The following is a 56057-nucleotide window of genomic DNA, read 5'->3' on the forward strand; positions in this document are numbered from 1 at the left end:
CGGGCGTGACGCCGACGATCTCGGGCACGACGATGACGGGGATCGCCGGAAACTGCGCGGCGATGGCGTCGGCTTCTTTCTGCGCGTCGGACTCGACGCCGTCGTCGGCGGCCGCTGCGGGAGTCGCCGCGGCCGGAGTCGGCGCGCCCGCGGGCGCGGGCTGCGCGCTGTCGCGGCCGCATCCGGCGAGCGCCGCGGCGGCGAGCAAAACCAAGGGGAAAACGCGGATACGCATGGGGCTCTCCTTGTCCGAGAATCGATGTCCGTGAGTTCGGCGCGGCGCCGCGATCCGAAGATCGCCGCGCCCCCCCTGCGCGCCCGCTGGCGACTCTTTTACCCGATGCCGGCGACAGGGAAAAGACCTTGCCGCGTCTGCTCTCAGTCGCCGCGTGCGGCGTTCGCGCACTGATTTCAGTCGAACGGCCGATGGTTTCAGGCCGCCAAACGTTCGTCGGCCGGCCCGAAAAATTCGTAATGCACGCGCTCGTCGGCCACGCCCGCGCGCGCCAGCGCCGGCACCAGCGAACGCAGGAACGGGCGCGGCCCGCACAGATAGATGTCCGCGTCCAGCAACGGGACGTTCGCGCGCAGCCAGTCGGCATCGATGAAGCCGGTGCGATGCTCGGCGTCGCCGGCCGCGGGCTCCGCATAGAAGGTGCTGACGCGGATACGGCCGTGAGCTTCGGCGAGCGCACGCACGTGCGAGGCCATCGCATGGCTGGCGCCGTTGGCGGTGCCGTGGACGTAATGCGTCTCCAGGTGCGGATGCCGCGCGGCGATGGTTTCGAGCATGCTCACCATTGGCGTCAGCCCGACCCCGCCCGACAGCAGCACTACCGGGCGCGGCGGAGCGGCAGGCAGGAAGAAATCGCCCGACGGCGGCGTCAGTTCGATCCGGTCGCCGACGCGCACCGCGTCGTGCAGATGGCGCGAACCGCCGTGGCCGCGCGCTTCGCGCTTGACCGTGATGCGATAGCCCTCGCGGTTCGGGCCGCAGGAAATCGAATAATTGCGCTTCGCCATCCCCTGCCCCGGCACGGGATAACGCAAGGTCAAATACTGTCCGGGCCAATGCGCGATCACCGCGCCGCCGTCGGCCGGGCGCAGCTCGAACGACGCGATGGGCGCGTCCGCCGCGCGGTTCTCCGTGCGCTTGGCGGCGACGACGAACTCGCGCCAGCCGCTCCAGCCGCCGACCGCCTGCGCCAATTCGCCGCGCAGTTCGGCCTCGCGCTGCTTGAGCAGATCGGCGAGGAACCAATACGCATCGCCCCACGCCGCCAGCACTTGCGGCGTGGCCGCCGCGCCGAGCACCTCCTCGATCGCGCCGAGCAAGGCGCGGGCGACGAAGGGATAGTGCTCGGGCAGGATGTGATAGCTCACGTGCTTCTGCGCGATGCGCTCGACCGCGCCGGCCAGTGCGGGCAAATCGTCGATGTGTTGGGCGTAGGCCAGGATCGCGCCGGCCAACGCATGCGCCTGCGGGTTGTCGCCGCCCTGGTTGGCGCGATTGAACAGCGCGGCGATGTGTTCGTCGCGGAACAGACGGCGGTACATCGCCGTGGTGATGGCGTGTCCGTGCGCGGCCAATGCGGGCACGGTGGCGCGGACGACGGCCACGGTGGCCTCGTTCAGTACGGTGGTCATGAGGGTTCCTCGGTTTCGGGTGATCGGTTCAGATCTGCGCGAGCACGCGCTGCAGGTGTTCGGCGATGCGGCCGGCGCGCGCCTGCACGGCGGCGGCCTGCGCGGGCGGCAGCGATTCGTCGCTGCAACGGCGCCACAGCGCCAGCCAGCGTTGGAACAGTTCGGGGCGGATGCGTTCGGCGTGGCGCGAATGCAGTTGCGCCGGATTGCCGCGGTAACGGCCGCTGCCGAGCATCAGCGAGGTCCAGAAATCGATCAGCCGGCGCTCGTGTTCGTCCCAATCGTGCACCGCCGCGGCGAATACCGGGCCGAGTTCGGCGTCGGCGCGCGCCTCGCTGTAGAAGCGTCGGACCAAGGCGGCCAACGCGGTTTCGTCCAATCCCTCGAAGTCGCGCATCGCGCGCTCCTTTCGCCGTCCGGCGTTTAAACATTCATCACGAATGCATGATATTGGCCGCGACTAAAACATGCAAACAAAATGACTGTTATCATGCTGCGACCCGATGCCGCACCCCGCCGCGACGCCGCCGATGAAGCTCAGCCTCTACACCGACTATTCCCTGCGCGTGCTGATCCATTTGGGCACGCACGAGGGCGAACTGGCCTCGATCGCGCGGATCGCCGAGGCCTACGGCATTTCCCACAGCCATCTGACCAAGGTCGTGCAGGACTTGGGCGCGGCCGGCTATATCGAAACCGTGCGCGGCCGCAACGGCGGCATCCGCCTGGGGCGGCCGGCGGCGAAGATCGGATTGGGCGAGGTCGTGCGCCACACCGAAGCGCATTTCGATCTGGTCGATTGCGGCGGCTGCCTGATCGCGCCGGCGTGCGGGCTGCCGCCGATCCTGGCCGAGGCGACGCGGGCGTTTTTCGCGGTGTTGGATGCGTACACGGTGGCGGATTTGCTCGGCAAGCAGCGGGCGTTGCAGCGGTTGTTCGCTGTCGGCGCGTAGGCGGGCCTTCCCTTGGATGCGGCGCGAGCCGCGACCGCGAAACCATGCTTGCGACGTAAGCTCGCTAACGCGGTCGCAGCTTACGCAGCTCCTACCGTCGGAAATGCCGCAACGCAGCGCCTGTAGGAGCGGCGTGAGCCGCGACCGCGAATCCACGCTTACGACGCAAGCCGACTAACGCGGTCGCAGCTTGCGCAGCTCCTACAGTCGGAAATGCTGCAACGCAGCGCCTGTAGGAGCGGCGTGAGCCGCGACCGCGAATCCACGCTTACGACGCAAGCCGACTAACGCGGTCGCAGCTTGCGCAGCTCCTACAGTCGGAAATGCTGCAACGCAGCCCCCTGTAGGAGCGGCGCGAGCCGCGACCGCGAATCCATGCTTACAACGCGGTCGCAGCTTGCGCAGCTCCTACCGTCGGTCAGGCCGCAACGCGGCGTCCGGTCACTTGCGATCCGCGGCCAAGCGCTTGCGGATCGGCTCGAACTCGGGCGTGGCTTTGCGCGCCACCGGGTCGGGCTGGCCTTGCTCCATCGCCTCCCAGTAGCGCCAGTCGACTTTCTTCTTGCCCAGTTCGTAGTCCATCGCATCCCACGCGTCCTCGCGGAACGCATAGAACGCCCAGTGCGCGCCGGCCTGGTCCACCGCGGTCAGTACGTCGTCGAGATAGCGCGCGCAATCGTCGAGCTGGCGCACGCAGCCGAATTCGCCGGCGACCATGCGCGTGGCCGGCACGCCGCGCGCCTTGGCCCAGTCGAAGGCCTGGGCCAGATGCGCGGCGACGCGCTCGCGGTTCCAGGTGTCCTCGCCCCCGCCGTAGGGCGCGGGGCCGGGGTAGACGTACGGTTTGGCGCGCTTGAGGTTCGGCGCGCTGGTGACTTGGTACGGCTCGTACATGTGCACGCTGTAGAGCGTCTTGGCGTCGGCCAGCGCTGCCGGCCAGTAGGCGAAGCCGCCGGCGGAGGCGTACCAGCCGGCGTCGAGCATGATCGGCGTGTCGGGATCGACCTCGCGGATCGCGCGCACGATGCGCTGGTAGAACGCCGGCAGGTCGCGCGCGCCGCCGCGTTGTTTCGCGTACCAATCGCGGCGCTGCTGCGCGTCGGCGTACTCGCTCAGTCCCGCTTGCTTCTCCGGCGCCGGTTCGTTGATGAGGTTGTACGCGGCGACGCCGGGCTGGTCCTTGAGTTCGCGCGCCAGATCGCGCCAGAAGCGCGCGGCGGCCTCCCAATGTTCGCGGTCCTGCCACAGCCGGTCGTCGAAGCGGCCGCCGTTGTTCTGCGCCCAGCGCGAGTACGGCAGCGACAGCGGCGCGACCACGGTCTTCAGCCCGGCCGCGTCGGCGCGCGCCAGCGCGGCCTTCAGCGTCTTCAGGTCGGTCGCGGACAGGCCCCGATAGTCGTCGGCGTCGCCGATCAGGAAATCGCGGCGCTCGGGCTTCCATTTGTCGTAGGACAGCCGCACCCAGCTCGCGCCGTAGCCGTGCAGCGCGGCGAAGTAAACCGCGTCCGGCGGCAGGCGGTTGAAGCTGTTGCCGCCGTGGCGCGGCGCGTCCCAGAAGCCGATCAGGTCGGCGGCCGCTGCCGGGCGCGGGACGGTCAGGGCACAGGCCAGGGCCAGCAACGAAAGAGCGCGCATGAGGATTCTTGATGCCTGGCGTTGCAGACTAAGAAGCCGTGGATGAACTCGAAGTGAGACCCTAGGCCATCACGAACCCAGCTAAAAAGCTCCGGCACAAAACCTAAAGCGCGTCGCGGAACCGCCAAAGGGCACGCTTTTTGTCATTAAACCGTTCGATACGGCTGGAATTTTATTCGGCTTCAGCACCGACCGGACGCCGCCCCATGAAATTCGCCGCCTGCCTCGCCGCCCTGGGCCTCGCCCTGGCCGCGCCCGCCGCCCTCGCCGGCGCCTGCACCAGCGCCAACAACGAGCAATACCCCAGCGGCCGCAAGCCGGTGCTGAGCATCGCCGATATGAACCAGAAGACCGTGTCGATCTGCTACCAGGACTACAACCTGTACGCGTCCAAGGTCACCGGCACCAATCTGTGGTCGGCGCAGCATCTGACCCGGGCCAAGGTGATCGGCGCCGAATCCATCACCCGCATCGATTCGACCTTCTTCAGCGAGTCGGGCTTCCCGACCACGCACAAGAGCTACACCAACAGCGGTTACGACCGCGGCCACATGATGCCGGCCGGCGACGCCTCGACCACGCCGGCGCAGAAGGAGACCTTCTCGGTCGCCAACATCGTGCCGCAGACGCCCAAGCTCAACCGCGGCACCTGGGCGCAGATCGAGAGCATCGTGCGCACCGTGGCCAAGGAATGGGACGAGGCCTACATCGTCACCGGCCCGGACTTCGACAACATGGACACGACCATCGCCAGCGGCGCGGTGGTGGTGCCGACCCAAACCTGGAAGGCGGTGTACGTGCCCTCCGCGCAAATCGCCGGCGCGTACTGGTGCGTCAACAGCGCCGCGCCGACCTGCTCGATCATTTCGCTGAACGAGCTCAAGCGCCGCGCCTTCGTCGATCCGTTCCCGAGCCTGGGCACGGCGCTGCGCGCGCAGACCGCGTCGGATTGGACCGACGTGCTGGTCCTGCCGTAAGCCATCGCTCGCCGTCGCGGCGATAACGCCGGACGGCCGCCCGACCGAACGCCGCGACGACGGCGCGACCACGGCGCCGGCCGCTTCGCCGCGTCGACCGCGCGACGCCGCCCGGCTTCATCCGCCGCCCACCGCGGCGGCGCCATGCTCGGGCCTCCACGCACGCCGGAGGCCCGCGCATGAACGCCCCACTGCTCGTCCATTTCGCCCGCCACTGGTGGGTGCTGCTGGTCTACGGCCTGATCGGGCTCGGCTTCGGCGTCGCCTGTTTCGTCGCGCCCGGCGCCAGCGTGGTCGCGCTGGTGTGGTCGTTCGGCTTGATGGCCCTGTTCGAGGGCGCGCTCAGCGCGGTCGCGCTGCTCTCCGGGCCGTCGGCGCTGGGCAAGGGCTGGCTGGCGCTGTACGCGCTGGCCTCGCTGACCTTCGGCGCGCTGGCGCTGCTGCGGCCGCTGGCGATCGCCGACGCGCTGATCTTTCTGCTCGCGGCGTGGCTGGTGATCGGCGGCGCGCTGCGCATCGTCTGGGCGATCGCGCTGCGCAAGGCGATCGACAACGAATGGTTCCTGGCCCTGAGCGGGTTGCTGATCCTCGGTCTGGGCGTATTGATGCTGCTGTATCCGCGCGCCGGTCTGGTCACCGTGGTGTGGTGGATCGGCCTGGGCGCGCTGATTTTCGGGCTGTTGCAGGTCGTCGTCGCGCTGCGCGTGCGCAAGCTCTCGCGCCGGTTGATGTGAGCGCGGGGCTCAGGCCTCGCGCCAGCGGCGCAGGCCGCGTTCGCCTTCGGCGCTGATCGACAGCGCGCGCGATTGCCGTTGCCGGCGCACCCAGGCGTTGGCGAGCAAGGCGTCGAGCAACGAAGCGCCGAGCTGGCCGCCGATGTGCGGCCGGCGTTCGCTCCAATCCAGGCACGGCCGCAGCGGCGGACGCCGCGCGGCCGGGTCCGGCGCGGCGATGCCGAAGCGCTGCAGTCGCTTCATGCCGGCCTCGCTCAGATGCCATTGGCCGCCGTCCTCGCGGATCCAGCCCGCGGCGAGCCAGGCTTCGGCCAGTTCCACCGCGACCTCCCCGGCCAGATGGTCGTAACAGGTGCGCGCATGCCGCAGCGCGGCGTCGCGCGGACCGAGCCGCTGCAGGCGCGCGGGCGCGGGCGGCGCGATCGCCATCAAGGCCTCCAGCGCGTGCGAGACCTGAGTCGAGGCCAAGCGGTGATAACGATGGCGGCCTTGCTGCTCGACCGCCAGCAACCCCGCATCGACCAAGCGCAGCAGATGGCCGCTCGCGGTCTGCGGCATGACGTTGGCGGCGCGCGCCAACTCGCCGGCGGTGCGGCTGCGGCCGTCCATCAGCGCGGCCAGCATCAGCGCGCGGGCGGGATCGCCGATGGCGGCGGCGATGCGGGACAGCGGCGGGCCGGATTCGTCCATGCGGCGATGATGACCCAAACCCCGCGCGCATGCTTCGGCCCAGGCCGAACCGTCGCGGCCGCGGCCTGCGCACACTGCGCGCTCCCTTCCGACGAGATGCGCTCATGTACCGACGCGATTTCCTCGGCGCCGCCGCGCTCGGCGCGGCGTGGCTGAGCGCCACCGCCACCGTCGCCGCGCGCGAGGCGCCCGAAACGCACGAGGTGCCGTGGACCGGCGACGGCGGCGAGCGCCTGCGTCTGGCCGCGATCCGGCGGCGCGCCGACGGCCCGGCCGCGCTGTACGTGCACGGTGCGACCTTCCCCGCCGCGCTGTCGGTGGACTGGCGCATGCACGGCCAGTCGTGGCTCGATCAATGGCAAGCGAACGGCGTCGATGCCTGGGCCTTCGATTTCGCCGGCTACGGCCGCTCGCAGCGCCCGGCGGCGTTCGCCGGCGCGGCCGACGCGGCGGCGCCGTTCGGACGCTTGGACGCCGCGGCCGCGCAGATCGTCGCGGTGGTCGAACGCATCCGCGCCGAACGCGGCGACGCGGCGCCGGTCCATCTGATCGCGCATTCCTGGGGCACCCTGCCCGCGCAGCGCGCCGCGATCCTGCGGCCGGAGCTGATCGCGCGCCTGGTCTTGTTCGGCCCGGTGGTGCCGGCCGCGACCGCGAGCGGCGCCGAGCGCAGTCCGGCGCCCGCCTGGCATCTGATGAGCGCCGCGGACCAGCGCCCGCGGCAACGCACCGGCATGCCCGCGCGCTTGCCCACGCCCGTGAGCGAGGCCGAACTGGAGCGCTGGGTCGCGGCTTATCTGGACAGCGATCCGGACTCGGCGCAACGCACGCCGCGCGCGGTCAAAGTGCCGGGCGGCCCCATCGCCGACATCGCGGCCTGCGACCGCGGCGAGGCCTTGGTCGACAGCGGACGCATTCGCCAGCCCACCTTGATCGTGCGCGGCGAATGGGACCACGTGACCGGCGACGCCGACGCCGCGCGCTTGTTCGCGGCCTTGACCCATGCGGCCGACAAGCGCGACGTCAAGATCGCCGGCGGCAACCACTGGCTGCACCTGCAGCCACAGCGCCGCGCGCTGTGGGCGGAAACGCTGTCGTTCCTGCGCGAAGGCTGAAGGCTCAGCCCTTCGCGGTCTGAGCCGCGCGGTACGCGACCAAGGCGTTGGCATGGCCGTGGCCGAGGCCGTGCGCGCTCTTGAGTTCGGCCACCCGTTCCATGTGCTTGCGCGGGCCGAGCGCGTCGATCACCGCGAACCAGTGCGCGACCGGCTTGCCGTAGGTCTTTTCGATCGACGGGAAGTAGGACGCGGGGCCTTTGACGGGTTCGGCGGCGGACGCGGCGGGTTTCGCGGGCGCCTTGGCGGTGGCGGGTTTCTTCGCGGTGGCGGCCTTGGCGGCGGTCTTCGTCGCAGTTTTGGCGGCGCTCTTGGGCGCGGCCTTCGCCGCGGCGGGAGCGGCCGGCTTCGCGGTCCGCTTCACGGCTTTCTTCGCCGCGGTTTTGGCGGCGGCCTTGGCCGGCGCGGCTTGCTGGCCGGCGGTGTTGGCGGCGGGCGTCTTGGCTTTGCGGGCGGTGGCCATGCGGGTTCCTCCTTGGGGAGCGCCGATAGTGCGGCAATCTCGGCGCGCGCGGAGGTGACGAATGTTAGAAACGCTCGCCGCTAACGCGACGCGCCCGCGGCGATCTCGAAACTCAGGCTGGTGAAGGTGGTCTCGAAATCGACTTCCGAGTCCGCCGGCAGCGGCCGGGTCCAGATCGCGTTCAACAGCCACGTGCCCACGCCCGGCGCGGCGAAACCGGCGCGGCCGGCGGCGTCGGTGCGTTGCGCGTCCAGCGGCTGCGCGTCGTTTTCCAGGCGGGTCAGTTTGACCAGCGCGCCGGGCAGCGGTCGGCCTTGCCACAGCACCCGCACCGACAGCGGCTTGGCCTGCGATTGCGGATCGGCGTCGAGCAGGATCTCCAATGGCAGTCCCAACGGCGTCGCCAACAGCGCGGCGGCGTCGGCCGGCGCCGAGCCCGCGCGCACCAGCGCCTTGCTGCGGCGGCTGTAGCGCTCGGAACCGTCGGCGGCTTCGCGCCCTTGGCTGCGCCGCTGTTCGAGTGCGGGCGTGAGCCCTTCGGCGCGCAGGTAGTCGTTGAAACGCGGCGCGGGCAAGCGGCTTTGCGCGCCGGCGTCGGTTTCCAGCACCAGCATCCAGGCGCCGGCAGGGACGGCGAAGCGCGCGTCGGCCGGCGCCTGCGGATCGGGATGCAGTTGCGGACGCAGATCGAGCCGGCGGCCGTCGGCGGCGATCGCCTCGAAGCGCTGGATCCGCCGCGACGGGATCGCCGAACGCTGGCGGTCGCGGCCGTGGCCGACTTGCAAGGTCAGCCCCGTCGCGGCCTGCGCCTGCGCGCGGTAGCGCTCGGGCTGGATCCAAAAATCGTGGGCGGCGGCGGGCGCGCTGCACAGCAACGCGGCGAGAACGCTGAGCGGACGCATCATCGCGGGTCTCCTATTCCAAATGATCGGGGCGGTCGCCGGGCACGACCGGCACGTAGGACAAAACCAGCGCCAACAGCGCCACCGCCGCCAGCCAACTGCCGGCGACCTGGATCGCGATGCCGCCGCCGCGCGCGGCGAGCCAGCGCGAAGGCAGCGCCAGCGCTAAACACAACGGCGCCCCTGCCGGCGGCGCGGCCGAGGTCGCGGCGAACGAGGCCGATGCGACGCTCAGGCCGGCGGCGAACGCCAATCCCAGCGCCACGCGCTCGCGGCCCGCGCCGCGCCAGTACAACGCCGCCACCGTCGCCGCGACGCCGATCCAGCACGCGGCGGTCGCGTGCGACGCCCATGTCGGCGGCGTTATCGTCCCGAGTCCCGCGACGACGCACCACGTCGCGGCGAACGCCAACGCGCCGCCCCGCCCCACGCGCGGCGGCAGCAACCCGAGCAACAGGCCCAGCGCCGCGCACCACAGCCCCGGCGCCCATGCCGCGCCGCTCATGCGCTTAGCGCCGAATACAGGAACGCCGCGCCCGCGGCCGCCACCGCCGCGCCGAACCCGCGCAGCGCGGCTCCGCTCAGGCGCTGGCCGAGTTCGCCGATGCCGATCCCCAGCACATGCAGCGAGCCGGTGGCGAGCACGAAGCCGAGGCTGTAGCCGGCCGGATCGGCCGCGGCCGGCAACTCGCGGCCGTGCGCGTAGCCGTGCAGCAGCGCGAACGCCGCGACCAAGGCGCAGGCCGCCCACACCGGCGCGCGCCAGCGGCAGGCGATGCAGGCGCCCAACGCCAGCACCGATAAGGCGATGCCGCTTTCCAGCGACGCCATCGGCAGGCCCAACAGAGCCAAGGCCGCGCCGACCACCATCATCAAGGGAAACGTCACCGGCAACGCCAGCCGCAGCGGCGCGCCCAACTGCGCGCCCCACGCGCCGACGCAGACCATCGCCAGCAAATGATCGCCGCCGCCGAAGGGATGGGCGAAGCCGGCGCCGAAACCGCCGCTGAGCCCGGTGCCCGAATGCGCGGCGGCCGCGCCGGCATACAGCGTCAAGGCCGCGAGCGCGCTCCAGCGGACGCGGCCCGACGCGGCGCGGTTCACGGCTGGTACTCCTGCTCCGCCGGCGCGAGGAACGGGAATTGCGCGATCGACGGCGTTTTCTCGTCGCGCTCCAACCCGTCGCTGACGCTGTCGGTGCGGCCGTCGACCAGCAGCGAGCGATACGCGTTGATCGCGGTCTGCAACGGCGTGCGCCCGCCGCAATCGCGGCGATACGCGCGGCGTCCGGCGGCTTGCGCCAGTTCCACCGCGAACGGCTGTTCGCAGCGCGTGCGCCGGCTGTCGATCCACAAACGGTCGTCGGCGAGCAACTGCGCCAAGGCGCGGTAACGCCGCTCCAGCGCCGGCGCGGCCAGCAGCGAGTTGCCGCAACGGCCGTCGAAGCCGTCGTACAGGGCGAGGCCTTTTTCGATCTCCGGCACGAACTCGGCGGCGTCCTTCGGCGCGATGGCGTTGTAGCGCTCTTTCAGTTTGTCGCTGACCTCTTCGCCGTCGAGCGTGCCGAGCAGCGCGTTGCCGGTCAGCACGCGACCGGCGCGGTCGATGCGGCGTTCGGAGGATTCGGTCGCCGCCCACACCGCCAGCAACGGCCCGCCGCGGTTGGCGGCCTTGAGATCGACCTGCACCACCAGCGCCGCCGGCGTCCAGCCGGCGAGGAAGTTGCGCGCCGGGCCGCCGTCGGTGTGGCGCCATTGCTCGGCGATGGCCCGCACCGTGGCCGGCGCGAGGCTGGCGCAGTGCGCGGCGTCCACCGGCGCGCCCGCGCGCAAGGCCGCGTCGGCGACGTTGTAGGCGGCGCGGGTGCCGCGCACGTTGTTGAAGAACGGGTCGTCGCGCAGGCCGGCGAACACGCGCAGGCGGTGGTTCTCGCCCCACAGGCCGTCTTCGCCGCGGGCGTCGCCGCGCGCGGCATCGACGCCGTCGGCGACGCATTCGGCGCGCTCGGCCGAGGGAAAGCGGCAGACGATCTCCAGGGTGGCATCGGCGCCGCCGAACCGGCGCGCGCTGTCGATCCGGAACACGTAGCGCAGCCGGTCGGAGAAGCGGTGCCCGACGATCGTCATGGCCAGATTCAGGCGGCGGCCGTCGGGCTGCATCCACGCATACAGATCGCCGATGTCGGCGCGCGGGTCGGCGATGACCGTGGGCGAATCCAGATGGTCGGAGGCCCGCGCCAGCATCGGCACGGCGGCGAGCGCGCACGACAGCGTCAGCGCCAGCCGGCGGCGGGCGCGCGAGGAAACGAAGCAGGAATCGGACATGGCGGCGGCGTCTGGCGAAGGAGGCGCCAGTACACCGGCGCGGCCGCGACCGCGCTGTCGGAATCTTTAGCGATGCGCCGGGCCGCCGCGCAATCGCGGCGGCCGGCCTATCCCGCCCGCGCGGCGGCCGCGTTCACAGCGTCAACGGCTTGCCGTGCTGCGGGGTGACGTCCATCGCCTGCACGTCGGCGGCCGGCTGCGCCTGCTGCCGGGTCTGCTGCAGCTCGTGCAGCTGCCGGCCGCTGTCGGCGGCGGCCTGGGCGCGTCCGGCCTGCAGGCCGACCTCGGTGTGCAGCATCGCGTCGGGCTGGCCGGTGTAGGCGTAGAAGGTCTGCCGCTGGGCGTTGTAGAGCACGCCGTTGGCGTTGTCCCAGCCCTGGTTGCGCACCGCCAGGGTCAGCGCCGCGGCGATGTTGCCGGTCTCGGTCGCGTTCAAGCCGAGCGATTCTCGGGCGTTGTGCGCCGTCACCTGCCCGTGCAAGGCCTGGTACAGCGGCGTGTCGGGATTGCGCACGTTGCCCAGCGCGTAGCGCGGCTGCACTTCGATCACCGGCCGCTCGTCCTCTTCCTCGTCCATGGCTTGCGGCTGCGGGCGCGGATTGAGCAGCTCGCGCAGTTCCTGCAGCGCGCGGTCGTCCTCGGCGGTCGGCGGGCCGGCTTCGACGAAGGCGCGGTCGAGATCGTCCTCCGGCTCCTCGTGCTCGCGGTCGCCGCGGTCGATGAATTCGCCGTTGATGTCCAGCTCCCATTCGTGCGAGCAGTTGGCGGCGCGGCTGACCAGACGCAGGTTGGTGGTGTCGTTGTACAGATCCAGCGCCTCGGCCTTGGTCATGCTGCCGCCGCGGCGGTCGAGCTCGGCGCGCGCGACGTCGTCGAACGGGCGGACGTGGTCGATGTCGAAGGCGTCGCGAGTCACCAACTGCCGGGTGACCGGGCATTCGAACAACGGCACCGCGCGGCTGTACTCGCCGTCGCCATCGATGGTCACCGTGCCGCGGTACTGGCGCGAGAGCTGGTTCTCGAACCACTTGCCTTCCACCCGGGTGTCGAAGCTCAGCTGCGAACGGCCGTCTTCCAAGGTCCAGCTCTGCGCGCGCGTGGTGGTGCGGCGGGCGCCGTCGGTGGCCGGATTGAACGCCGGGTGCGCCGCCTCGGGATCGAAGTGGAAATGCTTGCGCGACCAGGTTTGCCACGCCTGCGAATCGGTGCCGCCTTCCAGCGCGCGGTCGGCGGCGGTGCGGCCGCGGTTGATCGCGGTCGGCAAGGCGCGCAGGTTGCCCACGTCGTTGTAGGCCATGTGCGCGTCGGCCTGACTGCGCGTGCCCTTGTCGGTCAGGTGCTGCTTCCACGGCCGCACGTGGTCGATGTCCAGCGCTTCGGCGGTGTGCCAGGTGTCGGAGGCGCGGTTGCGGTACAGCAGCACGCTCTTGTCGCCCAGGGTCGTCGCCATCACGTCCATGTTCGCGCGCGCCCAGTCGTTGCGCATGTAGTGCACGGTGGAATCGTAGAACCCCAGGCCGGTGCGGCTGGCGTTGCGGTCCCAACCGCGCGACTGCAGGTCGGCGCCGTGCGCGGTCGGCCGCAGGTCGTCCCAACTGGCCAGCTGCACTCGCTGGCCGCCGCTCAACTGCCGGTTCTCGATGCCCATGTCCGCCTGCCTCCGGTTGCGATGCCTGCACCAACGGGCAAAGGCCTTCGCGCCGGACAGCGCGGCGGTCTACCGCGGCATCAACGCCGCCAGCAGCCACGCGCACAGATACAGGCCCAGGCCGAACAGGCCGTGGGTGATCAGGCTGCGCCGCCGCGCCAGCCACGGCTTGGGGGTCTTCGCCGCGGCGAGGCCGGCGCCGAGCCCGGGCTGCATCAGCAGGAACGGGAACGCCACCGTCGCCAGACCGAACGCCAGCGCCGGCCACAACGTCGGCTGACGCGCCCAAGCCGCGCCGCACAGCGCCAGCAGCGCGGCGCCGAACGCGACGCCGATGGCGTAATGCGCGAGCCAGCCGAGCGCGCGCTCGCCGCGCACCGGAGCGGACGCGCCGATGGGCGCGTGGACGAAACGGCCGTGGCGGAAGTGGCCGATCCAGCGGCCGACCAACGCCCAATCCAGGGTCGGGACCGAGAACGCGCGGCGTTGCAGCAGCGCCCACAGGTCGATCAGGACGGTGGCGCCGATGCCGATGGCGGCGCCGCGGAGCAACAGTTCGGGGGTGAAATTCATGGTCGCAGAGTCGAAAGCGCCGCGGTGGGGAGCGGACGGAAGGCGAATCGGGAAGCGCTCGGCCGGCGCCGTGGCGGGTTCCGTCGCGGCGCCGCCTCGGATATCATTCAATTGATTAATAGATTGATTGCCAAAAAACCCCATGTCAATCCGCGCCCCCGACTCGCCCGACTCCGCCAATCCCACCGACCCGCTGCTGGCCGACTGCGCCGAACTCGCCCGCGGCCTCGGCCACCCGCACCGGCTCGCCCTGCTCGAGCGTTTGCAGGCCGACGAAGCTCCGGTCGAACGCCTAGCCGAGGCCTGCGCGCTGTCGCTGGCCAACGCTTCGCAGCATCTGCAGCAACTCAAGCGCATCGGCGCGGTGCAGTCGCGGCGCGACGGCAAGCGCGTGCTCTACCGCCTTGGCGAAGGGCCGTTGGCGGAACTGTTGGCCGCGCTGCGCCGGCAGGCCGCGCACCGGCAGGCGCAGTTGCGCGCGGTGGCCGAGGACGCGGCGCGCGGCCGCGGCGAAGTCGAGGGCGTCTCGCGCGAGCAGTTGCTCTCGCGCTTGCTCGAAGGCCACACCACGCTGCTCGACGTGCGCCCGGCCGAGGAATTCGCGCTCGGCCATCTGCCCGGCGCGATCAATATTCCGCTGCCCGAGTTGGAGCGACGGCTGTCGGAACTCGCGCCGCAACGCGAGATCGTCGCTTATTGCCGCGGCCCGTACTGCGTGCTTTCGGCCGGCGCGGTGGCGATGCTGCGCGCGCAAGGGCTGCGCGCGCAGCGGCTGGCCGATGGGTTCGCGCAGTGGCGGGACGCGGGATTGGCGGTCGAGACCGGCGCATGAGGTTCGCCGAACGCCGATGATCGCGGCCGGGCGCATCGAACCGGACGATCCGCGTTGAGCCGACGGCCGTAGCGCCCTGCGCCATCGTCGCTTCCGACCTCATCCAAGAAGCCGCAACGCACCGCGCTTGCGCACCCCGGCCGACGCACTCCCGAAACACAGAAACGCTCCGCGCGCACAGCCCGCGCCCCGGCCGATACCGCATGATGGCGGCTTCGCCCCCGGCCCCGTCCCCGCATGCCGCACTTGCGCGATCTGTCTTTGTCCGCCGTCGTCGCCGGTTTCGTCGCCGTCCTGGTCGGCTTCACCAGTTCGGCCGCGATCGTGTTCTCCGCGGCCCAGGCCTCCGGCGCCGATCAGGCCGAAATCGCTTCGTGGATGTGGGCGCTGGGCCTGGGCATGGGCCTGACCTGCATCGGCTTGTCGCTTCGCTACAAGGTGCCCGTGGTCACCGCGTGGTCGACGCCGGGCGCAGCGATGCTGATCACCGGCGCGGCCGGCTTGCCGCTGTCGCAAGCCATCGGCGCGTTCGTGATCAGCGCCGCGCTGACCGTGGCGCTGGGCTTCAGCGGCTGGCTCGAACGCGCGCTGGCGCGGCTGCCGGCGAGCCTCGCGGCGGGCATGCTGGCCGGCGTGTTGCTGCGCTTCGGCTTGAACGTGTTCACCTCGATGCAGCACGACTTCGCCCTGGTGTTCGCGATGCTGCTGAGCTTCCTGCTGGCGCGGCGCTGGCTGCCGCGCTACGCGGTGCTGGTCGCGCTGGCCGTCGGCGTCGCGGTGGCCGGCGCGCAAGGCGGCCTGCATCTGGAGAAGCTCGAACTGGCCGTGGCCAAGCCGGTGTGGACCACGCCGGAATTCTCGCTGGCCGCCACCGTCGGCGTGGCGATTCCGTTGTTCGTGGTGACCATGGCCTCGCAGAACGTGCCCGGCATCGCGATCCTGCGCGCGCACGGCTACCGCGACACGCCGGTGTCGCCACTGGTCGGCTGGACCGGCATCGCCACCTTGCTGCTGGCGCCGTTCGGCGCGTTCGCGCTGAGCCTGGCGGCGATCACCGCGGCGATCTGCATGGGCGAGGATGCTCACGAGGATCCGCGCAAGCGCTACATGGCCGCGGTCGCCGCCGGCGCGTTCTATCTGATCACCGGCGTGTTCGGCGCCACCGTCGCGGCCGCGTTCGCGGCGTTCCCGCAGGCGCTGGTGATGGCCATCGCCGGCATCGCCCTGCTCGCCACCATCGGCAACGGACTGGCCTCGGCGCTGCACGATCCGCAGGAGCGCGAGCCGGCCTTGATCACGTTCCTGGTCACCGCCTCGGGGTTCACCGTGCTGCAGATCGGCTCGGTGTTCTGGGGCATGGTCGCCGGGGTGCTGGCGACCGTGGTGCTGCGCTGGCGCAAGGCCAAGCCGGCGGCGACCGATCCGGGACGCTGAGCGCGGAGCCGAGGCCCGCGGCCGCCGGGCCCGGGCGCCGGGTTCGAAGGCCGCGCCGCAGTTCCCCGCGGCCTCGCGCCGCCGATACGTGACCGCCGTTCGGACGATGCCGCGGCCGCCGTGCGGCGAGTATGCTCGGCTCCACCCCTTCGCCCCGGAACCGCCGCATGGAAGCCCGCCGCGTATCGCCTCTGGACTCGCCCGGCATGCGCGCCCTGCTCAGCCCGAGCGTGGTCGTCAGCCTCGCCCTGGCGCTGACCGCGGCGGTCCTGGCGGTGGTGTACTTCGTGCGCGGCGGCGACGCGCCCGTCGCCGCGGCGCCGGCCGCGGCCGCCCATCCCGCCGCCGCACCCGCGCCGCCGCCGGAGCCGGTCGAATTCCGCTGCGTCGACGGCCTGCGCGTGCGCAAGCAAGGCAGCAGCTATTCCAGCGAAGGCCGCTGCTGAAGCACGCCGCATCGTCCGCGGCGGAGCCGCTCCCGCGCCCCACGCCGAGGCCCGCGCGGCCGCCGCCATGACGCGGCCACGCCTTTGAGCTAGCGTATGCGCCGCACGCCCTCCCGCACCGCCCGGACCGCCGCTTCATGCGCATCGCCGACGCCAGCTACGGTTCCAACGAAGACGGCCTGATCTGGGGCTACCGCTTCGTCCCCGGGCTGCCGGCGCAGCCGATCAGCACCGACGAAGTCGCCGCCTTCCTGGCCGCGCCCGCCGACGGCGACGGCCGCGGCTTTCTGTGGCTGCACTTCTCCTTGTCCAACACCGGCAGCGAGCGCTACCTGCGCCGCGCGCTGCAGATGCCGGACGCGTTCTACGACAGCCTGCGCAGCGAGGTCGGCTCGACCCGGCTGGAGCTCGACGACAACGCGCTGATCGCGGTCATCCACGACGTGCTGTTCGATTCCAGCTTCGACGCGTCGGAAGTCGGCACCACCACCTTGTGCATCGGCCCGCGCCTGCTGGTGAGCGCGCGGCTGCGGCCGCTGCGCTCGGTCGATCAGCTGCGCGCGGCGGTGCGTTCGGGGCAAGTGTTCCGCTCGCCGGTCGAACTGCTCGCGCACTTGCTGCGCGATCAGGCCAGCGTGCTCGGCGAGATCCTGCGCAAGTGCACCCAGCAGGTCGACCGCATCGAAGACCGCCTGCTCGACAACCGCATCGCCACCGACCGCAAGCAACTGGGCGCGCTGCGCCGCAGTCTGGTGCGCCTGCAACGGCTGCTGGCGCCGGAGCCGACCGCGCTGTTCCGCCTGCTCAACCGTCCGCCGGACTGGATCGGCCGCGACGACATCGGCGACCTGCAACAAGCCGCCGAGGAATTCTCCACCGCGATCGGCGACTCGGCCGCGCTGGTCGAGCGGGTCAAGCTGATCCAGGAAGAACTCGCCGCGCTGGTCAACGAACAGACCGGCCGCACCTTGTTCGTGCTGACCGTGGTGACCGTGGTGGCCTTGCCGATCAACCTCGTCGCCGGCCTGTTCGGCATGAACGTGGGCGGCATTCCGCTGGCGGAGAACCCGCACGGGTTTTTGAGCGTGGTGCTGGGCCTGTGCGTGTTGACCGCGGTGCTGGCCTACGCCGCGTTCGGCCGCCATCGCGACTGAGCGCGGCCTGCGTCGTTGCGGGAGGGGCTCCAGCCCCGGCGCGGTTGGCTCAGGTCACCGCGATCCGAATGCAAAGCCCCGAAGCCGAAGCCCCTCCCGCAACGACGCGGGCGGCTTCAGCGCACGAATTCGATCACGGCGTTGGACTCGGGCAACTCGTCGCGGCGTTCGCCGGCGAGCTCCGCCGCGCGCGCCTGCCACGGCCGCTCGCCCAGGCCTTGCGCGCCGGGGTAATGGCCGAGCACATCGAACGCCTCGAACCCGAAAGCCACGCCCTCGCCCGCCAGCGGCACCGGCGCGTCGGCGACGTGGAAGTGCAGATGCGGGCCGGTCGAATCGCCGGTGAAGCCGAGTTCGGCCAACGGCTGTCCGCGGCGCACGCGTTCGCCCTGGCGCACCTTGAGGCTGCCGGGCCGCAGGTGTTCGTACAGCGCGTAGCGGCCGTCGCCGAGCGCCAGCGCCAGATAGTTGCCGGGCGCGCGGTCGAAATCGTGGCGTTGGCGCTGCGAGACGCGCTCGCTTTCGCCGATGCCGTCGCGCGCCGCGGCGATCACGCCGTCGGCCACGGCCAACACCGGCTCGCCGTAGCCGAGCGCGTTCTTGGCCAGGTCGGCGTCGCCGCGCGCGGTGCGGCCGTCGGCGTCGACGCGGACGAAGTCGATGGCGTAGCGGCCCGGCAGGCGCGCGCGGCCGTCGAGCGCGTAGAACACCCGCCGGTGCCCGCGCGGCCACTGCGGCGCATACACCGCGGCCCACGGCCCGCCGCGCAACGGCGGCCCGAGTTGCAGCGCCGCGGCGGCGCGCGGCGCCAACTGCGCGCCTTCGACCTGACCGGGCTCGGCGCCCGGCGCGGAGAATTCGACCTTATGCCGCAACGCGCGCGGCGCCTTCGCCGGCAAGTCGATCTCCAGATACAGCACCGCGCGCTCGCCCGGCCGCAAGGCGCCGTCCAGCGCCGCGTTCTGCGCGCCGATCACCCGCCCTCGCGCGGCCAGCGCATCGCCGCGCCACGCGGCCAAGGCCGCGCCGCTGTCGGCGTCGAGCACGCTCACGCCGTCCAAATGCAGCGGCGCCGCGCCGAAGTTGGTCAGGTGCAATTCGTACAGCAGGCGTTCGCGGCCTTCCACCGCGACCGGCGCGGGCGTTTGCGGCACGGCCAGATCGAGCGTGTCGACCGGCGCGGCGGCGCAGGCCGATGCGAACGCGGCGGCGGCGAGAGCTAGAACGGACGCGGACGAGCGGCGCAGCATCATGCGGCGGGTTCCGAACCGGAAGGTCGAGGCGAGGCCGCAGCTTCGGCCAAGGCGGCGGCCGCGTCCCCTGCCGATTGTCACCAACCCCGGCTGCGCCGCGCCGCCGCTTCAGCCGCAGTTCGGCTCGCGCGCCGGGCTCAGTCCAGGTCGATGGTCACCACGCTCATCCACGGCACCGCCACCGACAGCCGTCCCTGCGAATACGCCGCGCCGTCGGCGATGCGCTGCGGCGGCTGGAACTGGGCGCCGGCGAAATCGGCCGGGTCCATGCCGCGGGCGTAGCGCCACGCGCTGTAGCGGCCGGCGGCCGCGCCGGTCAGGGCCAGCTCGACTTGCCGGTTCACGCTCTCGGACTTGTTGATCAGCACGATCTTGCGCGGACGGTCGGTGGCGAAGACTTCCACATCCGGCAACTGCGTCGTCGCCGCGACCATGAACTCGCCGTGCCGCCGCGACCACGCGCCGCCGCTCCACGCCGACAATCCCCAATATGCCGGCAGCCGCAGATTGCGCCCGTTGGGCTGATCGTTGTTGCCGGTGCCGTCGCTGATCAATCCGAGCGGGCCGTTGTTGTCCGAGTATTGATACGCGTTGCCGCCGGCGCGCAGCACGTGGCCGATCAGCGAAGCGGTATGCACGGTGTTGCGCGAGGTGTAGAACGCGCTGCGCCACTGCGCGCCGTACCACGAGTTGTAGTTGAACTCGCCGAGCTGGATCGCGATGCCGCCGGCGCGCGCGCCGAAACTGCGGTCGATCTCCGCGCGCAACCAGGCGATGGCCGCGCCGTAATCGCCGGTGGCGCGCAGATTGTCGAGCGGCTCGCCCTTGCCGTACTTATGGAAATCGACCACATCGGTGTCGGCGTGCGCGGCGGCGAAGAACTTGCGGAAATCGCCGTACTTGTAATCGGCCCAGGTCACCAGCGACGGCCCGGCCAGCGACAGCGGCTGCGCCGAGGCCGCGCGCATCGCCGTCGCGATGGCGTGGAAACCGTCGCTGCCGTTGCCGCCGGCGATGTACGGGTCCATGCCGAAGCCGTTGTCCGGCTCGTTGCCGACGATGTAATCGACCACCGGGCCGCCGCGCTGGCCGCCGTTGTCGTTGAACCAGCGCACCAAGGCGGCGGCATCGCCGGCGCGGATGTCGTTGTCGTTCGTGGTGCCGCCGACCGCGATCATCGGGATGCCGCCGATGTCCTTGATCGCGCGGATGTACGCCTCGCCTTCGTTGCCGCTGTGGATGCCGCCCGCGGCCGAGCCGACCTGCCCGTCGTGGTGGAACAGCGGGATGCGCCAGACCAGCGGCCCCAGATCGTTCAAGTATTGGCGCCACTGCGCGCGCGCCGGCCCCTTGATCAGGTTGCTGCCGCCGTCGGAGAACGTGGAAATCGTGGAGCCCAGCGAATAGGCCGAAGTCGGCTCGCCATGGGCGGTGAAATCGACCGTCGCATTGGCGGCGGGCGCGGCCGCCGCGATCGGCGCGGCGAAAGCGAAGGCGAAGCAGGCGGCGGCGGTGGAAACGAGCGCGCGCAGCGGGCGTTTGCGATGGTCGGACATGCGGATCCTGGTGGCGTTGGGGGACAGGCAGCGGGTAAGGCCGGGAACGGCGCGGCTCACGGCCACGCCGATACCCGCACGTAATCGACGGTCAAGGTGCTGTCGAGCGCGGGATCGGGCGCGCCGGCGAACGAGCCGACCGCGATGTTGAGCAGCACCGTCGCCGGCGAGGCCTCGGGCACCGCGAACGGCAAGGTCCGCGCGCGGCGCCCGTCGATGTAGAACTCGGCCTGTCCCTGCGCGCCGGGACGCCAGCGCGCTTCGTAGACATGCCATTGGGTCGCATCGACCGCCAGTTCGCCGCCCTCGCCCGAGCTGTCGGTGTGCACGTGATACTCCGGCCGCCAACGCGAACCGTTGAGGCCGTTCTCCATCAGATCCAGTTCGCCGTGGCGCGGCCACAGCGCTTCGGGCTGTCCGAGCGTCCAGATCGCCGGCCACGCGCCGGACTGCCAGCGCGACATGCGCGCGCGCACCTGCACCCGGCCGCCGGCATGCGTCGCCCGGCTCATCAGCCGCGCGGAGGTGTAGCGATGGCCGTTGTAGTCTTCGCGGCGCGCGCGGAGGACCAACTGTCCCGCGCCGTTGAGCGCGGCGTTGCGGCCGCCGTCGGTGTAGCACTGGTCCTCGGCGCCGTTGCCCCAGTCGCAACCGGTCTGCTGTTCCCACTTGGCCGGATCGGGCTGGGCGCCGGCGGGGCCGTCGAATTCGTCCCGGAACAGATAGGTCTGGGCCTGGACGGGCGCGGCCAGCGCCAGCCAGGCCGCGGCGAGGAAAGCATGGGGATGCATCGATGGGCGATCCGTTCGGCGCAAAGCGGTGGCGCGAACTTAGGCGCGCGCCCTGTCGTTTACCTGTCGAACCGGCCGCCCACGCGCGGCGGCCGTGTTGCGATCCTCGAAAACGCGAACGCGTTAGCGCTCGGCCGCGTGGGCGAAGGTGCTTGCGTTCGCCGCGGGCATCGCCAATGATCGCGCTTCCCGCGGCCAAGGAGGCCGCTCGCGCAGCCCGCCGCCGACATGGACCGTCGTCCCTCCCCGCTCCCTCGCCGCCTCGCCCGCAGCCTCGCCGCCGCGCTGCTCGCGGCCGCGCTCGCCGCCTGCACCTCGACCGTGTCCGACCGTCAGGTCCGCGAGGACTTCGCCACCTTGCAGACCACCGGCGCGATCCCGGCCAAGGCCCGGCTCGAACGCATCGAACTGACCGACGGCACCCGCGACGGCGCCGACGTCGAGGTCTATTTCTGCCTGCCGGCCGGCAACCCCGCCCACGGCTGCGAGCCGCGCAACGCGGGGTTGTCGTATCAGAAGCTCGACGGGCGCTGGCAGCTGTTTTCGGTGGATGCCGAGCAGGCGGTGCAGTGAGAACAGGCAACGGCACGCGCGCGCGTCCGAAAGTGCGAAGATGCGGGCACCGGCCGCGCGCCGCCGCTCTCGACGCAGAAGGGACATGAGGTCCGCACCGAACGCCGCGTTTTGGTCGCCCCGCTGGATCCGCGCGCTTTTGGCCGCCGCCCTCATGGCCGGCGCGGCAACGCAGGCCGGCGCCGCTGCCGAACTGGGAGAATCGCCCTTTTCCGTCGCGCCCAAGGCGCGCGGCTCGGCCCGGGCGCTCGCCGTCGCCAACGAGGCCTTCGCCCGTCAGTTGCCCGCAGCGGGTCCGCACAGCTCGGCGATCGACCGGTTCGTATCGGACCCGGACAACTACGCGATCGCCGTCGACCGCGACGGCGCGAACTACACCGTCGAATACGCGATCAAGCCGTTCGAAGGCCGCCGGTTCAGAGGCGGCGGCTATCGCTATACCATCGACGGCGACAGCTACCGGATCGTCGACTCGCGGATCGACCCATGAAACCGAAGACCATCGCGCTGGCGGCCGCATGCTCGCTCTGCGCTATCGCCAGCCATTACGCCGCGGCCGCTGAGCGCGAATGGACCATCGCCGCGCGCACCGTGCCGATGGCCGGCTCAGGCATCTTCCATGCCTGGCTGGTGCTCGACGCGGTCTCCGGCGTCGAGCGGCGACGCTTCGTCGTCACGTACTTCGGCAAAGAAGATCCCGTTCCCGAAATCGGCCAGACCTGCCTCATCGAATCCCACGCCGAGGACATCGAAGGCGTGATCGGCCATCAGGGAGGACAGCTCGCGGCGGCCAATGTGATCGACTCGATCCGGTGCAAGAACTGAACCGCGCCTCATGCAGAGTCTGCATCAGGATTGGCTCATCCCCATCGACGCTTCGGGCGTCGTCGACGTCGTCCCCGCCGATAAGGCCTGAACTGCACGGCCCCGCCTTCGCCCCAACCGAATTGTGACCGCGACAGCGGCCACACCGCTGCCATGCGCGCCAGCTAGCCTCGGGACTCCCCCACGCGCAGAGCCCTCGCCATGCACGACCACGACGCCTTCCGCCGCCGCTTCCTGCTGCAATCCGGTTCCGCCCTCGGCCTGGGCGCGCTGCACGGCGCGCTGCCCGCGCTGGCCGCGCCGGCGCTGATCGCCAGCGAATCGGCGCGGCCGAAGCTGCCCTACGGCTTGCAGTTCGGCGATGTCGGCGACGGCCGCGGCACGGTCTGGGCGCGCGCCGACCGCGCCGCGCGCTTGCTGGTGGAAGTCGGCGACGAAGACGGCTTCCGCCGCGCGCTGCGCCTGCGCGGGCCGCTGGCCACCGCCGCCAGCGATTTCACCGCGCGCCTGGACGTGCCGCTGCCGCCGGGCGGCGCCCACCGCCGCGTGCGCGTCGCCTTCGAGGACGCGCGCAGCGGCGTGCGCAGCGATTGGAGCGAAGGCCGGCTGCGCCCGGCGCCGCGCGGGCCGCTCGCGCGCACCCGGCCGGTGCGCTTGGTCTGGGGCGGCGATGTCGCCGGCCAAGGCTGGGGCATCAATCCCGAGGCCGGCGGCATGCGCATCTTCGAGGCCATGCGCCGGCGCGACCCGGATTTCTTCCTGCATTCGGGCGACACCATCTACGCCGACGGCCCGATCGCCGCCGAAGCCGCGGCCGAGGACGGCCGCGTGTGGCGCAACCTGGTCGCCGAGGGCGTGCACAAGGTCGCCGAAACCCTGGACGAGTACCGCGGCCGCTATCGTTACAACCTGCTCGACGAGAATCTGCGCCGCTTCGCCGCGCAAGTCCCGCAACTGTGGCAGTGGGACGATCACGAAGTGGTCAACAATTGGTCGCCGAGCAAGGACCTCTCGGCCGATCCGCGCTACACGGTCAAGGACATCGACGTGCTGGTGCGGCGCGCGCGCCAGGCCTTCCTCGAATACTCGCCGCAACGCCGCGGCTGCGATCCCGAACGCGCGCGCATCGACCGCGTCGTCCATTACGGCCCGCTGCTGGACGTGTTCGTGCTCGACATGCGCAGCTACCGCGGCGGCAACAGCGACAACCTGCAGGCCGCGCCCGGCGCCGACACCGCGTTCCTCGGCCGCCGCCAGCTGCGCGAACTGGCCGAGAACCTGCGCCGTTCGCGCGCGCTGTGGAAGATCGTCGCCGCCGACATGCCGCTGGGCCTGCAAGTGCCCGACGGCGCCGACGCGCAGGGCCGGCCGCGCTGGGAAGCGGTGGCCAACGGCGATCCGGGCCTGCCGCGCGGGCGCGAGCTGGAATTCGCCGAACTGCTGCACGCGATCCGCCGGGTCGACAACGTGGTCTGGCTGACCGCCGACGTGCATTACTGCGCCGCGCATTACTACGACCCCAACCGCGCCGCGTTCCAGGATTTCTCGCCGTTCTGGGAGTTCGTCGCCGGCCCGCTCAACGCCGGATCGTTCGGGCCCAACGCGCTCGACGCCACCTTCGGCCCGCAAGTGGTGTTCCAGAAGGCGCCGCCGAAGCCCAACGCCTCGCCGCTGGCCGGGTTCCAGTTCTTCGGCGAGGTCAACATCGATCCCGACAGCCGCGCGCTGAGCGTGGATCTGCGCGACATCGACGGCCGCAGCGTGTTCGCCAAGACGCTCGCCGCGGCGTAACGCGCGCCGACGCCGCGGCGGCGACGCGTGTCGTCGCCGCGGCGTTCATCGAGTTCACGATGCGCGCGATCGCGCGCTCCATTCGCCTGCGCACGCAAACCGCGCGCGCAACCGAATAACATCCTATTTTCCCAGGCGCGGCGGAGTTTCGCGCGACCGCGGCGCGCGCGCGCGTTCGCTCACTCGCTCGGCGGCCCGCGCGTTCGCGCGATTCTGTGATCGTCCCCGTGACACAGTGCGATAGTCATCGCTACTTGGACAGCATCCTTCGCGCGAGCGTTGACCGCGCCGACACTGCGACGTAACACTGTCTTGGCACTTTCGATTCCCGTAGCGCATCGCGCTATCCGACTACAACAACAACGCCACAACGACCACGCCGCGTCCCGCCGCATCGACCGATGCGCGCCCAACGTTGCGACCGACGCACCGCACGGCATCGCCGAACCTTTTTCTTCGCGACACGGAGCCAGTCTCTTGAAGAATCCGAACCCGCCGCGCGCTGGCGCGCGTCCCCATCGCCCCGTCTCAGGCCCGAAGACCGCGCGCGCGAAACGCATTGCGTCGCCTCTCGCCTGCGCATCGTGACGCATACGCCGCGCGCACTGCGTCACGCCGCGGCGCGCCCCGCCGCGACGTCCGCGCGCGCCGCGCGATAACGCAACCGCGCGCTCGCACCGATGCGGACGCGGCGCACGTTCGCGCCGCGTCGCCGTTCCTATCCCCACACGTTATGAGAACGCGCCGATGATGTCCTCGTTTCCCCTGCAAGGACGCAAGACCCTGCCCGCCCGCGGCCAACCGTGGAGCGAGCTTCAGGAAGCCATGTCGGCGCTGCGCAGCGCCGACACCGACTGGCGCCGGGGCCGCGCGTCGCTGGATGTGTACTACGCCGGCGAAGACGTGCTCGACGTCGCCCGCCGCGCCTACGCGATGTTCATGAGCGAGAACGCGCGCGCGCCGCAGTTTCCGAGCCTGCAGCGCATGCAGGACGATCTGGTGCAGATCTCGCTGTCGCTGCTCGGCGGCGGCCGCGAAGCCGCCGGCACGGTCACCAGCGGCGGCGCCGAAAGCGCGTTACTAGCGGTGCGCAGCGCCTATCGCGCGTTCCGCGCGCGCCGCCCGCAGGTGCGGCGGCCGCATCTGCTGGTGCCGGCCAGCGTCGATCCGGTCTACGAGCAAGCCGCCGAAATGATGGGGCTGGACCTGATCCGCGTGGCCATCGGCGGCGACTACCGCGCCAGCGTGCAGACGCTGAGCCAGTGCGTCGAACTGGAAACGATGATGATCGTCGCCTCAGCGCCGTCGCTGCCGTTCGGCGCGATCGACCCGATCGAAGCGCTCGGCCGGCTCGCGCGCGAGCGCGAGGTGTGGCTGCACGTGGACGCGTGCATCGGCGGCTTCCTCGCGCCGCACGTGGCGCGCTTCGTGCCGAACGTGCCGCGCTTCGATCTGGCCTTGCCGGGCGTGCGCTCGCTGGCCGCGGACCTGCACAAGTTCGGCTATGCCGCCAACGGCGTGTCGGTGCTGCTCTACGCCGATGCCGACGATCAGGCCCATCAGGCCTTCGAATACAACCAATGGCCGAAGGGCACGTGGCGCACCCAGACCCTGTCCGGCAGCCTCGCCGGCGGCGCGGTTGCCGCGGCCTGGGCGGTGATGCACTACCTCGGCGAGACCGGCTACCGCAGCCTCGCGCAACGGGTGATGCACTTGCGCGACCGCTACCTGGAAGGGATCGAGCGCATCGGCGGCCTGCACGTGCTCGGCCAGCCGGACCTGAGCGTGATCGCGTTCGGCTCGGACGAATTCGACATCCACGCCATCGGCGATGCGATGCAGACGCGCGGCTGGCAGATCAGCCGCCTTTCCGCGCCGGCCGCGCTGCACATGACGGTGACGCCGGTGCACGATCAGGCGGTGGATGCGTATTTAGACGATCTGGCGCGTTGCGTGCTGACGGCCAGGAAATAGCGGAGCGGGAGCGAGAAACTGAGGGCGAGGAACGAGAAATCGGAAACCAGAAACCGGAAACGAACGGAACAGCGCCGCACGGAGAGCGGAAACGAAAAAGCGAGGGTGAGCTTTCGCTCACTCCTCGCTTTCGCGCGCCGCGGCCGGCGGCGCGATGCGAGCGCCGGTCGCGGCCTCGCGGCGGGCGCCGTCAGTCGATCGTCACGTTGTAGTGCAAGGGCGCTTGACCGCCGCTCTCGAAATCCGGGCCGCCGTCGACGCCCATGAACACCTTGAGCGTGTAGCTGCCGGGCTGCGCGGGCGCGACGACCTCGAACTCCTGGATCGCGCTTTCTCCCGCTGCCACCGGCGTGCGCAAGGGCGCGTGCGGATTCTCCACGGGCTGCCCCTGGCCGCCCTGGAGGTACCAGCGGTAGGCGATGAACGCGCGGTGCTCGCCGGCGGTCTGCAAGGCGTAGCCGCTGTTGTTGATCACCACGATCGAATAGCGGACCGTCTTGCCGCGCGCGAAGCGAGCGACCTGATCCTTGTACTCGATCGCGATGTCGGCGGGCTTGAGGAAATTGACGTCGGCGATGGTCCGCGCCGCGCTCGCCGCCGGCGGGCTGACGTCGGCCGGCGGGTGCCGGTCGCAACCGCCGGTCAACAACGCGGCGGCGCACAAGACCGAAGCGGTCGAGGCGGCGACGAGCCCGCGCATGCGGGCGGCCGCGCGCTCGCCGCGCGCAAGCGTTTCGGCGCGGCGGCGGCAGGCCGTTTGGGCAAGCGCGGACATCAGTCTTGCCGCGCCCGGCCGGCGCCCTTCGAGATCACCCGCTTGACCAGATAAGGCGGCCGCGATTTGGATTCGATGTAGGTCCTGCCGACGTACTCGCCGAGCAGGCCGATGCCCATGAGCTGCACCCCGCCCAGGAACATCATCCCGCAGAAGATCGACGCGTAACCGGGCAGGTCCTTGCCGAAACCGATGGTCTGCAGCGCGATCCACACCGCATAGGTCAGCGACAGCGTGCCGATGGCGAACCCGACCACCAAGGCGATGCGCAGCGGCTTGGCCGAGAAACTGGTGACCGCGTTCAGCGCCAGGGCCACCAGCGGGCCGTAACGGAACTTGCTCTCGCCCGCGTCGCGCGTTTCGTACTCCACCGGCATCCGCAGCTGCTGGAAGCCGACCCAGGAGTACAGGCCCTTGGTGAAGCGGTGCTGCTCGCGCAGGCTGCACAGCGCTTCGACCACGTCGCGCCCGAGCAAACGGAAATCGCCGTCGCCGTCGACGATGGGGATTTCCGCCAGCCAGTTGATGCTCTTGTAGAACAGCTTGGTGAAGCTGCGCCGGGCGAACGAGTCGCCGGTCCGCGACGCCCGCGAGGCGATCACCACATCGTTGCCGTTGCGGAACTCCTCCACCATCTTCGGAATGGCCTCGGGCGGATGCTGCAGATCGGCGTCGATCATGACGATGGCGTCGCACTCGCCCGCCAGCGCCGCGTCGAGGCCGGCCAGCAGCGCCGCCTCCTTGCCGAAGTTGCGGCTGAGCTGGACCACCGCCGAACCCGGCAGTTCCGGCAACCGCGCCGAGGCCCGCGCCACGCTGTCGTCGGAACTGCCGTCGTCGACGAAGACGAAACGGATGTCCAGACCCGTGGCGGCCAGCGCCAGCACGGTGCGGTCGATGAAGCGGTCGATGCTCTGCGCCTCGTTGAACATGGGCACGACGACCGCGAGGGAATTGATCGAATTCATAGGCCTTGGTTGCGCTTGGCGCGCTTCAATCCGAACAGGACCAGCAGGCATGCGGCGAACAGCGAGACCAGGCTCGCTGCGACGCCCTTGATCAGGCGCGAGTCGTGATAGGCGACCGCGACCTGGCGCGCGCCGGCCGGCACCGGCACGCCGATCTGGTTGTAGTTGACGCGCACCGCGGCGGCGCGCTTGCCGTCGACGACGGCCTTCCAGTTGCGCGAGTAGTTGTCGCCGACCACGAGCATCAACGGATGCGCGGTCGGCGCCTGGAACGTCACCGAGAACGCGTCGTCGCCGGTGGCATCGGTCTTGTGCGCGGGAATGCCGCCGGCGCTGGCGAACTGCAGTTCCGGCCGTTCGACCAGCGCGGCCGAACGCGCCTGGAAGCCGCGGCCGTCGGGCAGCGTCGAGGTCTTCAGGGCCTTCAGCGCGCCGGAATCGTCCGCGTAGACGGTTTCGGCGACTAAACGCACCCGCGGCAAGCTGCGGGTATTGAGCAACAGCGCGCCGGCGCCGGACGACAACGGCGTCCAGCGCCGCGCCGAATCGGGCGAGTCCAGCGCCGCCCCCGGCGGCTGGGCGTGGGCGATGTACGGCTCGACGACCGACACCCCGTAGATGTCCAGCACCTGATTGCCGTCGTCCAGCACGTCCGGGCGGGTCCAGCCGCCCGTGGTGGTGCCGGCGAGTTCGGCGAAGCGCGAGTTGAGCAGCGGCCCGTACCAGTTGAGCGAGGGCACTTCGGCCGCGCGGACGGTGTCCGGCGACAGGTGTGGGCTCTCCCACCCCGACAGGGTCAGCAGGCGGCCGTCGGTGCGCGCGAGAATTCCCTTGACCTTGGCGACCGCATTGGTCTGCTCGACCGACGCCGGCCCCGCATAGGCGTTGGCCCAGGTGGCATGGCGCGAGAGGAACAGCAGCTCGGCGGCGATCAACGCGATCGGCACCCACACCAGCGGCGCGCGGGCGCGCCCCCATTGCGTGCGCAAGGCGAAGATCGACACGCCGATGGCCGCCAGGACCGCAATCTGGACCAGCGGCTTGCCTTGGAACAGATCGGCGGCGCCGACCTTGCCCTGCAAATGCGGGCTCAGGGCGATCGTCGCCAGCACGGCCGGCACCACCAGCCACGGCAGGAACGAGGACGCGGCGCCGCCGCGCACCGCCGGGCGCTCGTCGCGCAACTGCGCCAGCGCGATGCAGGCCAACTGCAGCGCGAACAGCGACGAGACCACCTGCCAGCGGCCCCAGGCGCGGAACATCGACACGACCGGCACGTCCACCAGCACCTGCGCGGCGCCCGGCAGCGACGGCGCCAGCGCCAGCAGCAGCGAGGCGATCAGGCCGAGCAGGATCTTGCGCTTGGTCGGGTCCGCCCAGAATCCGCGCAGGCCCACGACCACCAGCGAGAAAATGCCGACGCCCACGTAGGCGATGTTCTCGCTCCAACTGTTGGTCGCGTCGGTGCCGACGTAGGAGGTGACCACGCCGGCATCCCAGTAACCGCCGGCCAGGAACGGGAACACGTCCAGCCCCAGCTCGAACGGCCGCAGGCTGAACTGGCGCAGCAAGTCGGCGGTCATGGTGTTGCGGGTCGACTCGCCGACGAAGCGCGCGGCCGGGATCAGGAACACGGCGCTCAGCCCCAGCCCGAGCACCACGCCGACGCCCGCCTTCGCGTAGGTGACGATCCAGTCCTTCCACCCGGCGCCGATCGGCGCGGCCATCAACGCCGAGGCCGCCAGGGCGTAGACCGTCGCCTGCGGATGGCCGGCCAGCAGCGACAGCGCCGTCGAGCCGCCCAGCAGTGCGACCCACAGCGCCCAATCGGCGCGGCGCTGCGCCAGCTTCAGGCAGGCGTACACCATCCACGGCGCGTAGGCCGCGGCGTGCAGCATCGAGGTGTGGCCGACGTGGGCGATGAAGAAGCCCAGCCCCGGCGCGGCGACGGCGGCGAGCGCCGTCGCGGGGCGCGAGCGGGTCAGTTCCCAGGCCAAGGCCGCGTTGCCGACGGCGAAGATCAGCGGAGCGGTCAGGGAGAAGTAGTCGAATGCCTCGCGGGTCGCCGGGAACAGGTAGCGCAAGGGATAGAACGACATCGAGTTCGGATCCGCGTACAGCGGCCATCCGCCCAGATACAGATCGCTCCAGCCGAACACGCTTTCGAAGAACTGCGCGAACTGGCCGTCCGAGGTGGCGTTCACCTGGCTGGACAGGTACGGGAAATAGACCGCGGCGACGGCCGCGAAAGACAGCAGGACCACGCTCAACAGGCGGCGCAGGGCGTGCGTGTTTTGGGTCCCGAGGGAAAGGGGCATCGTTCGATCCGTACGCAAATAGGCGCGATTGACCTAGCCGGACGCGCGCCGTTGTCCTGTTCCGCGGAGTGCGGACCGCCCCGGCCCGCACCCGGCCTCGCGACGCGCGCCGCTCGATCCGGCCCGCGCCCGGCGCCGGAGCCGGCGTCGCACGCATCGGCGCGCGGCGCCAATCGCATGTACTTAGCGAGTCAAAAGACAACGCAAAGAGTGCAAGCGGACTAGTCTAACGTGTGCCTAACAAGTAGTTAAGGGCACGCCAGAGCCCCGTTCACGACGCTGTACGGGGCGGCTGTGGGAGCCGCCCCGGGGCTTGGCCGCGGGGCCGGCGACGGCGCCGGAACCGGACGCCCGTCGAGCGAAAGCGCCGGCGCGGACCGGCGCCAGGAGCGACGCCGATCGCGGTTTGCCCCGGTCCGGCAGCGCGCCCGACCGGCGGCCGCGGCGGACGCGCCGGGCGCAGCAACGAAAAAAGCCGGCGCAAGCCGGCTTTTTCGGGTCTCGGACGCGGCCGCAGATCAGCTGCGCAGCTTGAGCATCCGGTTCACGCCCAACGCCACCATCGTGCACACCGCGCCCGACAGCAGGTAGACGCCGACGAAGGCCAGGCCGAAGTGCGCGCACAGGCCCAGCGCCACCAGCGGCGCGAACGCCGCGCCGATCAGCCAGGCCAGATCCGAGGTCAGCGCGGCACCGGTGTAGCGGTACTTGGCGCCGAAGTTGGCGGTCACCGAGCCGGCGGCCTGACCGTAGGACAGGCCGAGCAGGACGAAGCCGACCAGGATGAAGACGTCCTGGCCGACCCGGCCCGAACCCAGCAGGGTCGGCGCGAAGCCGCTGAACATCGCGATCGCCGCGGCCAGCGCGGCCAGGGTGCGCGGACGGCCGAAGGTGTCGGCGATCCAGCCCGAGGCGACGACCGCGCCGGCGGCCAAGGTCGCGCCGATGATCTGCACGATCAGGAACTGGGTGACCGACTGATCGGAGTACAGCACGATCCACGACAGCGGGAAGATCGTGACGATGTGGAACAGCGCGTAGCTGGCCAGCGCGGCGAACGCGCCGATGACGACGTGGCGGCCCTTGGCGCCGAACAGCTCCAGCACCGGCGTCGGCTCGAGCTGCTGCTCGCCGAGCTCGCGCTCGTACTCGTGGGTCACGACCAGACGCAGGCGCGCGAACAGCGCCACCACGTTCAGCGCGAACGCGGCGAAGAACGGATAGCGCCAGCCCCATTCGAGGAAGTCGGCGCGCGACAGCGCGGTGCTCAGATAAGCGAACAAAGCCGCGGCGATGATGAAGCCGACCGGTGCGCCGAGCTGACCGAGCATCGCGTACCAGCCGCGGCGTTCCTTCGGCGCGTTGAGCGCCAGCAGCGACGGCAGGCCGTCCCAGCTGCCGCCCAGGGCGATGCCCTGGCCGAGGCGGAACACCGACAACAGCACCAGCGACAACGCGCCGATCTTGGCGAAGCCCGGCAGGAAGGCGATGCCGGCGGTGCAGGTGCCGAGCAGGAACAGCGCGATGGTGAGCTTGGTGCTGCGGTCCCAGCGGCGCTGGATCCACATGAACAACACGGTGCCGAACGGACGCGAGATGAAGGCCAGCGCGAAGATCGCGAACGACCACAGCGTGCCTTCGAGCTTGCCCAGGTGCGGGAAGAACACCGACGGGAACACCAGCGCCGAGGCGATGCCGTACACGAAGAAGTCGAAGTATTCCGAAGCGCGGCCGATGATCACGCCGACCGCGATGTCGCCCGGCGCGACTTCGGCGTGCGAGTCGGTGCCGTGCACCGAAACGGTCATGGAATCGGGATTTGCATGATTGGGCGTTTGCATCGTCGGTTGGAGCTCGGTGCGTGGTGCGAAGGGCGTCGCGGGGCGCGCGGCGGCTGTGCCGGAACGGGCGGAATCGTTCATCCGTCCGTGCCGATACGATACTCCTGGCCGCGACGCCGCGCCGTTCGCGAAACGGCGGAAACTCCCGACGAGCGGGCGCTGGCGCCCGAAACCCCTGGATTTTCCGTATTTCGCGCCGCACAGTCCGCGGCCGAACGCGGCAAATTCCGCGCATGGGCCAGCGCCCCGAAGACCGGGACGGCGTAAGCTTCCCACCCGGATTGCTGCACTGCCATAGGACAAAACGTCCAATCGTCCCGTCCGTCGCTGCGGCGCACAATTGCGCGGTCGCCGCGAGCCTCGCGGCCTTGTCGTGCTTAAGCGTCAGGTTGATGAACGCAATCAAGTCCCTCCTCCGTCCCCTGCTCCTGCTCGGCGCGCTGCTGCCGCTGGCGGGCTGCAATACGCTCCTTCTGAACGCGCCCGGCGACGTGGCCCGCCAGCAAGGCGATCTGATCATCGTCTCCACCGTGCTGATGCTGTTGATCATCGTGCCGGTGATCGCGCTGACCCTGTTCTTCGCGTGGCGCTACCGCGCCTCGAACACGAAGGCGACCTACAAGCCCGACTGGGATCACTCGACCCAGCTCGAGCTGCTGATCTGGGCCGCGCCGCTGCTGATCATCATCGTGCTCGGCGCGATCACCTGGGTCAGCACCCACACCCTCGATCCCTACCGCCCGCTCGACCGGATCAAGGCCGGCCAGCCGGTCGCCGCCGACGTCAAGCCGCTGGAGATCGAAGTGGTGGCGCTGGATTGGAAGTGGCTGTTCCTCTATCCCGAGCAGAACATCGCCACGATCAACGAGATCGCCGCGCCGATCGACCGTCCGATCAAGTTCAAGATCACCGCGTCCTCGGTGATGAACTCGTTCTACATTCCCGCGCTGGCCGGCCAGATCTACGCGATGCCGGGCATGGAAACGCAGCTGCACGCGGTGATGAACCACCCGGGCGAGTACGAGGGCTTCTCCGCCAACTACAGCGGCGCCGGCTTCTCGCACATGCGCTTCAAGTTCCACGGCATGGATCAGGCCGGCTTCGATAAGTGGGTCGAGAGCAACCGCGCCAGCGGCCAGACCCTGGAACGCGCCGGTTATCTCGAACTGGAGAAGCCGAGCGAGAAGGAACCGGTGCGCCGCTACGCCGCGGTCGCTCCGGGCCTGTATAAGGCCATCCTCAACCGCTGCGTCGACTCGTCGAAGATGTGCATGGACGAGATGATGATGATCGACGCGCAAGGCGGCCTGGGCAACAGCGCCAACGCGCTGGCCCCGCGCCGCCGCGGCGACCTGCGCGGCGGCCCGGTGGTGGCCTCGGCGATGTGCGTCACCGAGCCGTCGGCCACCCCGAGCTGGGGCGTCGCCACCCTGGCCCCCTGAGCGTTTAGCGCAAGCATTCAACCGCGCGCCCAGCGCGCGCAGGTCCGTACGCGGACTTCGGAGCGAAGATGTCTGACCAATCCAACCTCGCCAAGCTGATCTTCGGCCGGCTCTCGTGGGAATCGATCCCGCTGCACGAGCCGATCCTGCTCGGCACTTTCGCCATGGTCGCGCTCGGCGGCATCGCCGTGCTCGGCCTGCTGACGCGCTACAAGCTCTGGGGCTATCTCTGGAACGAGTGGTTCACCAGCATCGACCACAAGAAGATCGGCATCATGTACATCGTGCTGGGGCTGGTCATGCTCCTGCGCGGCTTCGCCGACGCGATCATGATGCGCATGCAGCAGGCGATGGCCTTCGGCGACAACGCCGGCTTCCTGCCGCCGCACCACTACGACCAGATCTTCACCGCCCACGGCGTGATCATGATCTTCTTCGTGGCGATGCCGCTGGTGACGGGCTTCATGAACTACGTGGTGCCGCTGCAGATCGGCGCGCGCGACGTGGCCTTCCCGTTCCTCAACAACTTCAGCTTCTGGATGACCGCCTGCGGCGCGGGCCTGGTGATGGTCTCGCTGTTCGTCGGCGAGTTCTCCACCGCCGGCTGGCTGGCGTACCCGCCGCTGTCGGGCATCGCCTACAGTCCCAGCGTCGGCGTCGACTACTACATATGGGCGCTGCAGATCGCCGGCGTCGGCACCTTGCTATCGGGCGTCAACCTGATCGCGACCATCGTCAAGATGCGCGCGCCGGGCATGGGCCTGATGAAGATGCCGGTGTTCACCTGGACCTCGCTGTGCACCAACGTGCTGATCGTGGCAGCGTTCCCGGTGCTGACCGCGGTGCTGGTGCTGCTCTCGCTCGACCGCTACGCGGGCACCAACTTCTTCACGAACGATCTGGGCGGCAACCCCATGATGTACGTGAACCTGATCTGGATCTGGGGCCACCCGGAGGTCTACATCCTGATCCTGCCCTGCTTCGGCATCTTCTCCGAGATCGTCTCCACCTACAGCGGCAAGCGCCTGTTCGGCTACGCCTCGATGGTGTACGCGACCGTGGTGATCACGATCCTGTCCTACCTGGTGTGGCTGCACCACTTCTTCACCATGGGTTCGGGCGCGAGCGTCAACTCGTTCTTCGGCATCACCACGATGATCATCTCGATCCCGACGGGCGCGAAGATCTTCAACTGGCTGTTCACCATGTACCGCGGCCGCATCCGCTTCGACGTGCCGATGCTGTGGACGGTGGGCTTCATGGTCACCTTCGTCATCGGCGGCATGACCGGCGTGCTGCTGGCGGTCCCGCCGGCCGACTTCGTCCTGCACAACAGCCTGTTCCTGATCGCGCACTTCCATAACGTGATCATCGGCGGCGTGCTGTTCGGCCTGTTCGCCGGCATCAACTTCTGGTGGCCCAAGGCCTTCGGCTTCAAGCTCGATCCGTTCTGGGGCAAGTGCTCGTTCTGGTTCTGGCAGATCGGCTTCTTCTTCGCCTTCATGCCGCTGTACGTGCTCGGCCTGATGGGCGTGACCCGCCGCATGAGCCACTTCGACGACCCGTCGATCCAGATCTGGTTCATCATCGCCGCCTTCGGCGCCGGCCTGATCGCGCTGGGCATCGCCAGCTTCCTGGTCCAGGTGTTCGTCAGCATCCGCAACCGCGACAAGCTGCGCGACCAGACCGGCGACCCGTGGCAGGGCCGCACCCTGGAGTGGTCGACGTCCTCGCCGCCGCCGGCCTACAACTTCGCCTTCACCCCGGTCGTGCACGACAACGACGCCTGGCACGACATGAAGCAACGCGGCTTCCAGCGTCCGACCTCGGGCTTCATCGCGATCCACATGCCCAAGAACACCGCCGCCGGCCTGATCATCGCCCTGCTCAGCACCGTCTGCGCGTTCGCCATGATCTGGCAGATGTGGCTGGTGGCCGGCGTGTCCTTCGTCGCCATGCTGGTCGCGACCATCGTCCACACCTTCAACTACAAGCGCGACTTCTACATCCCGGCGGACGAAGTGACCGCCACGGAAGACCAGCGCACGCAACAACTGGCCGCCGCCCATGTCTGACGCCACCGCCATCCTGACCCAAGCCCAGGCGCAGCCGCCCTCCTCGGCCGCGCACTTCCTCGACCTCAAGGGCAAGCACCATCCGCAGAACGGAACCCTGCTCGGGTTCTGGCTCTACCTGATGAGCGACTGCCTGGTGTTCGCGGTGCTGTTCGCCACCTACGGCGTGCTCGGCCGCAGCTACGCGGCCGGCCCGTCGGGCGCGGATCTGTTCGACCTGCAGTTGGTGGCGATCAACACCTCGATGCTGCTGCTGTCGTCGATCACCTACGGCTTCGCGATGATCGCGATGACCAAGCGCAAGCTGGCCGCGGTGCAAGGCTGGCTGGCGATCACCGGCCTGTTCGGCCTGGCCTTCATCGGCCTGGAACTGTACGAGTTCGCCCACCTGATCCACGAGGGCGCCGGCCCGCAGCGCAGCGCGTTCCTGTCGTCGTTCTTCGCTCTCGTCGCCACCCACGGCCTGCACGTCACCTTCGGCATCGTCTGGCTGGTGGTGCTGATGACCCAGCTGAGCAAGCACGGGCTCACCGCCGCCAACCGCCGCCGTCTGCTGTGCCTGTCGATGTTCTGGCACTTCCTCGACGTCGTCTGGATCGGCGTCTTCACCTTCGTCTACCTGATGGGAGTGCTGCCGTGACCCAGTCCGCGCACCACGACAACGCACACGATCACGCTCACGACGACCACGGTCACGACGAGCACGACGACTACCACGGCACCGTCAAGGGCTACACCATCGGCTTCCTGCTGTCGGTGGTGCTGACCGCGATCCCGTTCTGGCTGGTCATGGCCAAGGTGATCCCGTCCTCGGGCGCGACCGCGGCGGTGATCCTCGGCTTCGCCGTCGTACAGATCGTCGTGCACATGGTCTACTTCCTGCACATGAACACGAAGTCGGAAGGCGGCTGGAACATGCTGGCGCTGATCTTCACCCTGGTGATCGTGGTGATCACCCTGGCCGGTTCCTTGTGGGTCATGCATCACTTGAACGTCAACATGATGCCGATGCCGCATGAGATGCGGAATATGCCGTAAGGGCGGGGAAAGAAGGGAATCGGGATTGGGGAACCGGGGTTCTGCCGGTCTCGGTCTTTCGGCGGCGGGTGCGGTTTCGCGCTCGCCGCGCCTTGCCAGCACGTCGTCCCCGCGAACGCGGGGACCCAAAGACTTCAGCCGGCCGTTTTCCGGCGCCTGCGCGCTCGTCGCGCGGTTGCTGCCCCGCCCCGGTCCACGCGTGGCCATCGTTCCCGCGCGACCGGCTCGCCCCACTCGTCTTCGCTTCTCTCGTCTTCAGCACGAGGCCCGCTCATGGCGACCCGCGTCAAAGCGCCGCGCAGTTCCTTCGTCCTCGGCCTGATCGGCGCCGTGTTCCTGGCGCTGTTCGCCGGCCTGATCGCGCTCGGCGCGTGGCAGGTGCAGCGGCTGGGCTGGAAACGCGATCTGATCCAGCGCGTGGAATCGCGCGTGCACGCCGAACCCGGCGCCGCGCCGGGGCCCGCGCAGTGGCCCGGCGTGAGCGCCGCGAACGACGAATACCGCCGCGTGCGGCTGCGCGGCGAGTACCTGCCCGGCGCCGACACCCGGGTGCAGGCGGTGACCGAGCTCGGCCCCGGCTTCTGGCTGCTGACGCCGCTGCGCACCGACGCCGGCTACACCGTGCTGATCAACCGCGGCTACGTGCCCGACGCGCGCACCGCAGCGGCGGCGCCGGCGCCGTCCGGCCCGGTCGAGGTCGCCGGCCTGCTGCGGCTCAGCGAACCCGGCGGCGGCTTCCTGCGCAAGAACCAGCCGGCGCAAGCGCGCTGGTTCTCGCGCGATGTGGCCGCGATCGCCGCCGCGCATAAGCTCGGCGCCGTCGCCCCTTACTTCATCGACGCCGAGCGCGCCGCGCCCCTGCCCGGCGACCTGCGCACCGCGCCGCAATGGCCGGTCGGCGGGCTCACGGTGATAAAATTCCCCAACAATCATTTGCAGTACGCACTGACCTGGTTCGCGCTGGCGCTGATGGTGGCGTGGGCGGCCTGGCGGGTGTGGCGGGAAGAAGCCCGGCGCCGCGCGGCGGCCGTCTGACGCCGACGCAAAACCCGACCGCCTCCCTTCGCTCTCGCCGCCACGCCGTGCTTTACTCGTTGCTCACTCCTCTCCACTCGCTCCTGCCCAAACGCATGCAGCCCGACCAGCCCCTCCCGGCTTCGCGCGACGGCACCGGGGTCAAGAACATGCACCAGCTGATCCAACTGCGTTGGATCGCGGTGATCGGCCAGGTGGCCACCATCGTCTTCGTCCACTACGGCTTCGGCATCGAGCTGCCGCTGATGCCGATGGCGATCGTGCTGGCGTGTCTGGCCGCGTTCAATCTGGTCAGCTCGCTGCGCTGGCGCAAGCGCGAGGAAGTCACCAACGGCGCGCTGTTCCTGGCGCTGCTGGTCGACATCCTGACCCTGACCGCGCAGCTCTACCTCAGCGGCGGCGCGGCCAACCCCTTCGTCTTTCTGTATCTGCTGCAGGTCGCGCTGGCCTCGGTGCTGCTGCGCACCTGGGCCAGTTGCGCGGTGGTCGGGGTGACCAGCGCCTGCTTCATCGCCTTGACCGCTTTCGCCGGCCCGGTAGTGATCCCGGCCGACCCGACCCGCGGCCTGCGCGACCCGTACGTGCAAGGCCTGCTGCTGTGCTTCGTGCTCAACGCGACCTTGCTGGTGGTGTTCATCACCCGCATCGGCCGCAACCTGCGCGCGCGCGACAAGCGTCTGGCCGATCTGCGCCAGCGCGCGGCCGAGGAAGAACACATCGTGCGCATGGGCCTGCTCGCCTCCGGCGCCGCGCACGAGTTGGGCACGCCGCTGGCGACGCTGTCGGTGATCCTCGGCGACTGGCGGCGGATGCCGCCGTTCACCCAGCAGCCCGAACTGCTGCAGGAACTCGACGAGATGCAGACCCAGCTCACCCGCTGCAAGAGCATCGTCACCGGCATCCTGCTCTCGGCCGGCGAAGCGCGCGGCGAAGCGCCGGTGATCACCACGGTCACCGCGTTCCTCGACGACTTGGTCGGCGAATGGCGCACCACCCGCCCGGTGCGCGGATTCGACTACGAGAACGGCTTCGGCGAGGATGAGGCGATCATTTCCGATTCCGGCCTCAAGCAGATGATCTGCAACGTCCTCGACAACGCGCTGGAAGCCTCGCCCGGCTGGGTCGGGTTCGAATCGTGGCGCGACGAGGACCGTCTGGTGCTGCGCGTCAGCGACGCCGGCCCCGGTTTCGCCGCGGCGATGCTGTCGCATTTCGGCAAGCCGTATCAGTCCAGCAAGGGCCGCCCGGGCGGCGGGCTGGGCCTGTTCCTCGCGCTCAACGTCGCCCGCCAGCTCGGCGGCAGCATCGTCGCGCGCAACCGCGAACCCAGCGGCGCGGTGGTGACCATGAGCCTGCCGCTGGCCGCGCTGGCGCCGCCGGAGCCCCAGGATGAGTGACGACCTGCCGCCGCTGCCGCCCGGATTCGACGACGAAGACGACGAACCGCGCCGGCTGCTGATCGTCGAAGACGACGCCGCGTTCGCGCGCACCCTCACCCGTTCGTTCGAGCGCCGCGGCTACCTCGTCCACAACGCGACCAACCTCGCCGAAGTGCAGGCCTTGCTCGGCGAGCACACGCCCGGCTACGCCGTGGTCGACCTCAAGCTCGCCGGCGGCGACTCGGGGCTGGCCTGCGTGCAGGCGCTGCACGCCCACGACGAAGACATGCTGATCGTGGTGCTGACCGGCTACGCCAGCATCGCCACCGCGGTCGAGGCGATCAAGCTCGGCGCTCTGCACTATCTGGCCAAGCCGTCCAACACCGACGACATCGAAGCCGCGTTCGGCCGCGCCGAGGGCGACGTCAACGTCGAACTGACCGAGCGCCAGACTTCGATCAAGACGTTGGAGTGGGAACGCATCCACGAGATGCTGGCGGCGACGGATTTCAACATCTCCGAGACCGCGCGGCGGCTGGGGATGCATCGGCGGACCTTGGCGCGCAAGCTCGGCAAGCATCGGATCAAATGAGCGCATCGCCGCTGCGATAGCGGTTACGCGGTAGTTTCGTTGTTGCGGTCGCGGCTCGCGCCGCTCCTACAGGTAGCCCGTCGTCGCAACGAAGCGATTGTAGGAGCGGCGCGAGCCGCGACCACGCCACCGCGCCCACGACGAAACGGCCGCCCCGCTCGCGCACCGTTCCCGCGCCCACGACACCACGACGTGTGACCGCGATCGGTCTCCTCCGTCTGAATACGATTGCAGCCGCCCATGCTGCGCTGCGGCTTGCTCCTACAGTCGTTGCCGATGCCCGCGATCGCCGCGGCGCGCGCGATCACGGAGACGACGACCATGGACTCACACGCCCCGCGCAAGCAGCGACGCGCCACCGCATTACGCGCCCTCGCCCTGGCCGCGCTGGCCTGCGCGCTGAGCCCCGCCCACGCCGCCATCGACGCGCAACAACTCGGCGCGCGCTACGACTCGACCCAGGCCAACCTCGCCTTCCGCGTCTATTCCTCGCGCGCCACCCGCATCGAAGTGTTCCTGTACAAGAACCCGACCGGTTCGCAGGAAGTCGCGCGCCTCGCGCTGAGCAAGGATCCGGCGACCCAGGTGTGGTCGCTGTCGCTGCCGACCGGCACGATCAAGACGACTTACGGCATCACCGGCACCGTCTACTACGGCTACCGCGCCTGGGGTCCGAACTGGCCGTACGACGCCGCCTGGACCAAGGGCAGCGCGACCGGTTTCGTCAGCGACGTCGACAACGCCGGCAACCGCTTCAATCCCAACAAGCTGCTGATCGACCCGTACGCGCGCGAGATCAGCCAAGACCCCAACACCGCCACCTGCGCCGACGGCACGATCTACGCCACCGGCGCCGCCCACCGCAACAAGGACAGCGGCCTGTGCGCGAGCAAGAGCATCGCGCTGGCGGCCGACGCGAGCTCCGTCGGCACCAAGCCGACCCGCGCGCTCAAAGACGAAGTGATCTACGAAGTCCACGTGCGCGGCCTCACCCGCAACGACGACAGCGTGCCCGCGGCCGAGCGCGGCACCTACAAGGGCGCCGCGCGCAAGGCCGCGGCGCTGGCCGCGCTGGGCGTCACCGCGGTCGAGTTCCTGCCGGTGCAGGAAGCGCAGAACGACCAGAACGATGTCGATCCCAACTCCACCACGGACGACAACTACTGGGGCTACATGACCCTCAACTACTTCGCCCCGGACCGCCGCTACGCCTACGACAAAACCGCCGGCGGACCGACCCGCGAGTGGAAGGCGATGGTCAAGGCCTTCCACGACGCCGGCATCAAGGTCTATATCGACGTGGTCTACAACCACACCGGCGAAGGCGGCCCGTGGGGCGGCAGCGACGGGCTCAGCGTCTACAACCTGCTGTCCTTCCGCGGCCTCGACAACCCGGCGTACTACTCGCTGAGCAGCGACTACAAATACCCGTGGGACAACACCGGCGTCGGCGGCAACTACAACACCCGCCATCCCATCGCGCAGAACCTGATCGTCGATTCGCTGGCGTGGTGGCGCGACGCGCTCGGCGTCGACGGCTTCCGCTTCGATCTGGCCTCGGTACTCGGCAACAGCTGCCAGCACGGCTGCTTCAATTTCGATAAGAACGACTCCGGCAACGCGCTCAACCGCATCGCCGCCGAACTGCCGCCGCGGCCGGCCGCGGGCGGCGCGGGGCTGGACCTGATCGCCGAGCCCTGGGCCATCGGCGGCAACTCGTATCAAGTCGGCGGTTTTCCGTCGGGCTGGGCCGAATGGAACGGGCTCTACCGCGACGCGCTGCGCAAGAAGCAGAACAAGCTCGGGGTCGAAACAGTCACGCCGGGCATGTTCGCCAGCCGTTTCGCCGGCTCCAGCGATCTGTACGGCGACGACGGCCGCAAGCCGTGGCATTCGATCAACTTCATGGTCGCCCACGACGGCTTCACCCTCAACGACCTGTACGCCTACAACGACAAGCAGAACAACCAGGCCTGGCCCTACGGCCCGTCCGACGGCGGCGAGGACCACAATCTGAGCTGGAACCAGGGCGGCATCGTCGCCGACCAGCGCAAGGCCGCGCGCACCGGGCTCGCCTTCCTGATGCTCAGCGCCGGCGTGCCGATGATCACCGGCGGCGACGAGGCGCTGCGCACCCAGTTCGGCAACAACAACACCTACAACCTGGATTCGGCGGCGAACTGGCTGTACTGGACCCGCAGCACGATCGAGGCCGATCACGAGACCTACACTAAGCGCCTGATCGCGTTCCGCAAGGCGCATTCGGCGCTGCGTCCGGCGGGGTTCTATTCGGGCAGCGACGGCAACGGCAACGTGATGGAGCAGTTGCGCTGGTTCAAGCCCGACGGCGCGCAGGCCGACAGCGCCTACTTCAGCGGCACCGACAATCACGCATTGGCCTGGCGCATCGACGGCAGCGAGTTCGGCGACAGCGCCAGCGCGATCTATGTCGCCTACAACGGCTGGTCGGGTCCGGTGAACTTCGTGCTGCCGTGGCCGGGCAACGGCAAGCAATGGTATCGGGTGACCGACACCGCGACCTGGAACGAAGGGCCGAACGCGGTCGCCTTGCCGGGCAGCGAGACCTTGATCGGCGGCGAGAACGTCGCTTACGGAATGCAGGCCCGCTCGCTGTTGTTGCTGATCGCAAAATGAGCGGAACGCCCCGTGTGTCGGCAAGGTTTCCGCGATAAGACGAAACTCCCGCGCAGCTTTCAGCCACCTGAAAACAAGTCGCATGCGAATTCACGCGGCGTAGTTCGCGCTTATGAAAATCTCGGCCCTTCGCGGCACCCGGACCCGTGTCCGGCGCGCGCGGCCGACGCCAACCGGCCGGCGCGCGCGAACCCGAGTTGGCGCATTCATCCGACTGGAATCGCGATCATGAGCGGCAAACCCACCATCGTTCTCGTACACGGCTTCTGGGGCGGCGCGGCGCACTGGGCCAAGACCATCGTCGAACTCTCGCGCAAGGGCTACACCGACCTCAAGGCGGTCGAAGTGCCGCTGACCTCGCTGGCCGACGACGTCGCCCGCACCCGCAAGATGATCGAGCAAGCGCCCGGCCCGGTGCTGCTGGTCGGCCATTCCTACGGCGGCGCGGTCATCACCGAGGCCGGCACCCACGACAAGGTCGTCGGCTTGGTCTACATCGCCGCGTTCGCGCCCGACAGCGGCGAAAGCCCGGGCGGCATCACCCAGGAGCACCCGCCGGTGGCGGTGCCCAACCTCGCCCCGGACAGCGACGGCTATCTGTGGCTGAAGCCCGACAAATTCCACGAGAGCTTCTGCCAGGACCTCAGCGCCGACGAAGGGCTGGTGATGGGCGTGACCCAGAAGGCGCCGCTGGCGAGCACCTTCGGCGACGCCATTTCCAAGCCGGCGTGGAAGTCCAAGCCGAGCTGGTATCAGATCTCGGCGCAGGACCGGATGATCGCGCCGGAGAACCAGCAGCGCATGTCCGCGCGGATGAATCCGAAGAAGACGATCACGCTGGAGGCCAGCCATGCTTCGCTGGCGTCGCAGCCGGCGCAGGTGGCGGGGTTGATCGACGAGGCGGCGAAAGCGCTGAGCTGAGGCGGTTTCTGCATTGGTAGGCGCGGCGTGAGCCGCGACCGCGGCATGTCGGCTGCGACGGATCTTTCGCCGTAAGCGGAGTGTCGCGGTCGCGGCTTGCGCCGCTCCTACAGCTAGCGCGCCGCTACAACGAAGCCACTGTAGGAGCGGCGTGAGCCGCGACCGCGACAACGCAACCACGACGAAACTCCCGACGCGCGCGACAAACGACAATCGCGGCTCACGCCGCTCCTACGTCCGCCGCACGCTCCAACACGATCACCGCGCCGCCGCCTCCGTCCGCGCCGTCGCCAGATACCGGCTCGGCGGCATCCCGATCAAGCGCTTGAACATCGTCGTGAACGCCGACGCGCTCTCGTAGCCCAGATCCAGCGCCAGCGGCGTGATCGCCTCGCCCGCCGCCAGCCGCGGCAAGGCGGCGAAGATCGCGGCCTGCCGGCACCACTGCGCGAAACTCGTGCCGGTTTCGGCGCGAAACCGCCGGGTGAAGGTGCGCCGGCTCATCGCCAAATCGCGGCACCATTCGTCGATGCCGTCGTGCGGCGAGGGATGCGCGAGGTAAGCGCGGCAACGCGCGGCCAAACGCGGTTCGGCCGGAAAGGTGATGTCCAACGGCAGCACCGGCGCGCGTTCGATCTCGCGCACGATCAGCGAATAGATCAGATCCGGCCGCGAGCCGCTGTCGGTCTCGGCCTGCAGCGGCAGATCCAAGGTTTCCAGCAACAGTTCGCGCATCAGCGCCGACACCCCGATCACCCGGCAATCGCCCGGCAGCGCCGCGCTGACTTCGGGTTCGATGTAGATGCTGCGGGTGCTGATCGGCGCCAGCACGTGCACGTCGTGCGGCATGCCGGCGGGAATCCAGGCCGCGCGCTCGGGCGGCACCATCCAGCGCCCGGCCTGGGTGCCGACCACCATGATCCCGTGCGCGCCGTACAACAGCTGCGAGCGGCGATGGCGATGGCGGGCGATGCGGTGCCCGCTCGGGTACTCGTTCGAGGTCGCCACGATCCGCCCCGGCAGCTGGTCGACCTGACCGGCCAGGACATTGCGCATTGGCCCGATCTCAAAGAATGTTGACCCGAACTATAACGCGGGCAAGGCCGCGCGGGCGTTTACTGAACCGGCCGCCGCGGCATCCCGCGACCGCCGCCCCCTCCCCGCCTCGCCGTCCCGCCCATGACCTCCCTGGATACCTCCTCGCCCACCGTCGTCGCCGACGGCCCGGCCGCGCCGCCGGTGCCCGATTACCAAGCCCCGTCCGCGCCCGCCGCCGAAACCGCCAACAAGATCGCGCTGCCGATCCTGGCCATGCTCAGCGTCTGCCACCTGCTCAACGACATGATCCAGTCGTTGCTGCCGGCGCTGTACCCGCTGCTCAAGCAGAGTTTCCAGCTCGATTTCGGCCAGATCGGCCTGATCACCCTGACCTTCCAGGTGACCGCGTCGCTGCTGCAGCCGCTGGTGGGCATCTACACCGACAAGAAACCGATGCCGTGGTCGCTGGCGATCGGCATGGGCTTCACCCTCACCGGCCTGTTGCTGCTCTCGCGCGCGACCAGCTTTCCGATGCTGCTGCTCGCCGCGGCCCTGGTCGGCTCGGGCTCGTCGGTGTTCCATCCCGAATCCTCGCGCGTGGCGCGCATGGCTTCCGGCGGCCGCCACGGTTTGGCGCAGTCGCTGTTCCAGGTCGGCGGCAATCTGGGTTCGGCGCTCGGCCCGCTGCTGGCCGCGTACATCGTCATGCCGCGCGGCCAGGGCAGCGTCGGCTGGTTCGCGTTCGCGGCGCTGGCGGCGATGCTGCTGCTCAGCCGCATCGGCCTGTGGTACCGCGAGCAGATTCCGCTGCACCGCAAGGCCGGCGCGCGCGCCTCCGCCGCCGCGCCGCTGCCGCGCAAGACCATCGCCGCGACCATGCTGGTGCTGGGCCTGCTGATCTTCAGCAAGTACTTCTACATGGCCAGCCTGTCGAGCTATTACACCTTCTACCTGATGCACAAGTTCGGCGTGACCGCGCAGAGCGCGCAGGTGCATCTGTTCGTGTTCCTCGGCGCGGTCGCGCTGGGCACGCTGGCCGGCGGCCCGATCGGCGACCGCATCGGCCGCCGCTACGTCATCTGGTTCTCGATCCTCGGCGTGCTGCCTTTCACCCTGCTGCTGCCGCACGCGAATCTGGCCTGGACCACGGTGCTGACGGTGATCATCGGCCTGATCCTGTCCTCGGCGTTTTCGGCCATCCTGGTCTACGCGCAGGAACTCGTGCCGGGCCGCACCGGCGTGATCGCCGGCCTGTTCTTCGGCTTCGCCTTCGGCATGGGTGGCCTCGGCGCCGCGGCGCTGGGCCAGCTGGCCGACCACGTCGGCATCGAAGCGGTCTACCGCCTGTGCGCGTATCTGCCGGCGATCGGCTTGCTGGCGTGGTTCCTGCCCAAGCTGGAAAAGCGCAAGGCCTGAGCCGCGCGGCGCGGTCTCGCAGAGTGAGACCGCGCCGGCGTAGCCTGCGCGGATGCACCAGACCTCGCTGTTCGCCGCGCAGCCGCAGCATCCCATCCTCGACGCCGAGGGCGGCGTGCGCTACCTGCCCGGCGTGTTCGAGCCGGCGTGGTGCGAGCGCTTGTTCGCCGAGCTGTGGGACGGTGCCGCCTGGAATTCCGAGCAGCGATTGATGTACGAGCGGCTGGTCGAAGTGCCGCGCCGCGTCGCCCGCTACCGCATCGGCCGCGACGAACTGCCGCCGCTGCTGCAAGCCACCGCGCTGCGCGTGCGCGAGACGCTCGACGCGCCGTTCGACAGCGTCGGCCTGAACCTCTACCGCGACGGCCGCGACAGCGTCGCCCCGCACAACGACAAGCTGCACGACCTCGCCCCGGGCCAACCCATCGCCGTGCTCTCGCTCGGCGCGAGCCGGCGCATGACGATCCGCGCCAAGCGCGCGCCGCACGCGACCTGGCATATCGAACTGGAAGCCGGCAGCCTGCTGGTGATGAGCCACGCTTCGCAGTACCGCTACGATCACGGCATCCCGAAAGACCCGGGCGTGGTGGACCCGCGCATCAGCGCGGCGTTCCGCGTGCGGCGCGATTGATCCGCACGCACGACGCAGCCGCATCGCAGCCTCTGTAGGAGCGGCGTAAGCCGCGACCGCGCCCATCCAACTACCGCGAAATCCGCACGGCGGCTTCGCTGTCGCGACAGCGGCTTACGCAAGTAACCGGCGCGAAGCTTGGGGCGTCGGAAAAACCAAAGCCCGGATATCCGGGCTTCGGTGTGTTGAGTGGTATGACGCGACTTCGGTTGATCGCGGCTTACGCCGCTCCTACACGTCCTATCCGCGAAGACGCAACCCGCCTAGCGCCTCACGGCTGCGCGGACGCCGGCGCCGCCGGCGCCTCGTCGCCGGCGGCCAACGCCGCCCAGCGCAGTTCCACGCCGTTGCGCCGGCCTTTCTCGGTCAGCTTGAGTCCGTCGGGATCGACGGTCAGCGTGTAAGCCTTGCCGTCGATGTCCAGTTCGCGCCGCAGCGGTTTGTCGAGTTTGGTCATGGTGCACTCCTGAGCGTTGGGCCTAGGGAACGGAGGGATCGGCGCCGCGGTACCACGCCAGCAAGCTGGGCGGCAGGCGCCGTTCGAGATCGAGCGCGAACGCGCGGTGCGCGTCGAGGGTGTCGAGCAGATTGCGCCGCAACGGCGCCAGCCCCGGGTCGTCGAGCAGCGTGGTGTCGCCTTGCAACTGGGTCAGCAATTGGTCGGCGCGCGCGTACAGCGCATCGCCCTGCCCGTCCAGTTCGCGCGCCAGCCACGCCGACAGCGGGCGATGCACCGCGTAGCCTTGCTCGCGCCAGTGTTCGGCTTCGGCCTGCAACTGCGCGTAGGCGCCGCGGTACCACTCGCCCAGGCCCGCGGCCTGCTCGCGCACGGTCAGCGGCGCGGGCGCGTTGTGCTCGCGCAAGCGCGTGTGCAAGGCGTGCTCGAGCGAACGCGCCTCGCGGACCTTATCGACTTCCAGGGCGAAGGCGCGCTCGAGATCGAAGAATTCGTAATAACGCGGCTGCAAGGCCTGCGCCCGCTGCAACGGATTGCGCGAGTGGCCGATCTTGAGCAGGTCTTCGTACGCGCAAGGCAGCACGTACAAGAACGCGCGGCCCTCGCTGACGCCGGCGGGGCGGTCGGGTTCGCGGCTGCGCAGGAAGGACATGGGCCGATCATCCCTCAGCCTTTGCGAGCGCGGTGTGCACGTCGCGGCAAAACCGAGCGGCCACCGGCCTTGGTTCACGTTTCCTCACCGCGCCGGCCTGTGGCCGGGCGCTCAGACCCGGTCGCGCGCGCCGCGCACGCCGTCGTGCTGGGCACAATGGGCGCAGCAATAGAACCGGCCGTCGTGCTCGACGCCGTGGCCGACGATGCGGCAGTCGCAATGCGCGCAACGCGGCGCCAGCGCGTGGATGGCGCATTCGAACGAATCGAAGGTGCCGGACCGGTCGGGCATGGTCACGGTGAAGGCTTTGTCGTAGGCATTTCCGCAGACGTCGCAGGTAGGCATGCGGTCGCTCCCGCGCGCTCGCGGCGCGCTGTCGTGATGGGTTTCGCAGGTCCGCGCGGACCGAGCCGGTTCAATCGGTCCCGCTCAATCGGCCCGGCTCAATCGGTGAACTTTCGCTCCGCCGAATGCACCGGACGGATCCGCGCGATTTCGTCGATCCATAAGTAATCGCTGCGCCCCGTCGTGGGATCGTCGATGCGGACCACGGCGTTGACGCCTTCGTTGCCCTCGGGATCTAGGAAGGTCTGCAAACTGGGACGCGTGGTCACCACCGCCGCGCGCCAGCTTCCGTCGATCAGTTGCAGATCGACCAATCCTTCGTCCGGCAATCCCGCGACCAAGGCCGTGAGCCGCTCGATCTCGGCGGCGTCGCGGTAAACGCGGTCGGCGAGCTGAGTCATGGAACCTCCCGAGTGTCGGTGGCGCCACGCCGCGGCGGCGCGGGCGCGGCTGCGGCGTGCGTTCATCGCTCACTGCCGGCCCGCGCGGCGGCGCGGTTTACTTGCGCGAATGCGAGGCCATCAAGCCGGTGGTGTCCACCTTCTTGACGCCGTCGATGTTGCGCGCGATGGACGCGGCCTTGTCGGCCTGGGTCTTGTCGACGCTGCCCGACAGCTTGACCACACCGTTGACGGTCTCGACCTTGATGTCGGTGCCCGGCACGCCGTTGGTCGCCATCAACTCGGTCTTGACCTTGGTGGTGATCCAGGTGTCGCTGACCGGCTGCTGCGAATCGTTGCTGGCCGCCGCGGCGGCCGGATCCTGCGCGCCGTCGGCGCGGGTGCCGGCCGTTTGCGCATGGGCGCCGCCGGCGAGAGCCAAACCGAGCGCGGCGACGGCGATGAAGACGGTTTTCATGAGGCGTTCCTCCGAAAGTGGCAGCACTGCGCTGCGGAAGGCGTTGCGGGCGAGCGGTACGGGCCGGGCGCGGGTCGCTTCAATGATGATCCTTGCGTCCCGAGCCGGACTTCTTGCCGCCGTGGTCTTGCTTATTGACCGTGCGCCAGGCGCGCTCCTGCGCTTCCTCCTTGGGCACGCCTTCCTTGCGATAGCCTTCTTCGATGTGCTGGGCCTGACGTTTCTGCTTGTCGGTGTAGGACGACTTGTCGCCGCGTGACATGGTGGGTCTCCGCTGATGCGGGCCGCGCTCGGCGGCCGATGCTGGGGCGAACCGCGCACGGCTCGTGGATCGACGGCGCGAGCGCATCGGCGTCGCGTTGTCGCAACCCACGCTAGCGGCCGCGCGGTTAAGCGATCAGAATCGGAGCGTTAACGCGAAGTGGCGGGTTCATGCGCGCGGCGTCACGGTCGCCGAAACGATGCAGATGGGAGGACGCCAGGCATCGGGCCCGATGTCGCGGACCGGATCGCAAATCCAAGCGCGGCGTCGGGCCGGTTGTTCGCCTGCCGCAAAGAGGCGAAAGCACTAACGTTTCGGGCGGGCTTTTCCGTCGCCCGGGTCTTTCGACCTGCGCTCCTCGTCGCGCCGATCCAGCTCCGCCCGCAGCTCGTCGTCGGTGCGTTCGAGCTCCGCCTCGACCTCATCGCCGCCATCGTCGCGTCGGCGCTTCGCCTCGTCGCGCGCCTTGCAGGCTAGATCCTCATAACGCTTGCGGAAACGCTCCAACGAGTCCTCGTCGAGCTCTTCCAGGTCCAGCAGCGCGTTCTCGGCCGCGCGGGTGGCGCGGATCAGCTCGTCGAGCTTGATCTGCACCGCCGCGGCGTCGCGGTTCTGCGAGTTCTGGATCAAAAACACCATCAGGAACGTGACGATGGTGGTGCCGGTGTTGATCACCAGTTGCCAAGTGTCGCTGAAACCGAATATCGGCCCCGACACCACCCATACCAAGACCACCAGCACCGCCAAGCCGAAGCACAGCGGGTGCCCGGTGAAGCGCGAAGCCGCCTTGGCGCCGCGCTCGAAACTGCGGCGCATGAGGTTCATCGGCGGCCGCGCTCGCGCTGCAAGCGTTCGCAGGCCGCTTCCGCCACGGCGCGCGCGTCGTTCCAATCCAGGCGCGAAGCGCCGTGCACGCGGCGATAGCGGTCGCGCAGTTCGTCCTCGGCCTGCGGACGGTCCTCGATCTGAGCGCGGACGTAGGCGTCCAGGCCGAGCTTGACCGCGGGCTCGTAATCGCTGAAGCGCAGGCCCGGACGGCCGAACAGCACGCGGTAATGCGCGCGCCAATAGCTCAATTCCGAGTCCAGATCGACCGCGTCGGGCGACAGGCGCGTCGTCGCGGCGGTGGTTCGGCCCGCGATGACGGCGGCGCGGCGGGTCGACAGCGTGTGCGGAGAGTCCAGGCGCATTGCGTTTCCTCGAAGGCTGCGGCGCGAGCACCGACCCGGCGCGGCAGAAACGGTGTGCGAATGCGGCGTAACGATGGGGCGAACGCATCGTCGGCGGTGCGTGCGCGTTGGCGCATTCGCTCGTTCACGGTCCCCGGGAACCACCTTGCCACCGCGCGGCGCGAAGAGCGCGTCGATTTCGCGCGGCCGCATTGTTTTCGGATTCAGTTTCGCGCGCGCCAACGCGACGCGAGAATCGCCGCGAATACGATGAATCGCGCCGCCAGGAACGATTGCGCGCATGACATGGCGCTGGTTTTACGATTTCTTCCGCTTCGGCGGAACTGCGTCGCGCTTTGGCGCTGAATCGCTCAGGCGCCGCCGCCGGTCGCCTCAGCGCGCGCCGAGCCCCAAATTGCGCATGACTTCGTCGATGCGCGAGTCCGCGGCCGCGGCGACGCTGTCCGGACGGCGCAGCAGCAAACGCTGGATCTCGCGTTGCGCATCGGCGGGCAAGGATTCGATCCACTCCACCTGCCCCGCCAACAGGCTCGCCACCGCGACGCCGTCGCGGAAGGCGATGCGCGCGCCGGGAATGCGCGGCACCTTGGCGCCGGCCAGCACGCTGCCGGTGAGGTTGAGCGGATCGGCCGCCGACACGCAGACGATTTCGCCGTCGTGTTCGCGCGAACGCGCCTGCCGCAACGCGCTGACCGCATCGGGCAGCGCGTATTGCTCGCCGGTCATGCCGCTGACGAAGCGGCCGCCGCGGATTTCGCCGCGCGCTTCCAGCCGCCGGTAGACGCGCAGCAGATCGCGCCACGGCGGCAGCCACGCGGCTTCGCGCTGGATCAGGCGCCAGAACACCACGCCGTAGCGTTCGAGCAAGCGCCAGGCGATGTGTTCGACCGATTCGGCGGCCTGCGCCGCGTCGGCCTGGGCGGAATCTTCCGGCCGTGTCAGCGACCAACGTCCGGCGTCCTGCAGATCGGTCAGCATCGCCCGGCGACGGCGCTGGCCGTGGCTGGCGGCGCGCTTGGACGGCGGCACCAGCAGCGCGCGCAGGCCGGCGTAGCTGTCGCAGGTGATGCGGCCGCGCACCACCAGTTCGCCCAGCGCCTCTTCCAGTTCGGTGCGCAGCAAGTGCGCGGAGCGTTCGAGTTCGTCGAAGAACGAAGCGCCGCGCGCGGCCAGCGCATCGAGCACGCGTTGCGCGCGCGAGGACACCGGCGCCGGATCGGCGTTGCGGCCCGCGGCCCATTGCCAATCCGCCAATGCGCGCCGCGGCAGCAGCACGATGGGCGTTTGGCGCACGCTCGGCACGCCCTGCGGCGCGGCCGGCTCGGCGTTCGCGGCCGCATTGTTCGGCCGCAGGCGCGCCCAGGTCACCCGCCCGGCCGAACACAGTTCGTCGAGCCAACCGGATTCGTAGTCGCCGATGCGCGCCGGCAGCAACTCGCTTTCCCAGACCGAAGCCGGCGCCTCGAAGCCTTCGAGCTGCTCCAGCACCGCTTGCAGCGCCTGCGGGCCGCTCATGCGCGAACGCCGCGACAGCTTTTGCCAGTCGAACAGGAAGCGCGCGTAATCGCGCGGCGCCACCGGTTCGATCTCGCGGCGCAGGCGCCCGACCGTGTAGCGATGGATACGCGCGAGCAAATGCCGCTCGCACCATTGTTCGTCGCCGCCGAGCAGACTGTCGGGCTCGAACCGGCCGCGCATCACGTAGCCTTCCGACTCCAGCCGCAGCAGCGCCAGTTCCACCTCGCCCGGCTCGCGCCGCGCGTCGCCGGCGAGCGTCGCGGCCGTGGTCGGGCCCAGCGCGGTCAGGCGCGAGCGCAGCGTTTCGATCAACGCCGCTTCGGCGCTCCACTGGGTTCGCGCGTACTCCTCCGGCACCTCGACCGCCGGTTCGGCCTGAGCCTGCGGAAACAGCGCCAACGCCTGCGGCAAGCTTTCGGTGGCGACCCACCACGCCGCGGCCGCGTCGTCCGCGCGCAGGCGCAGCGCGGTCGCGCGCCCGGCGTCGGCCAGCGCGCACAGCCAACCCTCCCAGCCGTGCGCCTCGGCCTCGCCCGCGGTAACGAAGCCCAGGCCCATCAAGGCCTCGTGCATTTCGTCGGCGTCGCGCACTTCCGGCCACGCTTCCTCGCGCACGGCCTCGATCGCCTGCGGATCGAGCCGGCCGAGATCGTCGGCGCTGTCGGCGTCGCCGTAGCGCCGCGCCATCACCGCCTGGGTGCGGCGCTCTTCGATCGGCGCGTCGTCGAGGAAAGCGTACGGCTTGGCGTTGAGCGCCTCGGCGGCGATCGGCGACGGCCCGGTGACGTCGCGGCCGACCACGCGGATTTCGCCGGCCTCCAGGCGCCGCAGCATGCGCAGCCAGCCTTCGCTGTCCATCGCCTCATACAAGCAATCGTGCAGGGTCTGTTCGACCAGCGGATGCTCCGGCACCTCGCGCTCGCCGGCCAGATTCTCGGCGCAGGCGACCTGATCGGGAAATACCGTCGCCAGCAGATCCTCGCTCTTCATCCGCTGCAACTGCGGCGCGACCTTCTTGCCGCCGACGAAGCGCGGCAGCGCCAGCGCCGTGGTCGCGACCCAGCGCCAGCGCGCGCCGAACAGCGGCGCGTCGAGCAAGGCCTGGATCAATACGTCTAAGGCCGAGGCCGAATGCAGATAGCGCGCCACGTCCTCAAGCGGGAAGCTGTGGCTGGTCGACAGCGACAGCACGATCGCGTCCTCGGTCGCCGCCGCCTGCAGCTCGAAATTGAACTTGCGGCAGAAGCGCTTGCGCAGCGCCAATCCCCAGGCCTTGTTGACGCGGCTGCCGTACGGCGAATGGATGACGAGTTGGGTGCCGCCGGACTCGTCGAAGAAACGCTCGAACACGAGGGTGTCCTGCGTCGGCACCAGACCCAGCGCGTGACGGGTGCGGCCGAGGTAATCGGCCAACTGCAGCGCGCTGGCGGAATCGAGCGCGAACTCCTGCGCGAGCGCGCGCGCCGCGCCGGCGTTGTCGTCGGCGCGCTGGAACGCGGCATCGGCGGCCGCGCGCAGGCGCGAAACGCTGTGCGAGAGTTCGTCGCTGCGGCCCGGCGCCTCGCCGAGCCAGAACGGAATGTTCGGCGGCAGGCCTTGCGCGTCTTCCACCCGCACCCGGCCCGGCTCGACCCGCAGAATGCGGTAGCTGGCGTTGCCGAGCTGGAACACGTCGCCGCCGAGGCTTTCGACCGCGAAGTCCTCGTTGACGCTGCCGATCACCTGCGCCTCGGGCTCCAGCACCACGGCGTAATCGCCGGTGTCGGGGATGGTGCCGCCCGACATCACCGCGGTCATGCGCGCGCCGCGCCGCGCGCGCACGCGCCCGTGCACGGCGTCGCGATGCAGGTACGCCGCGCGCGGCCCGCGCCGGGTGGTGAAACCGTCGGCGAGCATGCGCACGATCTGGTCGAAGTGCTTGCGCTCCAGGCGCGCGTAAGGCCAGGCGCGGCGCACGCAGGCGAACAGCTCGTCCTCGCCGCAATCGCGCATCGCCGCCTCGGCGACGATCTGCTGGGCCAGCACGTCCAGCGGCGCCGGCGGGATGCGCAACGCGTCGAGTTCGCCGCGGCGCACGCTGTCGAGCAGCGCCGCGCATTCGACCAAGTCGTCGCGCGAGGACGGGAACAGCCGCCCCTTGGGCACGCCGCCGACGTGATGGCCGGCGCGGCCGACGCGTTGCAAGAACGCGGCGATGGCGCGCGGCGAGCCGAGCTGGCAGACCAGATCGACGTCGCCGATGTCGATGCCGAGCTCCAGCGACGCGGTCGCGACCAATACCCGCAGTTGCCCGCGCTTGAGCCGCTGCTCGGCGTCCAGGCGCAGTTCGCGCGACAGGCTGCCGTGATGCGCGGCGACGGCGTCCTTGCCGAGCTTGTCGGCCAGATGCTTGGCCGCGCGCTCGGCCATGCGCCGGGTGTTGACGAACACCAAGGTGGTGCGGTGCTGCTCGACCAGTTCGGCCAGCCGCGCGTACACCTCGTCCCATTGGTCGTGCGACATCACCGCGCTCAGCGGCGAGCCGGGCAGTTCCAGGGCCAGATCGCGGCGCTTGTCGTAGCCGATGTCGACGATGGCGCAATCGGGCGTGCCGTCGGCGGCGACCGCGTCGCTGCCGACCAAGAAGCGCGCGACTTCGTCGATGGGCTTTTGCGTCGCCGACAGGCCGATCCGCACCGGCGGCGCCGCGCACAATTCGCGCAGGCGTTCCAGGCTCAGGCTCAGGTGGCTGCCGCGCTTGTCGTCGGCCACGGCGTGGATTTCGTCGACGATCACCGAACGCACCGTGGACAGCATCGCCCGCCCCGATTCGGAGCCGAGCAGCACGTACAGCGATTCGGGCGTGGTCACCAGGATGTGCGGCGGGCGCTTGCGCATCGCGGTACGCTCGCCGGCCGGCGTGTCGCCGGTGCGCACCGCGGTGCGGATGCCGGGATCGGGCAGGCCCAGGCGCCGCAGCTGTTCGGCGATGCCGGCCAGCGGCGCTTCCAGGTTCAGATGGATGTCGTTGGACAGCGCCTTCAGCGGCGAGACGTAGACCACCTGGGTTTCGTCGCGCAGCCCCTGCTCCAGGCCTTCGCGCACCAGCGCGTCGATCGCGGCGAGGAACGCGGTCAGGGTCTTGCCCGAACCGGTCGGCGCGGCGACCAGGGTGTTGCGGCCGGCGCGGATGTTCGGCCAGGCCAACTCCTGCGCGCGGGTCGGCGCCGGGAACGCGGCGCGGAACCAGGCGGCGATGGCGGGATGGAAGGCGTCTAGCACCATGAGCGGCGGCCTGCCGGCGGCGGCGATGCGGGGAGAGTCCCGAGATGGGGGCGATTGTGGCATTGGCCAGCCTGGGGCCGGGCCGTCTCAGCCGGTGCGACTGAACGATTTACCGGCGCCGATCTCACACCGCGCACCCAACCTTGACCTTACCATCATGGGAACCCACACCCTGTGCGGCATCGAGCCAAACGGGAGTCCCCCATGAGCGCTACCGCCGTACCCAACCCCGCCCTGCAGCGTCTGCGTTTCGACGTGACCGGCATGACCTGCGGCTCCTGCGTGGGCCGCATCGAGAAAGCCTTGCGCGCCCTGCCCGGGGTCGCCGAGGCCACGGTCAATCTGGCCACCGAGAGCGCCGAGGTCGCCCATTCCGGCGCGCTGAGTCCGGCCGAGATCGTCGCCGCGGTGACCGCCGCCGGCTACACCGTGCCGACCCGCGAGACCACGCTGGAAGTGACCGGCATGACCTGCGGCTCCTGCGTGGGGCGGATCGAGAAGGCCCTGCGCGCGGTGCCCGGTGTGATCGCCGCCACGGTCAATCTGGCGACCGAGCGCGCCCGCGTCGAGGCGCTCGGCGGCGTCGAACCGGCGACGCTGATCGAAGCGGTCGCCCGCGCCGGCTATCAGGCCCGCCTGCCGGGCGGCGACGGCCCGGGCGACGGCGGCGGCGGTTCGCCCGCGCACGACGGCCCGGCCGGCGGCGGCGAGGCCGCCCACGCCGGCCACCTCGACGCGCGCGAAGCCCAGGCCCAGGCCGCGCTGTCGCGCCAAACCCGCCACCTGCTGATCGCGGCCGCGCTGACCTTGCCGCTGGTCGCGCCGATGATCGGCCTGCTGTTCGGCAAGCATTGGATGCTGCCGGGCTGGGTCCAGTTCGCCCTCGCCACGCCGGTGCAGTTCTGGCTCGGCTGGCGTTTCTACCGCGCTGGCTGGGCCGCGCTGCGCGCCGGCAGCGGCAACATGGACCTGCTGGTCGCGCTCGGCACCAGCGCCGGTTACGGCCTGAGCCTGTACCACCTGCTGCGCGGCGAAACGATGGCGCTGTACTTCGAGACCTCGGCCGCGATCGTCACCCTGATCCTGCTCGGCAAGTG

At 70.0% G+C, this 56057-nt stretch carries 53 protein-coding genes and 1 pseudogene (2 of these 54 running past the window's edge); 25 read left to right on the plus strand and 29 right to left on the minus strand.

From position 1 onward, the window contains the following. The 3 genes from J5226_RS17645 to J5226_RS17655 form a co-directional block, all read right to left on the minus strand. Positions 1-235 carry the beginning of an OmpA family protein gene (locus J5226_RS17645; RefSeq protein WP_215835731.1) on the minus strand. Its footprint begins 986 nt before the window's first position, so 235 of the gene's 1221 nt are visible here — the first part of the coding sequence; its start codon is at positions 233-235; its stop codon lies off the left edge, out of view. 197 nt (positions 236-432) lie between these two features. Next, positions 433-1647 carry an NO-inducible flavohemoprotein gene (hmpA, locus tag J5226_RS17650; RefSeq protein ID WP_215835732.1) on the minus strand — a complete coding sequence of 405 codons (1215 nt, stop codon included), beginning with the start codon at positions 1645-1647 and terminating at the stop codon, positions 433-435. A 28-nt stretch (positions 1648-1675) separates the two neighbouring features. Next, positions 1676-2044, minus strand: a complete 369-nt coding sequence (locus J5226_RS17655) for a group III truncated hemoglobin (RefSeq protein WP_215835733.1) — start codon at positions 2042-2044, stop codon at positions 1676-1678. A 106-nt stretch (positions 2045-2150) separates the two neighbouring features. On the opposite strand from J5226_RS17655, the gene J5226_RS17660 reads away from it, so the two are divergent. Next, positions 2151-2600 (plus strand): Rrf2 family transcriptional regulator, encoded by a 450-nt coding sequence (locus J5226_RS17660; protein ID WP_304414056.1) that lies wholly within the window; start codon positions 2151-2153, stop codon positions 2598-2600. A 441-nt stretch (positions 2601-3041) separates the two neighbouring features. Here the strand turns inward: J5226_RS17660 and J5226_RS17665 are convergent, their stop codons facing one another. Further along, the gene (locus J5226_RS17665) at positions 3042-4235 is read right to left on the minus strand and encodes a cellulase family glycosylhydrolase (RefSeq protein WP_215835734.1); all 1194 of its coding nucleotides are present in this window, start codon (positions 4233-4235) and stop codon (positions 3042-3044) included. A gap of 206 nt (positions 4236-4441) precedes the next feature. Between J5226_RS17665 and J5226_RS17670 the strand changes: the two genes are divergently transcribed. Next, positions 4442-5212, plus strand: a complete 771-nt coding sequence (locus J5226_RS17670) for a DNA/RNA non-specific endonuclease (RefSeq protein ID WP_215835735.1) — start codon at positions 4442-4444, stop codon at positions 5210-5212. Between the two features lie 179 nt (positions 5213-5391). Beyond that, on the plus strand, positions 5392-5946 hold the full coding sequence (locus J5226_RS17675; protein ID WP_215835736.1) for a DUF308 domain-containing protein: 555 nt from the start codon (positions 5392-5394) through the stop codon (positions 5944-5946). A 9-nt stretch (positions 5947-5955) separates the two neighbouring features. Here J5226_RS17675 and J5226_RS17680 read toward each other — a convergent pair whose 3' ends face one another. Further along, on the minus strand, positions 5956-6636 hold the full coding sequence (locus J5226_RS17680; protein WP_215835737.1) for a helix-turn-helix transcriptional regulator: 681 nt from the start codon (positions 6634-6636) through the stop codon (positions 5956-5958). A 104-nt stretch (positions 6637-6740) separates the two neighbouring features. On the opposite strand from J5226_RS17680, the gene J5226_RS17685 reads away from it, so the two are divergent. Then, the gene (locus J5226_RS17685; RefSeq protein WP_215835738.1) at positions 6741-7751 is read left to right on the plus strand and encodes an alpha/beta fold hydrolase; all 1011 of its coding nucleotides are present in this window, start codon (positions 6741-6743) and stop codon (positions 7749-7751) included. A 4-nt stretch (positions 7752-7755) separates the two neighbouring features. Here J5226_RS17685 and J5226_RS25475 read toward each other — a convergent pair. The 7 genes and pseudogenes from J5226_RS25475 to J5226_RS17720 all read right to left on the minus strand — a co-directional run. Next, a pseudogene (locus tag J5226_RS25475) lies at positions 7756-7953 on the minus strand (DUF4287 domain-containing protein); the annotation flags it as partial. Between the two features lie 341 nt (positions 7954-8294). Continuing rightward, entirely contained in the window at positions 8295-9119 is an 825-nt protein-coding gene (locus tag J5226_RS17695; protein WP_215835740.1) for a DUF4198 domain-containing protein, read from the minus strand. 10 nt (positions 9120-9129) lie between these two features. Then, on the minus strand, positions 9130-9621 hold the full coding sequence (locus J5226_RS17700; protein WP_215835741.1) for a hypothetical protein: 492 nt from the start codon (positions 9619-9621) through the stop codon (positions 9130-9132). Beyond that, the gene (locus J5226_RS17705; protein ID WP_215835742.1) at positions 9618-10220 is read right to left on the minus strand and encodes a HupE/UreJ family protein; all 603 of its coding nucleotides are present in this window, start codon (positions 10218-10220) and stop codon (positions 9618-9620) included. The genes J5226_RS17700 and J5226_RS17705 overlap by 4 nt, the downstream gene beginning before the upstream one ends. Next, entirely contained in the window at positions 10217-11440 is a 1224-nt protein-coding gene (locus J5226_RS17710; RefSeq protein WP_215835743.1) for a DUF4331 domain-containing protein, read from the minus strand. The genes J5226_RS17705 and J5226_RS17710 overlap by 4 nt, the downstream gene beginning before the upstream one ends. Before the next feature lie 133 nt (positions 11441-11573). After that, positions 11574-13088 (minus strand): GH-E family nuclease, encoded by a 1515-nt coding sequence (locus tag J5226_RS17715; protein ID WP_215835744.1) that lies wholly within the window; start codon positions 13086-13088, stop codon positions 11574-11576. 69 nt (positions 13089-13157) lie between these two features. Continuing rightward, positions 13158-13661: a DUF2938 domain-containing protein gene (locus J5226_RS17720; RefSeq protein ID WP_215835745.1), complete on the minus strand. Its 504-nt coding sequence runs from the start codon at positions 13659-13661 to the stop codon at positions 13158-13160. Between the two features lie 142 nt (positions 13662-13803). Between J5226_RS17720 and J5226_RS17725 the strand changes: the two genes are divergently transcribed. The 4 genes from J5226_RS17725 (at position 13804) to J5226_RS17740 (ending at position 17527) form a co-directional block, all read left to right on the plus strand. Then, positions 13804-14493, plus strand: a complete 690-nt coding sequence (locus tag J5226_RS17725; RefSeq protein WP_215835746.1) for a metalloregulator ArsR/SmtB family transcription factor — start codon at positions 13804-13806, stop codon at positions 14491-14493. A gap of 246 nt (positions 14494-14739) precedes the next feature. Next, a complete protein-coding gene (locus tag J5226_RS17730) occupies positions 14740-15927 on the plus strand; it encodes a benzoate/H(+) symporter BenE family transporter (protein ID WP_255322838.1) in 1188 nt (395 codons plus the stop codon). A gap of 167 nt (positions 15928-16094) precedes the next feature. Continuing rightward, positions 16095-16373 carry a hypothetical protein gene (locus J5226_RS17735; protein ID WP_215835748.1) on the plus strand — a complete coding sequence of 93 codons (279 nt, stop codon included), beginning with the start codon at positions 16095-16097 and terminating at the stop codon, positions 16371-16373. Between the two features lie 137 nt (positions 16374-16510). Next, positions 16511-17527: a transporter gene (locus J5226_RS17740; protein WP_215835749.1), complete on the plus strand. Its 1017-nt coding sequence runs from the start codon at positions 16511-16513 to the stop codon at positions 17525-17527. 116 nt (positions 17528-17643) lie between these two features. Here J5226_RS17740 and J5226_RS17745 read toward each other — a convergent pair whose 3' ends face one another. The 3 genes from J5226_RS17745 to J5226_RS17755 form a co-directional block, all read right to left on the minus strand. Next, a complete protein-coding gene (locus J5226_RS17745; RefSeq protein WP_215835750.1) occupies positions 17644-18780 on the minus strand; it encodes a M23 family metallopeptidase in 1137 nt (378 codons plus the stop codon). A gap of 137 nt (positions 18781-18917) precedes the next feature. Beyond that, positions 18918-20336, minus strand: a complete 1419-nt coding sequence (locus tag J5226_RS17750) for a hypothetical protein (protein WP_215835751.1) — start codon at positions 20334-20336, stop codon at positions 18918-18920. Between the two features lie 56 nt (positions 20337-20392). Next, entirely contained in the window at positions 20393-21127 is a 735-nt protein-coding gene (locus J5226_RS17755; protein WP_215835752.1) for a glycoside hydrolase family 16 protein, read from the minus strand. 228 nt (positions 21128-21355) lie between these two features. Here J5226_RS17755 and J5226_RS17760 point away from each other — a divergent pair, with 228 nt between their 5' ends. The 5 genes from J5226_RS17760 (at position 21356) to J5226_RS17780 (ending at position 26290) form a co-directional block, all read left to right on the plus strand. After that, entirely contained in the window at positions 21356-21700 is a 345-nt protein-coding gene (locus J5226_RS17760; protein WP_215835753.1) for a hypothetical protein, read from the plus strand. A 139-nt stretch (positions 21701-21839) separates the two neighbouring features. Next, complete coding sequence (locus tag J5226_RS17765; protein ID WP_215835754.1) at positions 21840-22190, plus strand: hypothetical protein; 351 nt, start codon at positions 21840-21842, stop codon at positions 22188-22190. Beyond that, positions 22187-22525 (plus strand): hypothetical protein, encoded by a 339-nt coding sequence (locus J5226_RS17770; protein WP_215835755.1) that lies wholly within the window; start codon positions 22187-22189, stop codon positions 22523-22525. The genes J5226_RS17765 and J5226_RS17770 overlap by 4 nt, the downstream gene beginning before the upstream one ends. A gap of 201 nt (positions 22526-22726) precedes the next feature. Next, on the plus strand, positions 22727-24316 hold the full coding sequence (locus tag J5226_RS17775) for an alkaline phosphatase D family protein (RefSeq protein WP_215835756.1): 1590 nt from the start codon (positions 22727-22729) through the stop codon (positions 24314-24316). A 750-nt stretch (positions 24317-25066) separates the two neighbouring features. Beyond that, entirely contained in the window at positions 25067-26290 is a 1224-nt protein-coding gene (locus J5226_RS17780; protein WP_215835757.1) for an aminotransferase class V-fold PLP-dependent enzyme, read from the plus strand. A 190-nt stretch (positions 26291-26480) separates the two neighbouring features. Here J5226_RS17780 and J5226_RS17785 read toward each other — a convergent pair whose 3' ends face one another. The 4 genes from J5226_RS17785 to J5226_RS17800 form a co-directional block, all read right to left on the minus strand. Next, positions 26481-26990, minus strand: a complete 510-nt coding sequence (locus J5226_RS17785; RefSeq protein ID WP_215835758.1) for a hypothetical protein — start codon at positions 26988-26990, stop codon at positions 26481-26483. 74 nt (positions 26991-27064) lie between these two features. Further along, positions 27065-28033 (minus strand): glycosyltransferase family 2 protein, encoded by a 969-nt coding sequence (locus tag J5226_RS17790; RefSeq protein ID WP_215835759.1) that lies wholly within the window; start codon positions 28031-28033, stop codon positions 27065-27067. Continuing rightward, entirely contained in the window at positions 28030-30351 is a 2322-nt protein-coding gene (locus J5226_RS17795) for a YfhO family protein (protein ID WP_215835760.1), read from the minus strand. The genes J5226_RS17790 and J5226_RS17795 overlap by 4 nt, the downstream gene beginning before the upstream one ends. Positions 30352-30869: 518 nt before the next feature. Further along, entirely contained in the window at positions 30870-32159 is a 1290-nt protein-coding gene (locus J5226_RS17800; protein ID WP_255322839.1) for an MFS transporter, read from the minus strand. Positions 32160-32584: 425 nt separating this feature from the next. Between J5226_RS17800 and cyoA the strand changes: the two genes are divergently transcribed. From cyoA to J5226_RS17845, 9 genes are all read left to right on the plus strand, one after another. Then, positions 32585-33634: a ubiquinol oxidase subunit II gene (gene cyoA / locus J5226_RS17805; protein WP_215835762.1), complete on the plus strand. Its 1050-nt coding sequence runs from the start codon at positions 32585-32587 to the stop codon at positions 33632-33634. Positions 33635-33702: 68 nt separating this feature from the next. Next, on the plus strand, positions 33703-35709 hold the full coding sequence (gene cyoB, locus J5226_RS17810; RefSeq protein WP_255322840.1) for a cytochrome o ubiquinol oxidase subunit I: 2007 nt from the start codon (positions 33703-33705) through the stop codon (positions 35707-35709). Beyond that, positions 35702-36349, plus strand: a complete 648-nt coding sequence (gene cyoC, locus J5226_RS17815) for a cytochrome o ubiquinol oxidase subunit III (protein ID WP_215835763.1) — start codon at positions 35702-35704, stop codon at positions 36347-36349. Before cyoB ends, cyoC begins: the two co-directional genes overlap by 8 nt. After that, positions 36346-36747, plus strand: a complete 402-nt coding sequence (gene cyoD, locus J5226_RS17820) for a cytochrome o ubiquinol oxidase subunit IV (RefSeq protein ID WP_215835764.1) — start codon at positions 36346-36348, stop codon at positions 36745-36747. The genes cyoC and cyoD overlap by 4 nt, the downstream gene beginning before the upstream one ends. A gap of 273 nt (positions 36748-37020) precedes the next feature. Then, complete coding sequence (locus tag J5226_RS17825; protein ID WP_215835765.1) at positions 37021-37782, plus strand: SURF1 family protein; 762 nt, start codon at positions 37021-37023, stop codon at positions 37780-37782. A 149-nt stretch (positions 37783-37931) separates the two neighbouring features. Further along, a complete protein-coding gene (locus J5226_RS17830) occupies positions 37932-39179 on the plus strand; it encodes an ATP-binding protein (RefSeq protein WP_255322841.1) in 1248 nt (415 codons plus the stop codon). Further along, the gene (locus J5226_RS17835) at positions 39172-39753 is read left to right on the plus strand and encodes a response regulator transcription factor (protein ID WP_215835767.1); all 582 of its coding nucleotides are present in this window, start codon (positions 39172-39174) and stop codon (positions 39751-39753) included. Before J5226_RS17830 ends, J5226_RS17835 begins: the two co-directional genes overlap by 8 nt. A gap of 321 nt (positions 39754-40074) precedes the next feature. Next, positions 40075-42408, plus strand: coding sequence for an isoamylase (locus tag J5226_RS17840; protein ID WP_215835768.1), 2334 nt, complete (start codon positions 40075-40077; stop codon positions 42406-42408). Between the two features lie 228 nt (positions 42409-42636). Then, complete coding sequence (locus J5226_RS17845) at positions 42637-43329, plus strand: alpha/beta hydrolase (protein ID WP_215835769.1); 693 nt, start codon at positions 42637-42639, stop codon at positions 43327-43329. Positions 43330-43587: 258 nt separating this feature from the next. On the opposite strand, the gene J5226_RS17850 is transcribed toward J5226_RS17845, so the two are convergent. Beyond that, positions 43588-44385, minus strand: coding sequence for a helix-turn-helix transcriptional regulator (locus J5226_RS17850; RefSeq protein ID WP_215835770.1), 798 nt, complete (start codon positions 44383-44385; stop codon positions 43588-43590). Positions 44386-44640: 255 nt separating this feature from the next. Here J5226_RS17850 and J5226_RS17855 point away from each other — a divergent pair, with 255 nt between their 5' ends. Continuing rightward, positions 44641-45783 (plus strand): MFS transporter, encoded by a 1143-nt coding sequence (locus J5226_RS17855; protein ID WP_255323127.1) that lies wholly within the window; start codon positions 44641-44643, stop codon positions 45781-45783. A 52-nt stretch (positions 45784-45835) separates the two neighbouring features. Next, positions 45836-46414: an alpha-ketoglutarate-dependent dioxygenase AlkB gene (locus J5226_RS17860; protein ID WP_215835772.1), complete on the plus strand. Its 579-nt coding sequence runs from the start codon at positions 45836-45838 to the stop codon at positions 46412-46414. Between the two features lie 271 nt (positions 46415-46685). Here J5226_RS17860 and J5226_RS17865 read toward each other — a convergent pair whose 3' ends face one another. The 9 genes from J5226_RS17865 to J5226_RS17905 all read right to left on the minus strand — a co-directional run bounded on the left by J5226_RS17865 (position 46686) and on the right by J5226_RS17905 (position 54960). Beyond that, a complete protein-coding gene (locus tag J5226_RS17865; RefSeq protein WP_215835773.1) occupies positions 46686-46871 on the minus strand; it encodes a hypothetical protein in 186 nt (61 codons plus the stop codon). 22 nt (positions 46872-46893) lie between these two features. Continuing rightward, positions 46894-47523 carry a GIY-YIG nuclease family protein gene (locus tag J5226_RS17870; RefSeq protein WP_215835774.1) on the minus strand — a complete coding sequence of 210 codons (630 nt, stop codon included), beginning with the start codon at positions 47521-47523 and terminating at the stop codon, positions 46894-46896. 111 nt (positions 47524-47634) lie between these two features. Further along, positions 47635-47868 (minus strand): hypothetical protein, encoded by a 234-nt coding sequence (locus J5226_RS17875; RefSeq protein WP_215835775.1) that lies wholly within the window; start codon positions 47866-47868, stop codon positions 47635-47637. 98 nt (positions 47869-47966) lie between these two features. Then, positions 47967-48269, minus strand: a complete 303-nt coding sequence (locus J5226_RS17880) for a DUF3247 family protein (protein ID WP_215835776.1) — start codon at positions 48267-48269, stop codon at positions 47967-47969. A 97-nt stretch (positions 48270-48366) separates the two neighbouring features. Then, positions 48367-48726 carry a BON domain-containing protein gene (locus tag J5226_RS17885; protein WP_215835777.1) on the minus strand — a complete coding sequence of 120 codons (360 nt, stop codon included), beginning with the start codon at positions 48724-48726 and terminating at the stop codon, positions 48367-48369. Between the two features lie 79 nt (positions 48727-48805). Beyond that, the gene (locus J5226_RS17890) at positions 48806-48988 is read right to left on the minus strand and encodes a hypothetical protein (protein ID WP_215835778.1); all 183 of its coding nucleotides are present in this window, start codon (positions 48986-48988) and stop codon (positions 48806-48808) included. 306 nt (positions 48989-49294) lie between these two features. Then, positions 49295-49804 (minus strand): low affinity iron permease family protein, encoded by a 510-nt coding sequence (locus J5226_RS17895; RefSeq protein ID WP_215835779.1) that lies wholly within the window; start codon positions 49802-49804, stop codon positions 49295-49297. A 5-nt stretch (positions 49805-49809) separates the two neighbouring features. Next, positions 49810-50178, minus strand: coding sequence for a hypothetical protein (locus J5226_RS17900; protein WP_215835780.1), 369 nt, complete (start codon positions 50176-50178; stop codon positions 49810-49812). Positions 50179-50550: 372 nt separating this feature from the next. Next, a complete protein-coding gene (locus J5226_RS17905; RefSeq protein WP_215835781.1) occupies positions 50551-54960 on the minus strand; it encodes a DEAD/DEAH box helicase in 4410 nt (1469 codons plus the stop codon). A gap of 204 nt (positions 54961-55164) precedes the next feature. Here J5226_RS17905 and J5226_RS17910 point away from each other — a divergent pair, with 204 nt between their 5' ends. Beyond that, positions 55165-56057, plus strand: the beginning of a protein-coding gene (locus J5226_RS17910; RefSeq protein WP_215835782.1) for a heavy metal translocating P-type ATPase. 1588 nt of this gene lie beyond the right edge of the window; 893 of the gene's 2481 nt are visible here — the first part of the coding sequence; it begins with the start codon at positions 55165-55167; its stop codon lies beyond the right edge, outside the window.

It is taken from the genome of Lysobacter sp. K5869, assembly GCF_018847975.1.
Classification (GTDB): domain Bacteria; phylum Pseudomonadota; class Gammaproteobacteria; order Xanthomonadales; family Xanthomonadaceae; genus Lysobacter.

What these genes read in the sequence shown, in the direction of transcription:
- cyoB (WP_255322840.1), top strand. Translation starts at nt 33,703, where the DNA reads ATGTCTGACCAATCCAACCTCGCCAAGCTGATCTTCGGCCGGCTCTCG.
- J5226_RS17685 (WP_215835738.1), top strand. Translation starts at nt 6,741, where the DNA reads ATGTACCGACGCGATTTCCTCGGCGCCGCCGCGCTCGGCGCGGCGTGG.
- cyoA (WP_215835762.1), top strand. Translation starts at nt 32,585, where the DNA reads ATGAACGCAATCAAGTCCCTCCTCCGTCCCCTGCTCCTGCTCGGCGCG.
- J5226_RS17665 (WP_215835734.1), bottom strand. Translation starts at nt 4,235, where the DNA reads ATGCGCGCTCTTTCGTTGCTGGCCCTGGCCTGTGCCCTGACCGTCCCG.
- J5226_RS17750 (WP_215835751.1), bottom strand. Translation starts at nt 20,336, where the DNA reads ATGTCCGACCATCGCAAACGCCCGCTGCGCGCGCTCGTTTCCACCGCC.
- J5226_RS17865 (WP_215835773.1), bottom strand. Translation starts at nt 46,871, where the DNA reads ATGACCAAACTCGACAAACCGCTGCGGCGCGAACTGGACATCGACGGC.
- J5226_RS17710 (WP_215835743.1), bottom strand. Translation starts at nt 11,440, where the DNA reads ATGTCCGATTCCTGCTTCGTTTCCTCGCGCGCCCGCCGCCGGCTGGCG.
- J5226_RS17830 (WP_255322841.1), top strand. Translation starts at nt 37,932, where the DNA reads ATGCACCAGCTGATCCAACTGCGTTGGATCGCGGTGATCGGCCAGGTG.
- J5226_RS17870 (WP_215835774.1), bottom strand. Translation starts at nt 47,523, where the DNA reads ATGTCCTTCCTGCGCAGCCGCGAACCCGACCGCCCCGCCGGCGTCAGC.
- J5226_RS17675 (WP_215835736.1), top strand. Translation starts at nt 5,392, where the DNA reads ATGAACGCCCCACTGCTCGTCCATTTCGCCCGCCACTGGTGGGTGCTG.
- J5226_RS17800 (WP_255322839.1), bottom strand. Translation starts at nt 32,159, where the DNA reads ATGACCGTTTCGGTGCACGGCACCGACTCGCACGCCGAAGTCGCGCCG.
- J5226_RS17670 (WP_215835735.1), top strand. Translation starts at nt 4,442, where the DNA reads ATGAAATTCGCCGCCTGCCTCGCCGCCCTGGGCCTCGCCCTGGCCGCG.
- cyoC (WP_215835763.1), top strand. Translation starts at nt 35,702, where the DNA reads ATGTCTGACGCCACCGCCATCCTGACCCAAGCCCAGGCGCAGCCGCCC.
- J5226_RS17885 (WP_215835777.1), bottom strand. Translation starts at nt 48,726, where the DNA reads ATGAAAACCGTCTTCATCGCCGTCGCCGCGCTCGGTTTGGCTCTCGCC.
- J5226_RS17900 (WP_215835780.1), bottom strand. Translation starts at nt 50,178, where the DNA reads ATGCGCCTGGACTCTCCGCACACGCTGTCGACCCGCCGCGCCGCCGTC.
- J5226_RS17875 (WP_215835775.1), bottom strand. Translation starts at nt 47,868, where the DNA reads ATGCCTACCTGCGACGTCTGCGGAAATGCCTACGACAAAGCCTTCACC.
- J5226_RS17695 (WP_215835740.1), bottom strand. Translation starts at nt 9,119, where the DNA reads ATGATGCGTCCGCTCAGCGTTCTCGCCGCGTTGCTGTGCAGCGCGCCC.
- J5226_RS17745 (WP_215835750.1), bottom strand. Translation starts at nt 18,780, where the DNA reads ATGATGCTGCGCCGCTCGTCCGCGTCCGTTCTAGCTCTCGCCGCCGCC.
- J5226_RS17895 (WP_215835779.1), bottom strand. Translation starts at nt 49,804, where the DNA reads ATGCGCCGCAGTTTCGAGCGCGGCGCCAAGGCGGCTTCGCGCTTCACC.
- J5226_RS17905 (WP_215835781.1), bottom strand. Translation starts at nt 54,960, where the DNA reads ATGGTGCTAGACGCCTTCCATCCCGCCATCGCCGCCTGGTTCCGCGCC.
- J5226_RS17785 (WP_215835758.1), bottom strand. Translation starts at nt 26,990, where the DNA reads ATGCGCGGGCTCGTCGCCGCCTCGACCGCTTCGGTCTTGTGCGCCGCC.
- J5226_RS17715 (WP_215835744.1), bottom strand. Translation starts at nt 13,088, where the DNA reads ATGGGCATCGAGAACCGGCAGTTGAGCGGCGGCCAGCGAGTGCAGCTG.
- J5226_RS17850 (WP_215835770.1), bottom strand. Translation starts at nt 44,385, where the DNA reads ATGCGCAATGTCCTGGCCGGTCAGGTCGACCAGCTGCCGGGGCGGATC.
- J5226_RS17755 (WP_215835752.1), bottom strand. Translation starts at nt 21,127, where the DNA reads ATGCATCCCCATGCTTTCCTCGCCGCGGCCTGGCTGGCGCTGGCCGCG.
- J5226_RS17825 (WP_215835765.1), top strand. Translation starts at nt 37,021, where the DNA reads ATGGCGACCCGCGTCAAAGCGCCGCGCAGTTCCTTCGTCCTCGGCCTG.
- J5226_RS17855 (WP_255323127.1), top strand. Translation starts at nt 44,641, where the DNA reads ATGCTCAGCGTCTGCCACCTGCTCAACGACATGATCCAGTCGTTGCTG.
- J5226_RS17770 (WP_215835755.1), top strand. Translation starts at nt 22,187, where the DNA reads ATGAAACCGAAGACCATCGCGCTGGCGGCCGCATGCTCGCTCTGCGCT.
- hmpA (WP_215835732.1), bottom strand. Translation starts at nt 1,647, where the DNA reads ATGACCACCGTACTGAACGAGGCCACCGTGGCCGTCGTCCGCGCCACC.
- J5226_RS17700 (WP_215835741.1), bottom strand. Translation starts at nt 9,621, where the DNA reads ATGAGCGGCGCGGCATGGGCGCCGGGGCTGTGGTGCGCGGCGCTGGGC.
- J5226_RS17890 (WP_215835778.1), bottom strand. Translation starts at nt 48,988, where the DNA reads ATGTCACGCGGCGACAAGTCGTCCTACACCGACAAGCAGAAACGTCAG.
- J5226_RS17795 (WP_215835760.1), bottom strand. Translation starts at nt 30,351, where the DNA reads ATGCCCCTTTCCCTCGGGACCCAAAACACGCACGCCCTGCGCCGCCTG.
- J5226_RS17860 (WP_215835772.1), top strand. Translation starts at nt 45,836, where the DNA reads ATGCACCAGACCTCGCTGTTCGCCGCGCAGCCGCAGCATCCCATCCTC.
- J5226_RS17655 (WP_215835733.1), bottom strand. Translation starts at nt 2,044, where the DNA reads ATGCGCGACTTCGAGGGATTGGACGAAACCGCGTTGGCCGCCTTGGTC.
- J5226_RS17660 (WP_304414056.1), top strand. Translation starts at nt 2,151, where the DNA reads ATGCCGCACCCCGCCGCGACGCCGCCGATGAAGCTCAGCCTCTACACC.
- J5226_RS17840 (WP_215835768.1), top strand. Translation starts at nt 40,075, where the DNA reads ATGGACTCACACGCCCCGCGCAAGCAGCGACGCGCCACCGCATTACGC.
- J5226_RS17845 (WP_215835769.1), top strand. Translation starts at nt 42,637, where the DNA reads ATGAGCGGCAAACCCACCATCGTTCTCGTACACGGCTTCTGGGGCGGC.
- J5226_RS17880 (WP_215835776.1), bottom strand. Translation starts at nt 48,269, where the DNA reads ATGACTCAGCTCGCCGACCGCGTTTACCGCGACGCCGCCGAGATCGAG.
- J5226_RS17775 (WP_215835756.1), top strand. Translation starts at nt 22,727, where the DNA reads ATGCACGACCACGACGCCTTCCGCCGCCGCTTCCTGCTGCAATCCGGT.
- J5226_RS17735 (WP_215835748.1), top strand. Translation starts at nt 16,095, where the DNA reads ATGGAAGCCCGCCGCGTATCGCCTCTGGACTCGCCCGGCATGCGCGCC.
- J5226_RS17680 (WP_215835737.1), bottom strand. Translation starts at nt 6,636, where the DNA reads ATGGACGAATCCGGCCCGCCGCTGTCCCGCATCGCCGCCGCCATCGGC.
- J5226_RS17835 (WP_215835767.1), top strand. Translation starts at nt 39,172, where the DNA reads ATGAGTGACGACCTGCCGCCGCTGCCGCCCGGATTCGACGACGAAGAC.
- J5226_RS17780 (WP_215835757.1), top strand. Translation starts at nt 25,067, where the DNA reads ATGTCCTCGTTTCCCCTGCAAGGACGCAAGACCCTGCCCGCCCGCGGC.
- J5226_RS17725 (WP_215835746.1), top strand. Translation starts at nt 13,804, where the DNA reads ATGTCAATCCGCGCCCCCGACTCGCCCGACTCCGCCAATCCCACCGAC.
- J5226_RS17790 (WP_215835759.1), bottom strand. Translation starts at nt 28,033, where the DNA reads ATGAATTCGATCAATTCCCTCGCGGTCGTCGTGCCCATGTTCAACGAG.
- J5226_RS17720 (WP_215835745.1), bottom strand. Translation starts at nt 13,661, where the DNA reads ATGAATTTCACCCCCGAACTGTTGCTCCGCGGCGCCGCCATCGGCATC.
- J5226_RS17760 (WP_215835753.1), top strand. Translation starts at nt 21,356, where the DNA reads ATGGACCGTCGTCCCTCCCCGCTCCCTCGCCGCCTCGCCCGCAGCCTC.
- J5226_RS17740 (WP_215835749.1), top strand. Translation starts at nt 16,511, where the DNA reads ATGCGCATCGCCGACGCCAGCTACGGTTCCAACGAAGACGGCCTGATC.